At 56.8% G+C, this 55,431-nt stretch carries 60 protein-coding genes (2 of these 60 running past the window's edge); 27 read left to right on the top strand and 33 right to left on the bottom strand.

Annotated elements, in window-relative coordinates; all coding sequences use genetic code 11:
• Positions 1-69, top strand: partial view of a peptide-methionine (S)-S-oxide reductase MsrA gene (gene msrA, locus DHN12_RS12630; RefSeq protein ID WP_108860529.1) — the end only. It extends 603 nt beyond the left edge of the window; 69 of the gene's 672 nt are visible here — the last part of the coding sequence; its start codon lies off the left edge, out of view; its stop codon occupies positions 67-69.
• On the opposite strand, the gene DHN12_RS12625 is transcribed toward msrA, so the two are convergent.
• On the bottom strand, positions 66-938 hold the full coding sequence (locus DHN12_RS12625) for a ribokinase (protein WP_108860528.1): 873 nt from the start codon (positions 936-938) through the stop codon (positions 66-68). The genes msrA and DHN12_RS12625 overlap by 4 nt on opposite strands.
• Positions 939-941: 3 nt before the next feature.
• On the bottom strand, positions 942-3,197 hold the full coding sequence (locus DHN12_RS12620; RefSeq protein WP_108860527.1) for an NADP-dependent malic enzyme: 2,256 nt from the start codon (positions 3,195-3,197) through the stop codon (positions 942-944).
• A gap of 161 nt (positions 3,198-3,358) precedes the next feature.
• Here DHN12_RS12620 and mutS point away from each other — a divergent pair, with 161 nt between their 5' ends.
• A complete protein-coding gene (gene mutS, locus DHN12_RS12615) occupies positions 3,359-5,974 on the top strand; it encodes a DNA mismatch repair protein MutS (RefSeq protein WP_108860526.1) in 2,616 nt (871 codons plus the stop codon).
• Positions 5,975-6,032: 58 nt separating this feature from the next.
• Here the strand turns inward: mutS and DHN12_RS12610 are convergent, their stop codons facing one another.
• Positions 6,033-6,596, bottom strand: a complete 564-nt coding sequence (locus DHN12_RS12610) for a nucleotide exchange factor GrpE (protein WP_108860525.1) — start codon at positions 6,594-6,596, stop codon at positions 6,033-6,035.
• A gap of 10 nt (positions 6,597-6,606) precedes the next feature.
• Positions 6,607-7,671, bottom strand: coding sequence for a heat-inducible transcriptional repressor HrcA (gene hrcA, locus DHN12_RS12605; RefSeq protein ID WP_108860524.1), 1,065 nt, complete (start codon positions 7,669-7,671; stop codon positions 6,607-6,609).
• 112 nt (positions 7,672-7,783) lie between these two features.
• Here hrcA and rph point away from each other — a divergent pair, with 112 nt between their 5' ends.
• From rph to DHN12_RS12585, 4 genes are read left to right on the top strand one after another with little or no spacing between them, the layout of a single operon-like run.
• Complete coding sequence (gene rph, locus DHN12_RS12600) at positions 7,784-8,497, top strand: ribonuclease PH (RefSeq protein ID WP_058279370.1); 714 nt, start codon at positions 7,784-7,786, stop codon at positions 8,495-8,497.
• Positions 8,494-9,108 carry an RdgB/HAM1 family non-canonical purine NTP pyrophosphatase gene (gene rdgB / locus DHN12_RS12595; RefSeq protein ID WP_108860523.1) on the top strand — a complete coding sequence of 205 codons (615 nt, stop codon included), beginning with the start codon at positions 8,494-8,496 and terminating at the stop codon, positions 9,106-9,108. The genes rph and rdgB overlap by 4 nt, the downstream gene beginning before the upstream one ends.
• Positions 9,101-10,252 carry a radical SAM family heme chaperone HemW gene (gene hemW, locus DHN12_RS12590; protein ID WP_108860648.1) on the top strand — a complete coding sequence of 384 codons (1,152 nt, stop codon included), beginning with the start codon at positions 9,101-9,103 and terminating at the stop codon, positions 10,250-10,252. Before rdgB ends, hemW begins: the two co-directional genes overlap by 8 nt.
• Before the next feature lie 3 nt (positions 10,253-10,255).
• Positions 10,256-10,609, top strand: a complete 354-nt coding sequence (locus tag DHN12_RS12585; protein WP_108860522.1) for a YbaN family protein — start codon at positions 10,256-10,258, stop codon at positions 10,607-10,609.
• On the opposite strand, the gene DHN12_RS12580 is transcribed toward DHN12_RS12585, so the two are convergent.
• From DHN12_RS12580 to DHN12_RS12550, 7 genes are all read right to left on the bottom strand, one after another.
• The gene (locus DHN12_RS12580) at positions 10,599-11,495 is read right to left on the bottom strand and encodes a ParB/RepB/Spo0J family partition protein (RefSeq protein WP_058275136.1); all 897 of its coding nucleotides are present in this window, start codon (positions 11,493-11,495) and stop codon (positions 10,599-10,601) included. The genes DHN12_RS12585 and DHN12_RS12580 overlap by 11 nt on opposite strands.
• Positions 11,496-11,515: 20 nt before the next feature.
• A complete protein-coding gene (locus DHN12_RS12575; protein ID WP_108860521.1) occupies positions 11,516-12,319 on the bottom strand; it encodes a ParA family protein in 804 nt (267 codons plus the stop codon).
• On the bottom strand, positions 12,312-12,926 hold the full coding sequence (rsmG, locus tag DHN12_RS12570; protein ID WP_108860520.1) for a 16S rRNA (guanine(527)-N(7))-methyltransferase RsmG: 615 nt from the start codon (positions 12,924-12,926) through the stop codon (positions 12,312-12,314). The genes DHN12_RS12575 and rsmG overlap by 8 nt, the downstream gene beginning before the upstream one ends.
• Entirely contained in the window at positions 12,923-14,791 is a 1,869-nt protein-coding gene (gene mnmG / locus DHN12_RS12565; protein ID WP_108860647.1) for a tRNA uridine-5-carboxymethylaminomethyl(34) synthesis enzyme MnmG, read from the bottom strand. The genes rsmG and mnmG overlap by 4 nt, the downstream gene beginning before the upstream one ends.
• Before the next feature lie 12 nt (positions 14,792-14,803).
• Positions 14,804-16,090, bottom strand: a complete 1,287-nt coding sequence (gene mnmE / locus DHN12_RS12560; RefSeq protein WP_108860519.1) for a tRNA uridine-5-carboxymethylaminomethyl(34) synthesis GTPase MnmE — start codon at positions 16,088-16,090, stop codon at positions 14,804-14,806.
• 30 nt (positions 16,091-16,120) lie between these two features.
• Complete coding sequence (gene rho, locus DHN12_RS12555; RefSeq protein ID WP_058275260.1) at positions 16,121-17,392, bottom strand: transcription termination factor Rho; 1,272 nt, start codon at positions 17,390-17,392, stop codon at positions 16,121-16,123.
• 122 nt (positions 17,393-17,514) lie between these two features.
• Positions 17,515-17,964 carry a CopD family protein gene (locus DHN12_RS12550; protein ID WP_108860518.1) on the bottom strand — a complete coding sequence of 150 codons (450 nt, stop codon included), beginning with the start codon at positions 17,962-17,964 and terminating at the stop codon, positions 17,515-17,517.
• A gap of 403 nt (positions 17,965-18,367) precedes the next feature.
• Here DHN12_RS12550 and DHN12_RS12545 point away from each other — a divergent pair, with 403 nt between their 5' ends.
• Genes DHN12_RS12545 through dnaQ form a run of 4 tightly spaced genes read left to right on the top strand, consistent with a single transcriptional unit; the run spans position 18,368 to position 21,102 of the window.
• Positions 18,368-18,967 carry a nucleoside triphosphate pyrophosphatase gene (locus tag DHN12_RS12545; protein ID WP_108860517.1) on the top strand — a complete coding sequence of 200 codons (600 nt, stop codon included), beginning with the start codon at positions 18,368-18,370 and terminating at the stop codon, positions 18,965-18,967.
• A complete protein-coding gene (locus DHN12_RS12540) occupies positions 18,964-19,797 on the top strand; it encodes a shikimate dehydrogenase (RefSeq protein WP_108860516.1) in 834 nt (277 codons plus the stop codon). The genes DHN12_RS12545 and DHN12_RS12540 overlap by 4 nt, the downstream gene beginning before the upstream one ends.
• Entirely contained in the window at positions 19,794-20,387 is a 594-nt protein-coding gene (gene coaE / locus DHN12_RS12535) for a dephospho-CoA kinase (protein WP_108860515.1), read from the top strand. The genes DHN12_RS12540 and coaE overlap by 4 nt, the downstream gene beginning before the upstream one ends.
• A complete protein-coding gene (gene dnaQ / locus DHN12_RS12530) occupies positions 20,380-21,102 on the top strand; it encodes a DNA polymerase III subunit epsilon (protein ID WP_108860514.1) in 723 nt (240 codons plus the stop codon). Before coaE ends, dnaQ begins: the two co-directional genes overlap by 8 nt.
• Before the next feature lie 27 nt (positions 21,103-21,129).
• Here the strand turns inward: dnaQ and secB are convergent, their stop codons facing one another.
• Both secB and DHN12_RS12520 read right to left on the bottom strand, forming a co-directional pair.
• Positions 21,130-21,627: a protein-export chaperone SecB gene (gene secB, locus DHN12_RS12525; protein ID WP_058275145.1), complete on the bottom strand. Its 498-nt coding sequence runs from the start codon at positions 21,625-21,627 to the stop codon at positions 21,130-21,132.
• A gap of 54 nt (positions 21,628-21,681) precedes the next feature.
• Positions 21,682-22,182, bottom strand: a complete 501-nt coding sequence (locus DHN12_RS12520; protein WP_108860513.1) for an FxsA family protein — start codon at positions 22,180-22,182, stop codon at positions 21,682-21,684.
• Between the two features lie 107 nt (positions 22,183-22,289).
• Here DHN12_RS12520 and DHN12_RS12515 point away from each other — a divergent pair, with 107 nt between their 5' ends.
• From DHN12_RS12515 to DHN12_RS12505, 3 genes are read left to right on the top strand one after another with little or no spacing between them, the layout of a single operon-like run.
• Positions 22,290-22,949, top strand: a complete 660-nt coding sequence (locus tag DHN12_RS12515) for a Tim44/TimA family putative adaptor protein (RefSeq protein ID WP_108860512.1) — start codon at positions 22,290-22,292, stop codon at positions 22,947-22,949.
• A complete protein-coding gene (locus tag DHN12_RS12510; RefSeq protein WP_108860511.1) occupies positions 22,946-23,980 on the top strand; it encodes a murein transglycosylase A in 1,035 nt (344 codons plus the stop codon). The genes DHN12_RS12515 and DHN12_RS12510 overlap by 4 nt, the downstream gene beginning before the upstream one ends.
• Complete coding sequence (locus tag DHN12_RS12505; protein ID WP_108860510.1) at positions 23,980-24,567, top strand: Smr/MutS family protein; 588 nt, start codon at positions 23,980-23,982, stop codon at positions 24,565-24,567. Before DHN12_RS12510 ends, DHN12_RS12505 begins: the two co-directional genes overlap by 1 nt.
• Here the strand turns inward: DHN12_RS12505 and DHN12_RS12500 are convergent.
• The 3 genes from DHN12_RS12500 to hslU form a co-directional block, all read right to left on the bottom strand.
• Complete coding sequence (locus DHN12_RS12500; protein WP_199913508.1) at positions 24,564-25,781, bottom strand: MFS transporter; 1,218 nt, start codon at positions 25,779-25,781, stop codon at positions 24,564-24,566. The two genes, DHN12_RS12505 and DHN12_RS12500, sit on opposite strands and share 4 nt — an antisense overlap.
• Complete coding sequence (locus DHN12_RS12495; RefSeq protein ID WP_108860508.1) at positions 25,781-26,881, bottom strand: alpha/beta hydrolase; 1,101 nt, start codon at positions 26,879-26,881, stop codon at positions 25,781-25,783. The genes DHN12_RS12500 and DHN12_RS12495 overlap by 1 nt, the downstream gene beginning before the upstream one ends.
• A 98-nt stretch (positions 26,882-26,979) precedes the next feature.
• Complete coding sequence (hslU, locus tag DHN12_RS12490; RefSeq protein ID WP_108860507.1) at positions 26,980-28,287, bottom strand: ATP-dependent protease ATPase subunit HslU; 1,308 nt, start codon at positions 28,285-28,287, stop codon at positions 26,980-26,982.
• A 197-nt stretch (positions 28,288-28,484) separates the two neighbouring features.
• On the opposite strand from hslU, the gene DHN12_RS12485 reads away from it, so the two are divergent.
• Positions 28,485-28,886 carry a DM13 domain-containing protein gene (locus DHN12_RS12485; protein WP_108860646.1) on the top strand — a complete coding sequence of 134 codons (402 nt, stop codon included), beginning with the start codon at positions 28,485-28,487 and terminating at the stop codon, positions 28,884-28,886.
• A 116-nt stretch (positions 28,887-29,002) separates the two neighbouring features.
• The gene (locus tag DHN12_RS12480) at positions 29,003-30,244 is read left to right on the top strand and encodes an MFS transporter (protein WP_108860506.1); all 1,242 of its coding nucleotides are present in this window, start codon (positions 29,003-29,005) and stop codon (positions 30,242-30,244) included.
• On the opposite strand, the gene hslV is transcribed toward DHN12_RS12480, so the two are convergent.
• A complete protein-coding gene (hslV, locus tag DHN12_RS12475) occupies positions 30,241-30,792 on the bottom strand; it encodes an ATP-dependent protease subunit HslV (protein WP_108860505.1) in 552 nt (183 codons plus the stop codon). The two genes, DHN12_RS12480 and hslV, sit on opposite strands and share 4 nt — an antisense overlap.
• Before the next feature lie 197 nt (positions 30,793-30,989).
• Here hslV and DHN12_RS12470 point away from each other — a divergent pair, with 197 nt between their 5' ends.
• The gene (locus DHN12_RS12470) at positions 30,990-31,184 is read left to right on the top strand and encodes a DUF1127 domain-containing protein (RefSeq protein WP_108860504.1); all 195 of its coding nucleotides are present in this window, start codon (positions 30,990-30,992) and stop codon (positions 31,182-31,184) included.
• 61 nt (positions 31,185-31,245) lie between these two features.
• Here DHN12_RS12470 and DHN12_RS12465 read toward each other — a convergent pair whose 3' ends face one another.
• From DHN12_RS12465 to regB, 10 genes are all read right to left on the bottom strand, one after another.
• Positions 31,246-31,608 carry a Lin0512 family protein gene (locus DHN12_RS12465; protein ID WP_108860503.1) on the bottom strand — a complete coding sequence of 121 codons (363 nt, stop codon included), beginning with the start codon at positions 31,606-31,608 and terminating at the stop codon, positions 31,246-31,248.
• The gene (locus DHN12_RS12460) at positions 31,605-31,955 is read right to left on the bottom strand and encodes a Lin0512 family protein (RefSeq protein ID WP_108860502.1); all 351 of its coding nucleotides are present in this window, start codon (positions 31,953-31,955) and stop codon (positions 31,605-31,607) included. The genes DHN12_RS12465 and DHN12_RS12460 overlap by 4 nt, the downstream gene beginning before the upstream one ends.
• Positions 31,956-32,046: 91 nt before the next feature.
• A complete protein-coding gene (gene trxA, locus DHN12_RS12455; RefSeq protein ID WP_058275159.1) occupies positions 32,047-32,367 on the bottom strand; it encodes a thioredoxin in 321 nt (106 codons plus the stop codon).
• A 59-nt stretch (positions 32,368-32,426) separates the two neighbouring features.
• Positions 32,427-35,786, bottom strand: coding sequence for a double-strand break repair helicase AddA (addA, locus tag DHN12_RS12450; protein WP_108860501.1), 3,360 nt, complete (start codon positions 35,784-35,786; stop codon positions 32,427-32,429).
• On the bottom strand, positions 35,783-38,710 hold the full coding sequence (gene addB, locus DHN12_RS12445; RefSeq protein WP_108860500.1) for a double-strand break repair protein AddB: 2,928 nt from the start codon (positions 38,708-38,710) through the stop codon (positions 35,783-35,785). Before addB ends, addA begins: the two co-directional genes overlap by 4 nt.
• A complete protein-coding gene (locus DHN12_RS12440; protein ID WP_108860499.1) occupies positions 38,703-39,389 on the bottom strand; it encodes a nucleotidyltransferase family protein in 687 nt (228 codons plus the stop codon). Before DHN12_RS12440 ends, addB begins: the two co-directional genes overlap by 8 nt.
• On the bottom strand, positions 39,386-40,390 hold the full coding sequence (locus tag DHN12_RS12435) for an aminoglycoside phosphotransferase family protein (RefSeq protein WP_108860498.1): 1,005 nt from the start codon (positions 40,388-40,390) through the stop codon (positions 39,386-39,388). Before DHN12_RS12435 ends, DHN12_RS12440 begins: the two co-directional genes overlap by 4 nt.
• On the bottom strand, positions 40,387-40,860 hold the full coding sequence (gene tsaE, locus DHN12_RS12430; RefSeq protein WP_108860497.1) for a tRNA (adenosine(37)-N6)-threonylcarbamoyltransferase complex ATPase subunit type 1 TsaE: 474 nt from the start codon (positions 40,858-40,860) through the stop codon (positions 40,387-40,389). Before tsaE ends, DHN12_RS12435 begins: the two co-directional genes overlap by 4 nt.
• A gap of 41 nt (positions 40,861-40,901) precedes the next feature.
• Positions 40,902-42,410, bottom strand: a complete 1,509-nt coding sequence (locus DHN12_RS12425; RefSeq protein WP_108860496.1) for a PAS-domain containing protein — start codon at positions 42,408-42,410, stop codon at positions 40,902-40,904.
• 85 nt (positions 42,411-42,495) lie between these two features.
• A complete protein-coding gene (gene regB, locus DHN12_RS12420) occupies positions 42,496-43,893 on the bottom strand; it encodes a sensor histidine kinase RegB (protein WP_108860495.1) in 1,398 nt (465 codons plus the stop codon).
• A 92-nt stretch (positions 43,894-43,985) separates the two neighbouring features.
• Here regB and DHN12_RS12415 point away from each other — a divergent pair, with 92 nt between their 5' ends.
• The 5 genes from DHN12_RS12415 (at position 43,986) to DHN12_RS12395 (ending at position 47,016) form a co-directional block, all read left to right on the top strand.
• Entirely contained in the window at positions 43,986-44,606 is a 621-nt protein-coding gene (locus DHN12_RS12415; protein WP_108860494.1) for an SCO family protein, read from the top strand.
• A gap of 86 nt (positions 44,607-44,692) precedes the next feature.
• Positions 44,693-45,247 (top strand): ActR/PrrA/RegA family redox response regulator transcription factor, encoded by a 555-nt coding sequence (locus DHN12_RS12410; RefSeq protein ID WP_058275167.1) that lies wholly within the window; start codon positions 44,693-44,695, stop codon positions 45,245-45,247.
• 139 nt (positions 45,248-45,386) lie between these two features.
• A complete protein-coding gene (locus DHN12_RS12405) occupies positions 45,387-45,881 on the top strand; it encodes a lactoylglutathione lyase family protein (protein ID WP_108860493.1) in 495 nt (164 codons plus the stop codon).
• A gap of 92 nt (positions 45,882-45,973) precedes the next feature.
• Entirely contained in the window at positions 45,974-46,369 is a 396-nt protein-coding gene (locus tag DHN12_RS12400) for a DUF805 domain-containing protein (RefSeq protein ID WP_108860492.1), read from the top strand.
• Between the two features lie 275 nt (positions 46,370-46,644).
• On the top strand, positions 46,645-47,016 hold the full coding sequence (locus DHN12_RS12395; protein ID WP_108860491.1) for a VOC family protein: 372 nt from the start codon (positions 46,645-46,647) through the stop codon (positions 47,014-47,016).
• Here DHN12_RS12395 and DHN12_RS12390 read toward each other — a convergent pair.
• Complete coding sequence (locus tag DHN12_RS12390) at positions 47,013-47,606, bottom strand: HD domain-containing protein (RefSeq protein ID WP_108860490.1); 594 nt, start codon at positions 47,604-47,606, stop codon at positions 47,013-47,015. The genes DHN12_RS12395 and DHN12_RS12390 overlap by 4 nt on opposite strands.
• Positions 47,607-47,810: 204 nt before the next feature.
• On the opposite strand from DHN12_RS12390, the gene DHN12_RS12385 reads away from it, so the two are divergent.
• The 3 genes from DHN12_RS12385 (at position 47,811) to DHN12_RS12375 (ending at position 50,382) form a co-directional block, all read left to right on the top strand.
• A complete protein-coding gene (locus tag DHN12_RS12385; RefSeq protein WP_108860489.1) occupies positions 47,811-48,125 on the top strand; it encodes a hypothetical protein in 315 nt (104 codons plus the stop codon).
• Between the two features lie 104 nt (positions 48,126-48,229).
• A complete protein-coding gene (ahcY, locus tag DHN12_RS12380) occupies positions 48,230-49,618 on the top strand; it encodes an adenosylhomocysteinase (RefSeq protein WP_108860488.1) in 1,389 nt (462 codons plus the stop codon).
• A 14-nt stretch (positions 49,619-49,632) separates the two neighbouring features.
• Positions 49,633-50,382, top strand: coding sequence for an extensin family protein (locus DHN12_RS12375; protein ID WP_108860487.1), 750 nt, complete (start codon positions 49,633-49,635; stop codon positions 50,380-50,382).
• A gap of 17 nt (positions 50,383-50,399) precedes the next feature.
• Here DHN12_RS12375 and DHN12_RS12370 read toward each other — a convergent pair whose 3' ends face one another.
• Complete coding sequence (locus DHN12_RS12370; protein ID WP_108860486.1) at positions 50,400-51,047, bottom strand: DUF899 family protein; 648 nt, start codon at positions 51,045-51,047, stop codon at positions 50,400-50,402.
• A 198-nt stretch (positions 51,048-51,245) separates the two neighbouring features.
• On the opposite strand from DHN12_RS12370, the gene DHN12_RS12365 reads away from it, so the two are divergent.
• Positions 51,246-51,587 carry a DUF2853 family protein gene (locus DHN12_RS12365; protein ID WP_108860485.1) on the top strand — a complete coding sequence of 114 codons (342 nt, stop codon included), beginning with the start codon at positions 51,246-51,248 and terminating at the stop codon, positions 51,585-51,587.
• 213 nt (positions 51,588-51,800) lie between these two features.
• Here the strand turns inward: DHN12_RS12365 and DHN12_RS12360 are convergent, their stop codons facing one another.
• From DHN12_RS12360 to tsaD, 4 genes are read right to left on the bottom strand one after another with little or no spacing between them, the layout of a single operon-like run.
• Positions 51,801-52,223 carry an EVE domain-containing protein gene (locus DHN12_RS12360; protein WP_108860484.1) on the bottom strand — a complete coding sequence of 141 codons (423 nt, stop codon included), beginning with the start codon at positions 52,221-52,223 and terminating at the stop codon, positions 51,801-51,803.
• The gene (locus tag DHN12_RS12355) at positions 52,223-52,492 is read right to left on the bottom strand and encodes a YciI family protein (protein WP_108860483.1); all 270 of its coding nucleotides are present in this window, start codon (positions 52,490-52,492) and stop codon (positions 52,223-52,225) included. Before DHN12_RS12355 ends, DHN12_RS12360 begins: the two co-directional genes overlap by 1 nt.
• Position 52,493: 1 nt before the next feature.
• On the bottom strand, positions 52,494-53,456 hold the full coding sequence (locus tag DHN12_RS12350) for an NAD(P)H-dependent glycerol-3-phosphate dehydrogenase (RefSeq protein WP_108860482.1): 963 nt from the start codon (positions 53,454-53,456) through the stop codon (positions 52,494-52,496).
• Positions 53,453-54,550 (bottom strand): tRNA (adenosine(37)-N6)-threonylcarbamoyltransferase complex transferase subunit TsaD, encoded by a 1,098-nt coding sequence (gene tsaD / locus DHN12_RS12345; protein ID WP_108860481.1) that lies wholly within the window; start codon positions 54,548-54,550, stop codon positions 53,453-53,455. The genes DHN12_RS12350 and tsaD overlap by 4 nt, the downstream gene beginning before the upstream one ends.
• A 96-nt stretch (positions 54,551-54,646) precedes the next feature.
• On the opposite strand from tsaD, the gene DHN12_RS12340 reads away from it, so the two are divergent.
• Complete coding sequence (locus DHN12_RS12340; RefSeq protein WP_108860480.1) at positions 54,647-55,360, top strand: uroporphyrinogen-III synthase; 714 nt, start codon at positions 54,647-54,649, stop codon at positions 55,358-55,360.
• Between the two features lie 54 nt (positions 55,361-55,414).
• On the top strand, positions 55,415-55,431 hold the start of the coding sequence (locus DHN12_RS12330; RefSeq protein WP_199913505.1) for a hypothetical protein. 1,306 nt of this gene lie beyond the right edge of the window; 17 of the gene's 1,323 nt are visible here — the first part of the coding sequence; the start codon lies at positions 55,415-55,417; the stop codon falls past the right edge of the window.

Below are 55,431 nucleotides of genomic sequence, written 5' to 3'. Positions count from 1 at the left end.
AAAGCCTGCGGTCGGGATGCGCGGGTCAAGCAGCTCTGGGGTAGCAACGCACCATTCGCCGGGTCCTAACCGAACCGGGCCTCCAGCACCTCTTTGAGGTCGGGAATAACATCCGCCGTGCCGTGCCGCGTGACCATCAGGGCCGCGGCACGATTTGCCTGTGCAATCGCCTGCGGCATCGGCAACCCGCGGTCCATTCCGGCCAGAACGTAACCGGTGAAGGTATCCCCCGCGCCGGTCGTGTCCACGGCTTTCACTTTGTGTGCCGAAATCTCAAGTGCCTCACCATCCTTGGGTAGGTAGCGCGCGCCTTTAGACCCCAACGTGACCAGTACATGCTTAACAGGCAAGCCAGAGATGGATTGGCCCGTACTTTCGCGCAGCTGTTCTGCCTCGACCTCATTCAGGATCAAGAAATCCAGATAGGGCAGCACCGCCTGCACGGCATCAGCCTGAAACGGCGCGGCGGCATAGCAGACGGTCAGTCCAAGATCACGGCCCATGCGGGCGGCCTCGACCTGGGCGTTGGTCTCATTCTGCATAACCAGCAGATCACCGGGAACAGCCTGCGATAAGGCCTGTCCCAGCTGATCCTGTTCGATGGCGTGGTTCGCGCCGGGATACAGAATGATCTGGTTCTCACCCTGCTTGTCCACCGCAATGATCGCGTGACCTGTAGGCACGTCGACCTCGGCAATGAACCGGGTGTCGACGCCATATTCGGTCATGCGATCCAGGGCCCAGCGCCCGTCCGGCCCAATGCCACCGATATGCGCCACACGCGATCCGGCACGCGCCGCTGCAACGGACATGTTGGCCCCTTTGCCACCCAGAAACCGCTCCAAGTTCGAAGCGGCCAGGGTTTCACCGGCAGTGGGTAGATGCGGCAGGGCATAGACCATGTCCGCATTGATCGAGCCTAGGTTCCAGATCGTCACGGTTTATCCAATATCGCAAGAGGCCAGAATGGCCATGTTCAAAATGTCATTTGCTGTCGAGCCAGTCGAACAGATCTGAATCGGCTTATCGACACCGGTCAGGATCGGGCCAATGACGTTCGCGCCACCCATCTCTTGCATCAGCTTGGTCGAGATCGAGGCCGAATGCCGTGCGGGTACAATCAAGATATTGGCTGGGCCCGTCAGACGCGAGAAGGGATAAGCCTCTTGCTGTTCCACGTTCAGCGCCACATCCACGGTCATCTCGCCATCATATTCAAAATCGACGCCGCGCTTATCCAGAATCTCGGGCGCTACGTGCATTTTCTCAGCCCGCTCAGATACCGGATAGCCGAAGGTGGAAAAGCTGACAAAGGCAACGCGTGGGTCCAGCCCCAAATGCCGCGCGACCGAGGCCGAGCGTTCTGCGATATTGGCCAGATCATGCTCATCCGGCCATTCATGGACCAGCGTGTCACCAATCAAAACGATCTTACCCTTGTGCAACAGCGCCGTCACACCAACGGCCCCATGTTCGGCATCAGCGTCAAACACATGATTGATGCGTTCCAGCACATGTGCCGATTTCCGCGTTGCACCGGTGACCATGCCATCGGCGTGGCCATGCGCCAGCATCAAGCAAGAGAACACATGGCGATCCCGCGCGGCCAGACGATGGATATCCTTGCGATCAAAGCCACTGCGCTGCAGACGCTTGTAAAGGAAATCCTTATAGGCTTCGAGATGCGTGGTTGTGGAGGCGTTAATCACCTCCAACTCGCGCACCGCGTCCTCCAGACCGGCGGCTTCCAGCTTTTCCTTCACATCGTCAGGGCGACCAACAACAAGCGCCTTGCCAAAACCCGATCGCTGATACATCACCGCCGCGCGCAAGACGCGTGGATCGTCGCCTTCGGCAAAGATCATCCGGCTTTGCGCCTGACGTGCACGGGCGTTCAGGCCGCGCAGGATGCTGGCGGTCGGGTCCATGCGGGATTTCAGGCTCAGCTCATAGGCGTCCATGTCAATGATCGGGCGGCGGGCTGCTCCGGTGTCCATCCCCGCCCTGGCAACGGCAGGCGGAATACGGTGGATCAGGCGTGGGTCAAACGGCGTCGGAATAATATAATCCCGGCCAAAGGTTAGAGATTTGCCATAGGCCATGGCAACCTCATCCGGCACATCCTCGCGCGCCAGATTGGCCAGTGCATGGGCGCAAGCGATCTTCATCTCGTCATTGATAGCGCGGGCGTGAATGTCCAGCGCACCGCGGAACAGGTAAGGGAAGCCCAGAACGTTGTTCACCTGGTTCGGATAATCGCTGCGCCCGGTGGCGACGATGGCATCAACACGAACCTCATGCGCCTCTTCTGGCGTAATCTCCGGGTCCGGGTTTGCCATGGCGAAAATCACCGGATTGTCCGCCATGCTGGCAACCATATCCTGCGTCACTGCCCCTTTGACCGACACACCAAGGAATACGTCCGCGCCCTTCATGGCCTCTTCCAATATGCGCAACTCGGTGGTAATCGCGTGGGCCGATTTCCACTGGTTCATGCCCTCGGTCCGGCCTTGGTAGATCACGCCCTTGGTGTCGCAGACGATGCAGTTCTCGTGTTTTGCGCCCATCGACTTGAGCAGCTCGATACAGGCGATACCCGCCGCACCCGCGCCGTTCAGCACGATTTTCACGTCTTCGATCTTTTTGCCCGAGATACGCAGCGCGTTCAGCAGACCCGCCGCACAGATCACCGCCGTGCCGTGTTGGTCGTCGTGGAAGACGGGGATGTCCATCTCTTCTTTCAGGCGCTGCTCGATGATGAAACACTCGGGCGCCTTGATGTCTTCCAGGTTGATGCCGCCAAAGGTCGGTCCCATCAGACGCACAGCGCGGCAGAATTCGTCCGGGTCTTCGGTATCCAGCTCGATATCAATCGAGTTCACATCAGCGAACCGTTTGAAAAGGACTGATTTGCCCTCCATCACCGGTTTCGAACCCAGCGCACCCAGATTTCCAAGGCCCAGAACCGCCGTGCCGTTCGAGATCACCGCAACCAGATTGCCCTTGTTGGTATAGTCGTAAGCAGTCTCTGGGTTTTCGGCGATAGCTTCACATGGAACAGCGACACCGGGGCTATAAGCCAGCGACAGATCGCGCTGCGTCGTCATGGGAACAGTGGCCTGAACCTCCCACTTGCCGGGTGTCGGGTCGAGGTGAAAGGCCAGCGCCTCTTCTTTGGTGATCTTCGCTTTGGGCATGTGATGGGTCGTTTCTTTACATCTGCGGGACTTTTGCCTCATAGCGCAGGCAGGCGCGCGCCTCAACGAGAATACTTTTCACCTTTCGTCGAGATGGGTGGATTTGTAAGGTCGCGACCGGAATACGCCAAAAGGGGTCAGCCTTGTCCACAGTCACGCCGATGATGGCGCAATATCTCGAAATCAAAGAGGCGCATGCCGATGCCTTGCTGTTTTACCGCATGGGCGACTTTTACGAGATGTTCTTTCAGGACGCCGTCAACGCCGCCGAAGCGCTGGACATCGCCTTGACCAAACGCGGAAAGCATAACGACACCGATATTCCAATGTGCGGCGTACCGGTCCATGCGGCCGAGGGGTATCTGCTGACGCTGATCCGAAAAGGGTTTCGCGTAGCCGTCTGCGAACAGATGGAAAGCCCGGCTGAAGCCAAGAAAAGAGGCTCTAAATCAGTTGTAAAGCGCGATGTTGTGCGTCTGGTGACACCTGGGACGTTGACCGAAGATGCCCTGCTTGAGGCACGCCGCCACAACTTCCTGGCCGCCTATGCCGAGGTTCGCGACGAGGCCGCGCTGGCTTGGGCCGATATCTCAACTGGCGCATTTCACGTGATGCCTTTGACCTCAGTGCGCCTCAGTCCCGAACTGGCCCGGCTGGCACCATCCGAGTTGATCGTGGCCGATGGTGTGCAGGACAAACTGAACGAACCCGTTATGGATCTGGGTATCTCGCTGACCCCAATCGGGCGTGCCAGCTTCGACAGCACTGCGGCGGAAAAGCGCATCTGCGGGCTGTTTCACGTGGGCGCACTGGACGCGTTCGGCAGTTTTGGCCGCGCCGAAATCTCGGCCATGGGTGCGCTGATCGACTATCTGGAAATCACGCAAAAGGGTAAACTGCCGCTTCTGCAAACCCCATTGAAAGAATCCGAGGACCGAGTCGTTCAGATCGACGCCGCCACACGGCGCAATCTGGAACTGACCCGATCTCTGTCCGGTGGCCGCGCTGGTTCGCTGCTATCTGTGATGGATCGCACTGTCACACCGGGTGGCGCAAGGCTTTTGGATCAACGGCTTTCCAGCCCATCCCGCAATCTGGACGTCATCCATGGGCGGCTGGATGCCGTAACTTTTGCGGCCGAAGACAGCATGATCACATCAGACCTGCGCGAGGCTTTGCGCAAAACCCCGGATCTGGACCGGTCGCTGTCCCGCCTGTCACTGGATCGGGGTGGCCCACGGGATCTGACCGCCATTCGCAACGGTCTGACACAAGCCGCTGCAATCGCCGAACTCTGCGCGGGTCAAGACCTGCCGGTTCTTCTGGCCACCGCCCTGCAAAATCTGGTCGGATTTGACGACCTGCTGTACCTGCTTGACGAAGCGCTTGTGGCCGAACCCCCATTGCTGGCCCGGGACGGCGGGTTCATCGCCCCGGGTTATGATGCCGAACTGGACGAAGCCCGCACCCTGCGCGACGAAGGTCGTTCCGTCATTGCCGGGTTTCAGCAGAAATATGCAGAACACACCGGCATCACGTCGCTCAAGATCAAGCATAACAATGTGCTGGGCTATTTCATCGAAACAACGGCTACCCATGCCGAGAAAATGCTGAATCCTCCATTTTCTGAGACCTATATCCACCGCCAAACAACCGCCAACCAAGTCCGGTTCACGACAGTGGAGCTGTCCGAGATCGAGACCCGCATTCTGAACGCCGGAAACTTGGCGCTTGAGATAGAAAAGCGGCTCTATGCAAGACTTTCTGGCGAAATTCTGGATAAAGCCGCACGTCTCAACCAAGCAGCGCGCGGTTTGGCTGAACTGGATCTGACCACTGCTCTGGCCGATCTGGCGCGTGGTGAAAACTGGTGTCGCCCGCAAGTTGATGCCTCACGCGCGTTCGATGTTCAGGGCGGAAGACACCCGGTGGTCGAACAGGCATTGCGCCAGCAAAACGGCGACGCCTTCATCGCCAATGATTGCGATCTCAGTGCTGACAAAGGCGCGGCGATCTGGCTGCTGACAGGTCCCAACATGGCCGGTAAATCGACCTTCCTACGCCAGAATGCCCTGATTGCCCTGCTTGCCCAGATGGGCAGTTACGTGCCTGCGGAACAGGCGCATGTCGGGCTAGTCAGCCAACTGTTCAGCCGCGTCGGAGCGTCGGATGATTTGGCCCGCGGACGCTCGACCTTTATGGTCGAAATGGTCGAAACCGCCGCCATCCTCAATCAGGCTGATGACCGCGCTCTCGTTATTCTTGATGAAATAGGTCGCGGCACGGCCACCTATGATGGCCTGTCCATCGCCTGGGCCACGCTGGAACATCTGCACGCCTCCAACAAATGCCGCGCCCTGTTCGCAACCCATTACCATGAACTCACCGCACTTGCCGGCAAACTGGAAGGCGTGGAAAACGCCACCGTTGCTGTCAAAGAATGGGAAGGCGAGGTGATCTTCCTGCACGAAGTCCACAAAGGCGCGGCTGACAGGTCCTATGGTGTCCAGGTCGCCCAATTGGCAGGACTGCCAGCTTCAGTCGTTGAACGTGCTCGTATCGTGCTGGACCAACTTGAAAAAACCGAACGTGAAGGGGGGAAGCAAAAGACCCTGATCGACGATCTGCCTTTGTTTTCAGCCGCCCCGCCACCGCCACCACCAACGCCCAAAGCTTCTCCGGTAACCGGCATGCTGGACGATATTCTGCCGGATGAGCTTACCCCGCGAGAAGCGCTAGACCTGATCTACAAACTGAAAGAGGCGGCCAAAACCTGACCGCCCCTTCATCTTTTATAAAATACTCTCGCCGAAGGCTTGGCTTCAACGAGACCAATCAACTTGCCGGTGTTGATGACACCCCAACCTGCGCCGGCCGCAGCAGGCGATCATGCAGCATGAAGCCTTCTGCAGACACCTGAATAATGTCACCAGCACGGGTACCCGGCACAGGGGCCTCGAACATCGCTTCGTGCACATTGGGATCAAACCGGTCGCCAACTTCAGGCGTGATCACTTCCATTCCATGCTTCTGGAACACGTCCTTCAGCGCGCGCATTGTCAGTTCCACGCCTTCCAGAAGGGGTCCTGCCACTTCTTTTTGCTCATCAGTCGCGGCTTCAAGCGCACGTTTCATGTTGTCGTAAACCGGCAGCATGTCGCGGGCCAGTTTCGATCCGCCATATTGTTCCGCATCGCGGCGCGCCCGGTCACCACGCTTGCGCGCGTTTTCCGCATCCGCCAGCGCGCGCATGAACTTGTCTTTGAAATCGTCCCGCTCAGCGCGTAGCGCATCAATTTCCAGCGCTTCTTCACTGATCTCGGCAAATTCCTCAGCCAGCTCTTCCGCCTCGGCGGCTGCGATATCGTCCAGAAATTCTTCGTTCTTGGGCTCTGCCATCTCTTACCCTCTAGCTCCGGTCGGAAATCAGTTTGCCGACCAGTTGCGCCGTATAATCCACGATCGGCACGATCCGCCCATAATTCAGACGAGTGGGTCCGATGACCCCAACCGCACCAATTATCTTTCGATCAGCGTTCATATATGGAGACACCACCAAAGAGGAACCCGAAAGTGAGAAAAGTTTGTTCTCAGAGCCGATAAAAATGCGCACACCCTCACCTTCTTCGGTCAATTCGAGGAATTCAGCAATGTCTTGCTTACGCTCCAGGTCGTCAAACAACGTTCGGATTCGGTCCAATTCCTCGGCTTCACCGGGCTCCCCCAGCAGATTCGCCCGCCCACGCACGATCAAACGGGCCGAGTCTGTCCCATCCCCATCCCAGGCCGCCATACCGCTTTCGACCATCTCGCGCGCTAAAACATCAATTTCCTGCCTGCGCGCGGTAATCTGGGTCTGCATCTGACGCAGCACTTCGCTGAGCGTTCTTCCTTCGATCAGGGAATTCAGAAAATTCGCCGCCTCGCGCATCGAACTGGGCGTCTGGCCCGGCGGAGGTGTAAACAAACGGTTTTCCACGTGCCCATCCGCAAAGACCAGAACCACCAAAGCGCGGTCATGGGCCAGCGAGACGAACTCGATATGCTTGATCTCGGACTCTTGCTTGGGGGTTAGAACCAGCGATGCGCCATGTGTCACGTGTGACAAGGCCGAACCAACTCGGTCCAGCATCCCGCCCACATCACCCGCGTTAGAGCCTAGTGTTTCATCCAGCTTCTGCCGATCGTCGACACCAAGATCACCCACCTCAAGCAGCCCATCGACAAACATCCGCAGCCCGATCTGCGTGGGCACCCGACCTGCACTGACATGCGGGCTGTCGAGCAGACCCAAAAATTCGAGATCCTGCATCACATTGCGTACAGTGGCGGCGCTGACCTTTTCCGACAATGTGCGGGTCAGCGAGCGGCTTCCGACGGGTTCACCACTGTCCAGATAGCTCTCAACGATCAACCGGAACACCTCGCGTGACCGGTCATTCATTTCGTCCAGAACTCTACTTGCTTTGCTCATCGGCAATCCTCTGCTGGATTGGCATTAAATCGCAGACATCTGAAAGGTCAATCGGGGTTGCATCCTAAGGCACGGTGACGTTATCCCCAACCCAGCAAACAAAGGATTTTCCATGCGACCCTCAGGACGAGATTTAAGCGAAATGCGCGCCGTTTCAATCGAAACGGGGTTTACCAAACATGCCGAAGGTTCCTGCCTGATCAAAATAGGCGATACCCATGTCCTGTGCACCGCCACGATTGAGGATCGCGTGCCACCGTTCATCAAGGGCTCGGGCTTAGGTTGGGTCACTGCCGAATACGGTATGTTGCCCCGCGCAACAAACACCCGCATGCGGCGCGAGGCGGCCAGCGGCAAGCAAGGTGGCCGTACCGTAGAAATTCAACGCCTGATCGGTCGCTCGCTGCGCGCAGGCGTGGATCGGGTTGCATTGGGTGAGCGTCAGATCACCGTGGACTGCGATGTTATCCAGGCTGATGGCGGCACCCGCTGCGCCTCGATCACCGGTGGCTGGGTCGCGCTGCGTCTGGCCGTGAACAAGCTGATGAAAACCGGGGACGTCATTTCCGACCCGCTGGTCGATCCCGTCGCGGCCGTATCCTGCGGCATCTACGCGGGCCAGCCGGTTCTGGATTTGGACTATCCTGAAGACAGCGAGGCCGGTGTGGATGGCAACTTCATCATGACCGGATCAGGCAAACTGATCGAAGTGCAGATGAGCGCCGAAGGCTCTGTTTTCAGCCGTGATCAAATGAACCAGCTGATGGATCTGGCAGAAAAAGGCGTGGGTGAGCTGGTTGCGGCCCAAAAGGCAGCCACCGCATGACCCGCAAGTTCGACGGCGACAGGCTGCTGGTGGCTACGCACAACAAAGGCAAGCTTGAGGAGATGACCCATCTCCTTGAGGCCTTCGGCGTGACGGTTGTTGGCGCGGCAGAGATGAACCTGCCGGAACCGGAAGAGACCGAAGATACATTCGTCGGTAACGCCCGGATCAAGGCCCATGCGGCGGCACAAGCTACTGGCCTGCCTGCCCTGTCGGACGATTCCGGCATCACCATAGACGCGCTGGACGGTGCGCCCGGTGTCTACACCGCCGATTGGGCAGAAACCGGCAATGGCCGCGATTTCCTGATGGCGATGACCCGCGCACATGATGAGCTCGAGGCCGCACAGGCGCCTCATCCCCGCATTGCACAATTTCGCTGCACGCTGGTTCTGGCCTGGCCTGATGGTCATGACGAAGTGTTTGAGGGCGTCATGCCCGGTCAGCTTGTCTGGCCCATCCGTGGGGAAAACGGCTTCGGTTATGACCCGATGTTCCAGCCGGACGGGCACGATGTGACCTGTGCGGAAATGGTTCCGGCGGAAAAACACAAAATCAGCCATCGCGGACGCGCCGTAAATGCCTTTGTTCAAGGCTGTTTCGGTGGATGACTGGCGGCATGGAGGTTTCGGCCTCTATGTGCACTGGCCTTTTTGCGAGGCTAAGTGCCCCTATTGCGATTTCAACAGCCATGTTTCGAAAAATATTGATCAAAAACAATGGCTTAAAGCATATTTAGCTGAACTGCACCGCTCGGCATCTGAAACCCCAGATCGGGTTTTAAGCACGATCTTCTTTGGTGGCGGCACGCCGTCCCTTATGGCACCAGAAACGGTGGCAGCCATTATCGACGAGGCGCGCAAGCTTTGGCGCCCCGCAAATGACATGGAAGTCACGCTTGAGGCCAACCCCGGATCGGTCGAGGCAGGCCGGTTTGCCGCCTATCGCGATGCAGGCGTGAACCGAGTTTCCATGGGCGTTCAGGCCCTAAATGACGAAGATCTGCGCCGGTTGGGTCGTATCCACACGGTCTCAGAGGCCCGCGCCGCCTTCGACATCGCCCGCAACTGCTTTGACCGTGTCAGCTTTGACATGATTTACGCGCGTCAGCATCAAACCCCGAAGGCCTGGCAAGCAGAACTGACCGAGGCGCTGTCGATGGCCATCGATCACCTCTCGCTCTATCAACTGACGATCGAGGAAGGCACCGCCTTTGGGGACCGCTATGCAGTCGGCAAGCTGCGCGGACTACCCGAGGATGACCACGCCGCCGACATGTATCTGGCCACACAAGAGATCTGCGAAGCCCACGGCCTGCCCGCCTATGAGGTTTCCAACCATGCCCGTCCGGGGGCAGAATCCCGGCACAACTTGATCTATTGGCGTTACGGAGATTACGTCGGTATCGGCCCCGGCGCGCACGGGCGTATTACGCTGGACGGCCAGAAGATAGCGACAGAGACCTATCTGTCACCCAACGCCTGGCTCAGTGCTGTTGAAAAAGGAAACGGCGAGAAAGAAAGATCATTGCTATCTACGCAAGATCAGGCAAGTGAATACCTTATGATGTGCATAAGAATTACCGAAGGACTAGATGTTGATCGGTTCAATGCGCTTTCCGATCTCACACTGCCAGAAAACAAACTGAGAGCTCTGGAAGAACTGGGTATGATACACCGGTCAAACGGCCGATTGATCGCCACCAAAGATGGTCGCGCAGTCCTGAATGCGGTCATTCGAGAGTTATTGGGATAAACGATGCAGTACCTCTGGGCCGCAATGGGATTGATCTGCGTCGGGTTGGCTGTTGTCGGCATTGTATTGCCGCTGCTGCCGACAGTCCCGTTTCTTTTGCTGGCCGCGTTCTTTTTTGCCCGATCTTCCTCCCGACTTCACACTTGGCTGGTCAGTCATGGAACCTTCGGGCCGATGATCTTGGATTGGCAACGCTCGGGCGCCATTCGTCCGGCCGCAAAAAAGGCGGCCACCCTGTCGGTTGCCGCCGTTTTTGGATTGTCTGTCGTTCTTGCGCTTCCAAGCCACGTCATGATCATTCAGGCAGTTGTCCTTAGCGGGGTTATGATTTTTATCTGGACCCGCCCTAACGGCTGAGCTTGGCGCAAAGATCGTCCAATTGATCAAGGTTTTCGTAGGTCAGCACGACCTGCCCCGTTTCCGATCCCGCTTTGTGGTTGATGGCTACTTTCATCGCCAGAATGGCCGAAAGATCCTTCTCCAACGCGCGCGTATCCGCATCCTTGCCAGCATTCAGATTTCTGGACCGCGGCGCCGCCTGAGGAGCATCCCCCTGCTGTTGTTTTTTCACCAGCGCTTCAGTCGCACGCACGCTCAGCCCGTCCTTGACGACGATCTTCGCCAGCTCAGAGGGGTCTTCAGCTGTGATCAGCGCCCGGGCATGACCGGCAGACAGTTTTCCTTCAACAACAAGCTTCTGAACATCCATAGGCAACGACAGCAAACGTAAAAGGTTCGCAATATGACTGCGGCTTTTACCCAGCGCTTCGGCCAGTTTTTCCTGTGTATGGCCAAAACGGTCCATCAACTGCTTGTAACCCGCGGCCTCTTCAACAGCGTTCAGGTCTGCGCGTTGAATATTCTCGATAATGGCGACTTCCAGAACTTCGGTGTCGTCAAAATCCCGCACGATAACCGGGATATCATGCAGCTGCGCCATCTGAGCCGCACGCCAGCGGCGTTCGCCCGCCACGATTTCATAGTCGCCGCCGCGAACCTCACGCACGATCAGCGGCTGAATGATGCCCTTTTCCTTGACCGAGGCCGCAAGTTCATCCAATCGCTCTTGCTGAAAGGTTCTACGTGGCTGGTTCGGGTTCGCTCGCAGTTTTTCAATTGGGACTTTCATATCCGGACGGCGCGGGTCTGTGGGCATAAGCCCCCCGGTATCCTGCGTCACATCCGCCATCAAAGCGGAAAGCCCCCGGCCCAAACCTCTGGGTTTTGTTTTTTTGGCGGCCACGGTGCCCTCCTCACTGTCGCTTAGGCGGCGACTTTCTTGTTCTTGTGCATGACTTCCCGGGCCAGGTGCCGGTAAGCCATCGCCCCCAGTGATCCCGAGTCGTATTGCAAAACGGGCAACGCGTAAGACGGAGCCTCGCTGACCCGCACATTTCTGGGTATCTTGGTTTTAAATACCATCTCACCCAGATTGTCACGCGCGTCTTTTTCGACCTGGCGGGACAAGTTGTTGCGGTTGTCATACATGGTCAACACAACACCTTCGATTCTGAGGTCCGGATTCGCAGTCTGGCGCACCTCTCGGATAGTCAGCATCAATTGCGATAATCCTTCCAACGCAAAGAACTCACTCTGCAACGGCACCAGGACAGAATGTGCAGCAACCATAGCGTTGACGGTCAGAAGGTTTAGTGAAGGCGGGCAGTCGATTAGCACAAAATCCAGGTCAAACTGGTCGATTGCGGTTTGACGCAGTGCGTCATGCAACAGATAGCTGCGTTTTTCATTGGATATCAGCTCAATATCTGCCGAGCTTAGATCAACCGTCGCCGGAACAACAAACAACCCCTCGATTTCGGTTTCCTGAACAACCGCCTCCAAAGGGGCATCATCCAATATCAGGTCATACGTCGTCCAATCTCGATCTTCGACCCCCAATCCGGTGGACGCGTTCCCCTGAGGATCAAGATCGACAACCAGCACTTTGCATCCAGCCTCAGCCAGGCCGGCCGCAAGGTTGATCGCTGTTGTGGTTTTCCCAACCCCGCCCTTCTGATTGGCTACCGCAATAATCCGGGGCCCTGAGGGACGAGACAAATCAACCACGTGATACTCCTGTGATTTTAAGGATAACGGCCTGAGGCTCAGTTAAACTTGTAATCGGGTCAACGTCGAAATTCCATTCTTCCTGCGCCTCTTCCAGCTCTTTTTTCCACCTTTCGCCTTTCGGCAACAGCGCCAGCCCCTTTTTGCTCAAATGTCTGTCGCAAAAGGACAATAGCGTAGGAAGATCAGCAAGAGCCCGCGCAGAAAGGATATCAGCGCTCAACGGTTCAACCACTTCGATTCGCTTGGAAACAACAGTGCATTTCGCGCCGCACTCGCGTGCAACGTTGCGCAGAAAGGCGGACTTTCGTTGGTCACTTTCAATAAAGGTGAACTGGGCATCTGGTGCGTCTTCAATGGCCATTATGGCACAAACCATCCCGGGGAATCCGCCTCCGCTACCCAAATCCACCCAGTTTTCGAATGGGCCTGCGCTTTTATAAACTTGTACGGAATCCTTTATGTGTCGAACCCAGATGTCATCCAAGCTTTTCCGTGAAACAAGATTAATCTTCGGGTTCCACCGCTTCACAAGCTCTACATAGGTTGTGAGACGCTCGAATGTTTCACGTGAAACATCCAAATCATCAATAGTGGTCCCATTCATACCTTGCGGACCTTCTGATCGCGCCGAAGCTTAGCCAATAACAACGTCAGTGCCGCAGGGGTAACTCCTTCGACACGCCCCGCCTGTGCAATGTTCTCCGGCTTTGCATTTGAAAGCTTTTGCTTCATTTCAGAAGATAGCCCTTCCATCGAAAAATAGTCGAAACCCCGTGGAATCTCATATGATTCATCGCGTTTCATTGCCTCAACATCTTTTTGTTGCCGGGCAATGTAGTTTGCGTACAAAGCGTCCCGCTCTACTTGCAGACGGATCTCCTCCTCAACACTCTCAATCTCGGGCATCAGAGGAACAAGATCACCAAAGTGAACATCCGGGAATGCCAGAATAGCCATCCCGTCCCTGCGGTTTCCATCTTGATTGACATTGATACCAGCTGCTCGAACTTCTTTTGGAGTAAAGGTTTTTTCTGTCAGCTGGGACTTTGCGGCGGACAACCTCTCCATCTTGCTTGAAAACATGCTGCGCCGCTCACCGCCAACACAGCCGATTTCCAGCCCAATTGGCGTAAGGCGCTGGTCTGCATTATCCGCACGTAGTGACAAACGGAATTCTGCGCGTGACGTGAACATGCGATAAGGTTCCACAACACCGCGTGTTGTCAGGTCGTCGATCATCACGCCGATATAACTGTCAGCACGTGTAAAATGCAGCGGTTCCCGGTCAAGCACCTTTAGCGCAGCATTCAACCCCGCAACCAAGCCTTGCGCAGCTGCCTCCTCATATCCTGTGGTTCCGTTTATTTGCCCTGCTAGATATAGTCCTTCGACATCTGGTAGTGCGAGAGTCGATGTCAAAACACGCGGATCCACATAGTCATACTCAATCGCATAACCGGGCTGCAGGATCTCTGCCGCCTCAAGACCTTTGATTGAACGCACATACTCAAGCTGCACGTCCTGAGGTAAAGAGGTCGAAATCCCGTTCGGATAGATTGTGTGATCATCGACACCTTCGGGCTCCAGGAAAATCTGATGTGATTCCTTATCAGCAAAACGTACGATCTTATCCTCGATGGATGGACAATACCTGGGGCCCACCCCATCAATATGTCCGCCATACATCGCCGATCGAGACAAGTTTTTTTCAATAATTTCGTGCGTCCGCGCGTTTGTATGCGTGATTCCGCAGGAAATCTGTGGGGCAATCACCTCTGTTGACAAGAATGAAAACAAGGTTGGGTCATCATCCCCGTCTTGCTGTTCCAGATCACTCCAATCAATCGTCCGACCATCCAACCGCGGCGGTGTTCCTGTTTTCAAACGCCCCAGGGGTAGTTCGAAACTGTCGAGCCGTTCTGCCAATTTGACTGACGGGCGATCACCCATACGACCGCCGGGTTGAGATACATCCCCAATATGAATGACACCGCGCAAGAAGGTTCCGGACGTCAGGATAACCGTTTTACTCTTGATTTCAGAACCGTCAGCCAGTTTCACAGCGGAAACTTGGTTCCCGTCCATTAGAAAATCGACAACTTCCCCGGTAACGACGAACAGATTTGGCTGTTTTTCCGTCTCTTTCTGCATGGCCGCGCGGTACAGCGCACGATCTGCCTGCGTTCTAGGGCCTTGAACAGCTGGTCCTTTACGTCGATTAAGCAAGCGGAATTGAATGCCGGCCTGATCGGCAACACGTCCCATGACACCGTCCAGGGCATCAATTTCACGGACCAAATGGCCTTTACCCAGCCCACCAATTGCCGGGTTACAGGACATGACGCCTATATCTGATGCGGACAATGTGACCAGTGCCGTCTTGACACCCATACGCGCTGCCGCATGAGCTGCTTCTGTACCCGCATGGCCTGCGCCAATTACAATCACGTCGAAATCTGAATGTTTCACGTGAAACACTCCTTACTTACCCAGGCAGAAACTCGAGAAGATTTCATCCAAAAGGTCTTCAACACCGATCCTGCCAACCAAGGTTTCTAGGGCACGGATTGCCGTGCGTAATTCTTCTGCTGCAATATCATACAGGTCTGGACCCGATTCCAGAACCGCCATAGCAGAACTCAGGGATTCCCGCGATTTGATCAAAGCAACCCGGTGCCTTTCCCGTGTCGCGATACCACTGCTTGTGGTTCGGGTACCAAGTACATCCGAAATCTGGGAAATAAGTTGATCTATACCCTGCCCGGTTTTTCCGGATATTCCACCTTCGGACAGATCTCGAAGGTCAGATTTTGGCAAAACCTGTATATCGCCATTCACCATCTGAACACCCAGGTCCTTCGGGTCATCCGTCAGGAACACACGCAGATCAGCTGAATCCGCCCGCTTTCTTGCCAGCTCAATTCCCAGGCTTTCGACGTGATCCTCAGTTTCCCGCAATCCTGCGGTGTCCAGCAATGTGACCGGAAGTCCTGCAAGATCCATTCGAACCTCGATTACATCGCGAGTAGTTCCGGCATATTCCGAAGTAATCGCCGCCTCTCGCCCTGCCAGAGCATTTAGCAAGGTTGATTTTCCGGCATTCGGAAGACCAACAATCGCGACTTCAAACCCTGTTCGAATGCGCTCTGCGATCTTTACGCCATCTGCTTCACGTTGCAGATCAGCCATAACGCCGGTCACAAGAGAATTTACCTCGGACGTGACGTCTGTTGGGACGTCCTCATCCGCGAAATCAATGACAGCTTCCAGCAAGGATGCAGCACGGATCAGATCGCGTCGCCACCTTTCCGCCAGAACACCTAAATCACCAGCCAGAATAGTCTGTGCCTGTTTGCGCTGCGCCTCGGTTTCTGCATCAATCAGATCAGCAAGACCTTCGACCTGTGTCAGGTCCATCTTTCCGTTTTCCAGCGCGCGTCTGGTGAACTCACCAGGCTCCGCCAGCCGCAGCCCGTCCATATCGGACAGGCACCGCATCACGGCGTTCACCGAAGCGGTGCTGCCATGGATCTGCAGTTCGGCCACGTCTTCGCCGGTAAAACTGGCCGGGGCTTGAAAGGTCAGAACCAACCCGTCATCCAACCGCGCGCCATCGGCGGCGTACAGCGAACGGACCCGCATGCCACGAGACGGCAGCGGGCTACCGGTTAAGTTGGCAGCTGCGGAATGCGCGTGTAGTCCCGAGAGGCGCATGACCGCCACCCCGGCTTTGCCCTGTGCGCTGGCCAAGGCGAATATCGTATCCATTCGAAGGCCTCGCGTCGTTTTAGACCTGTGTCAGGTGTTCATCGAATCGAAGAACTCACCGTTCGTCTTGGTCTGTTTCAACTTGGACAACAGGAACTCGACTGCGTCGGTTGTGCCCATCGGGTTGAGAATCCGACGCAAGACGAAGGTCTTGGCCAGATCGCCCTTGTCGACCAGCAGGTCCTCTTTCCGGGTGCCGGACTTGAGGATGTCGATGGCCGGGAACACCCGCTTATCTGCGATCTTGCGATCCAGAACGATTTCCGAGTTACCGGTGCCTTTGAATTCTTCGAAGATAACTTCGTCCATCCGACTGCCGGTGTCGATCAGCGCGGTGGCGATGATGGTCAGCGAGCCACCCTCTTCGATATTCCGCGCGGCACCAAAGAACCGCTTGGGACGCTGCAGAGCATTCGCGTCCACACCACCGGTCAGAACTTTGCCCGACGATGGCACCACAGTGTTGAAAGCCCTACCAAGTCTTGTGATCGAATCGAGAAGAATAACAACATCTCGTTTATGCTCAACCAGACGCTTGGCTTTTTCGATCACCATCTCGGACACGGCCACGTGGCGCGTTGCGGGTTCGTCGAAGGTTGAAGATACAACTTCACCCTTCACCGAACGCTGCATGTCGGTCACCTCTTCGGGGCGTTCGTCGATCAGCAGGACGATCAGATAGCACTCTGGGTGGTTCTGTTCGATCGAATGCGCAATGTTCTGCAAGATCACCGTTTTACCGGTCCGCGGCGGTGCCACAATCAGCGATCGCTGGCCTTTACCGATAGGAGCCACCAGATCGATCACACGGGCCGACTTGTCCTTGATGGTGGGATCCTCGATCTCCATCTTCAGGCGTTCATCGGGATAGAGCGGCGTCAGGTTGTCAAACGCGATCTTGTGTCTTGCTTTTTCAGGTTCTTCAAAGTTGATCTTGGTGACCTTGATCAACGCAAAGTAGCGCTCATTGTCATCAGGCGCTTTGATATCCCCTTCGACCGTATCACCGGTGCGCAAGGAATGCTGGCGGATCATGTCGGGTGAGACATAGATATCATCCGGACCTGGCAAATAGTTTGCCTCGGGCGAGCGCAGAAAGCCGAAGCCGTCTTGCAGCACTTCCAGCACGCCGTCGCCGCCAACGGTCCAGCCTTCATCCGCGCGTTCGCGCAGAATCTGGAACATCATTTCGCCTTTCCGCATGGTCGAGGCGTTTTCGATCTCCAGCTCTTCGGCCATCGCCAGAAGGTCTTTGGGGCTTTTGGCCTTCAGGTCGGCCAGATTCAGGGATTCAGTGGACATGATATATACCTTCGCCGCTGACATTGCGGCACGAAGTGGAATTTCAGTACGGAAGATACGCCGCCCGGACGGGCGTGTTGATCCCTTCATAAGCGCGCGGGCCGTCGGAGTCAAACGGGCCCTCAGAACTTCACAACGACCGCCAGGACGATGATAACCATCAGAACGGTCGGGACCTCGTTCATCATGCGAAACTGTCGCCCAGTGAGCTTATTTTGGCCCTCAAGGAAATCCTTGCGCCGAGCCATCAGCCAATGATGGAACCAGGTCATGCCAATTACGGCAGCACCCTTGATCCAGGGCCAGGACCAATCCCACCCGACAATGCCGGGCGTGAACACCATGATCAACCCGCAGAGCCACGCTACATACATCGCGGGTCGCATGATCACACGCAGCAGCTTCTCTTCCATCTCAAAGAAGATGGTTTCTGCGCCTTCGACCTTTTGGGCTTTCTCAACGTGATAGACGTATAGTCTGGGCAAATAGAACAAACCTGCCATCCATGAGATCACAGCCATGATGTGCAATGACTTCACCCACGGGTAAATCGTGAAAAGAAGATCGGTCATTCTGGCTCCGGACGTTGGTTGGAACCCTCCCTAATAAAAAAATAGGAAAAGAAAAAGGATGATGGTTTTGTAGGGTGCGTAAATTCCGTGGATTACTTTTTTACGCATGTGTTTTCCCCAGGTGGATAGAATTGTGCCGCAAATAGGTGATTCTGTTGATTTCAGCTTTTATAATTTAAGATCAGTATCTTAGCAAGAATTCATCCAAGCTTGTTTGGGGATAACTCGTTGGGTAAGACAGGAAATCCCAGTTTTCCCACGCTGCAAAGTTATCCTTGTCCCAAAAGGACGATCTTCGAACGACTCATGGAAGTTTCAGGCGAAATTCCCGGGGTTGCGTGTCAACCGGAAAACCATACAAACCATCTTAGAACGCTCAACGATTTGCTCAGGGGTTTTCCACATGTCTGTCCCCATCATCCTTGCCTCGGGGTCATCTATCCGCGCGCAGCTTTTGCGCAATGCGGGCGTGCCGTTCACGGTGGAAACCGCGCGCGTGGATGAGGATACTGCCAAACGCGCCTTGTTGGCCGAAGATGCCCCCCCTCGGGATATCGCAGACACTTTGGCCGAAATGAAGGCCCGCAAGGTTAGCGACAAGAACCCTGGCGCGATGGTTCTGGGCTGTGATCAGGTTCTGGACTTCGATGGCCAGCTTTTGTCGAAACCAGAAACGCCCCAAGACGCGCTGGCGCAGCTGAAGGCAATGCGGGGCAAGCAGCATATGCTGTTGTCGGCGGCCGTGATTTATCAGAATGGTGAGCCGATCTGGCGCCATGTTGGTCAGGTACGTCTGCGCATGCGCATGAGTTCCGATGCCTATCTGCGTGACTACATAGACCGCAACTGGGACAGTATTCGCCATGCGGTCGGGGCTTATAAGCTTGAGGAAGAAGGTGTGCGCCTTTTCGCGACCATTGACGGCGACTATTTTAATGTTTTGGGTATGCCCCTGTTAGAGTTGCTGAATTTTCTGGCTGTTAAAGGGGTGATTGATCAATGACGGATAACCAAATTCCATTGGCCGGCGTAATTGGGCATCCGATTGGACATTCAAAATCCCCTAAACTGCATGGACATTGGCTAAAGACTTATGGGCTGCCCGGGCACTATATCCCTATGGACGTCGCACCCGAGGATTTGGAGAGTGTTCTGCGGACCCTGCCCAAAGCCGGGTTTGTCGGCGCAAATGTAACCGTCCCCCATAAAGAAGCCGCCTTGCAGATCGCGGATCACGTGTCAGATCGGGCGGCAAAGGTTGGTGCGGCGAATACACTTGTCTTTCAGCCTGATGGCTCGATTCATGCAGATAACACCGACGGCTACGGATTTATGGAAAATCTGCTTGCAGGGGCGCCCGACTGGAACCCGCAGGACGGGCCAGCCGTGGTTTTTGGCGCGGGCGGGGCTGCGCGCGCCGTTTTGCAGGCCCTGGTAGAGGCCGGTGTGCCCGAGATTATGCTGACCAACCGCACGCGTGCCCGGGCCGACCAATTGAAAGAAGAATTTGGACCGCGCATAACCGTGGTTGATTGGGTCAAGGCCGGCAATGTGATCGAGAATGCGGAGCTGGTGGTGAACACCACATCGCTGGGTATGCAGGGGCAGCCCGAATTGCGTGTGCCGTTGGATGGGTTGCAGCCGGGCTCTGTGGTTACTGATCTTGTCTACGTCCCTCTGAAAACCAGGCTTCTGCAAGCGGCCGAAGAGGCCGGGTGCACAACCGTCGACGGTCTGGGCATGTTGTTGCACCAGGCGGTTCCGGGCTTTGAGCGTTGGTTTGGAAAACGGCCCGAGGTAACGGATGAGTTGCGCGCCACGGTGCTGGGATGAGCTTTGCTCTTGGCCTGACAGGCTCGATCGGAATGGGAAAAAGCACCACGGCGCAAATGTTCGTGGATGAAGGCTGTGCGCTTTGGGATGCGGACGCGGCTGTGCATCGGCTGTATTCTGCAGGCGGTGCGGCGGTAGAGCCGATGCGTGATGCGTTTCCTGAGGCAATTGTTGATGGCGCGGTCAGCCGGGATGCCTTGAAACAAGCCATATCCTTGGATCCGGCGGCATTGAAAGTGATCGAAAGCATCGTGCACCCTTTGGTGGCCGCCGACCGGGCGGGTTTTCGGGATAGCGCCATGGCGGACATTCTGGTTTTCGACATCCCCTTGTTGTTTGAAACAGGCGGCAATGCGTCGATGGATGCGGTTGCTTGTGTTCAAGTCCCGGCGGACGAGCAAAAGCGACGTGTGATGGAGCGCGGAACGATGACTGAGGCGCAGTTCGAACAGATCCGGTCCAAGCAGATGCCCAATGAGGAAAAATGCGCCCGGTCGGACTTTGTGATCGTGACGGACACACTGGACCACGCCCGCGCACAGGTGCAGGATGTGGTCAGACAGATACGGGCGGGGATGGCTAATGCGTGAGATTGTACTCGATACCGAAACCACGGGGTTTGATCCCGAAAGCGGTGACCGGATCGTAGAAATCGGCGCAGTCGAACTATGGAACCATATGGCCACGGGTGAGACCTATCACGTCTACATCAACCCCGAGCGTTCGATGCCCGAAGAGGCATTTGGCGTGCACGGTATCGGCCCCGACCTGCTGGACACTCCGCGCCCCCCGGAAAAGGGTGAGGTCACGCTGAAAGACAAGCCGGTTTTTGCCAAGGTGGGTCAGGGCTTCCTTGATTTCATTCAGGATTCCAAACTGGTAATCCACAACGCATCCTTCGACATGAAATTCCTGAATGCGGAACTCAGATGGATGGGGTTGCCCCAACTGCCGATGGATCAGGCATTGGACACGTTGGCAATTGCGCGTAAACGGTTTCCGGGCTCGCCCGCGTCATTGGATGCGTTGTGTCGGCGGTTCAACATCGACAATACGAACCGGGTGCTGCACGGCGCGCTGCTCGACTCGGAAATTCTGGCCGAGGTTTACCTGGAACTGATTGGCGGGCGACAGCCGGACTTTGGCCTGTCTACCAGCGCGGCATCTGCCGGTGGCGGAGGGGACGATTGGCGGCCAACAGCGCGCCCGACGCCGCTGGCGTCGAAAATCACCGCGGAAGAACGCGCGGCACATGAAACATTTGTGGAGAAGCTGGGCGAAAACGCCCTGTGGACCCGCGCCTGAGCCCCTGCCCGGCGCGGGTCGTACCGATTAGGCTTCGGTTTTTTCGGTTTCGGCCTGACGGCGCATCAGCTCGTTACGGTACAGCGCAACAAAGTCGATATTGTCCAGGTTGACCGGCGGGAAACCACCGTCACGGGTGATGTCGCTGACAATGCGGCGCAGGAACGGGAACAGCATGCGCGGGCACTCGATCATCAGGAACGGGTGCAACTGGTCTTCTGCCACGCCTTCGATGTGGAACAGGCCGCAATAATCCAGCTCGCACAGGAACAGAACGTCTTCCATGCCCTTAGCTTTCGAGGTCAGGTTCAGTTTGACGGCAACTTCGTACTGATGCTCGGTCGGGCGCTTTTTGGCGTCCAGGTTCACCTGAACGGCAATCTCGGGCTGAACGTCACCAGACACGCCTTTTTGCGCCATCACGTTTTCAAAAGACATATCGCGAATGAACTGTCCCAGAACGCGCATCTGGATCTGAGGGGCGGTCTGTGCCGCGGTGTTTTCTGCAGGGCTTTCGTCAGCCATGGATCTACTCCGAAAATGAAATTTGCCACTGCTTAGCAAGTTGGGCGCGGCACCTCAATGCTGGGGTGGACCTTCGACCCATTTGGATGGCTTTGAGGGGTTCTGACGCGGGCGAACCTCAGTAAAATCTCCGTCGATCACGTCATCCTGATCAAACTGGGTGGGACCAGTGCGGAACTGTGCGCCGGTGCCCATCTGGAAATGCGTGATGGTCGCCTTGGATTTCAGGTATTTGAATACGGCCACTCGAATACCCGGAACAAGCAGTGCAAAGCCAACGGCATCGGTGAAAAATCCCGGCGTCAGCAGCAAAACACCAGACAGCAAGATCATCGCGCCATGGGCCAAAGGCTCGGTCGGGTCATCCAGTTCAGAAAAGGATCGCTGCAAATTGACCAGTGCCATGCGACCTTGTGTCCTGACCATAAAGGTGCCGATAACGGCCGTCAGAACGACGATCGCCAGCGTAGGCCACAGGCCAATCAGGCCGCCGACCTGTATGAACAGGGCGATCTCGATGATCGGCACCAACAAAAATGCCAAGAACAGGTACATCTGCGTTATCCTTTCCCTTAGGCCGGGCTGTGGACTTGCCACGATCTGTCACCTACATAGTGGCATGAGGCCGCGTATACAAAGTCGCGGTCTGAAAAGAGGATGAAATGAACGAACCGATGATCCAGTTGCTGGTCCTGGCCGGAATTGCCGTTTTCCTGATCCTGCGCCTGAAAAGCGTGCTGGGTACACGTGAGGGTTTTGAGAAACCCCCTGTTCAACAGCAACCCGAGGCGGACAAGTCGCGTCGCGGCTTCGAGGTGATCGAAGGCGGGCCGGATCATGACATCACAGACCATGTCGCCGAAGACAGCGAACAGGCGAAAACGCTGGCCGCGATGAAGCGGGTCGAGCCCGAATTCTCTGTTGGTGAATTCGTGCAGGGTGCCCGCGGAGCCTATGAGATGATCGTCATGGGGTTCGAAAAGGGCAATCTGGATGAAATCCAGCCCTTCCTGTCCGAAGAGGTGTTTGACACATTCGTTTCAGTTGTGGCGGCCCGTGAAGATCAGGGCCTGACCATCGAAGCCGAATTTATCGGCGTGCGTGAAACCGCGCTGGCAGATGCGACCTTCGACAAAGACACAAACCAGGCGGAAATCACCATGCGGTTTGTGGGTGAACTGACCTCGGTCGTACGCGATCGTGGCGGTGATATCATCGAAGGCAACCCAAACACTGTAAAACGCCAAAAGGACAGCTGGACCTTTGCCCGTGTTATGGGCGCTGATGATCCAAACTGGCTGCTTGTTGCCACGGACGCATGATTGGCGCGCTCCGGTCGCTATTTCTGGTGGCAGTTATGACCACTGCCGCCAGCGCTGAACCGACGCGATCAATTCTTTCTTTTGACGATCTGGATGGATGGGCTGCCGACGATCACGGGACGGCCCTTTCGGTATTTCTGAACACTTGCGGTGATTTGAACGATCCGGATTGGCAGGCATTGTGTCGCGTCGCCCAAACCTACGACGCAGACGCGGCGCGCTCGTTTTTTGAGCTGTTCTTTCGTCCGGTTCTGGTCGAGGACGGAGAAGAGGCCCTGTTCACCGGCTATTTCGAACCTGAACTGGACGGGTCCAAAACCCGGACTGACCGGTTCAAATACCCGATTTACAAAATGCCGCCAGAGGCGCGGTCCGAAGGGCTTTGGCTCAGCCGCCGTGAAATCCTGACGGGCGACGCAATGCAGGGCCGCGGCCTTGAGATCGCTTGGGTGGATGACCCGGCTGAGCTGTTCTTTCTGCAAATTCAGGGCTCGGGGCGTGTGCGCCTTCCAGATGGCAGTGCCTTGCGCGTCGGCTATGGCGGCGCAAACGGTCACCCCTATCGTTCCATCGGGACTGAGCTGATTCGTCAGGGGGCGCTGGGTGCGCATGAGGTTAGTGCCCAGATGATCCGCGCTTGGGTGCGCAAAAATCCCGAAGCCGGGGCCGAGCTGTTGTTTCACAACCCCTCTTACGTGTTCTTCCGCGAGGTTTCGCGCGTCGCGCCCGAGCTTGGGCCGCTGGGTGCCATGAACCGGTCGGTCACCACGATGCGCAGTATTGCAGCTGATCCGTCTCATACGCCGCTGGGTGCCCCTGTTTGGGTGGAAAAGGACGGCAAGACCCCGTTGCGACGGTTGATGATTGCGCAGGACACCGGTGCCGCCATCAAAGGGGCGCAGCGTGCGGATATCTTCTTTGGCACTGGGGACGAGGCCGGAAAGGCTGCCGGGCGCCTCAAGGATCCGGGGCGGATGGTGCTGTTGCTGCCGATCCAGCGGGCCTATGCCCTGTTACCGGACGAATTCTGATGTCCCGACGCAAATTGACGGCAGACGAGGTCGAGCTGTGGCGCAAGGTTGCCAAACAGGCTGAGCGGCTGCATCCCGAAATTCCACAATCGGTCCACCCGGTCACACTGCCCAAACCCAAGCCGAACAAACCCCCAAATCCCCGGTTTGAGGCATTCGAGGTTGGACAAAACGCGCCCGGTAAACCCGTACGAAGTGCGTTAAGGCCCTCGCTCAGTGAAAATTTACGCACCAGCCCAGTGCAAATGGACACCAAGGCATTTGGCCGTATGAAACGCGGCAAGATCAAGCCTGAAGGGAAACTGGACCTGCACGGCATGCGCATGGACACCGCGTATCCGGCGCTGACCCGGTTTATTCTGACGGCCCAGGCGTCAGGTAAGCGCCTTGTTCTGGTTGTCACCGGAAAGGGCAAGGACAGGGATGAACCCGGCCCAATCCCAACCCCACGCGGCGTGTTGCGCAACCAGGTGCCGCAGTGGTTGGCGTTGCCGCCACTTGCGCAGGCCGTTTTGCAAGTGACCCCGGCCCATATCAGCCACGGGGGCGAAGGGGCTTATTACGTCTATCTGCGCCGGACGCGTTAAAACGAGCGCATAGCGCGCGTAATTCCGATTTTAGCCGACAGGCATACAAGAATGAAAACACCGCCGATCCACAGGAACTGCGTGCTCAGCGGCATACCGGCGTCGATCAAAATCCCGGTCAGGCCGGGGCCGATCGCTGAACCTAAAACCATAACTGCTGTGGCCATCGCCTTGATCGCCCCAATGTGCCTGGTGCCGTAGAATTCAGCCCAAAAAGCGCTTGGTAGCGTGTTGTTTGCTCCAACAGTCAGGCCCAGAAAGATCATTGCGATCAGGGCCCCTCCGATCGAGTTTGTCATTCCCGCGATTACAAAACCAATTGCGATCGGGATTTGGTAAAAAGGCATCAGCCTCGCGGTGCCCCATTTGTCCAACGCCCAGCCGGCCGCAAACATCCCAATCAAGGATACGCCGGTGAAAACCGGAAACAGGGCGACCAGTTCGATATGCTGCCAGCCCTTGACTTGGGCAAGATGCACCTGATGGAAGAAAAACGTGGTGATAAAGGCCGATGGGGCCAGTATAGTCGGGGCCATGAACCAAAACAGCGGATGAAACAACGCGTCTTTCCGGGTCCAATGGCGGCCCTGCATCCCTGTCGCTGAGTACGCATCCGCCAGACTTTGCGGCGTGCGCTCCTGACGCAAAAGTCGCGTCAGAACGGGTATCCCCATCAGGACGACCACTGCGGACAACACCCACAGCCATCGCCAGTCCAGAAACGCCATCGCGGCCACAAATGCCAGCGGCAGCAGTGCTTCACCAATCGCGTAGCCGACCGATGCAATCGACAGGGCTTTGCCACGTGTAACGATGAACCATCGCGCCATGGCGACCTGTGCCAGATGGACGCTCATCCCCTGTCCGAACAGGCGCAATAAAAAAACCACCAGCGGCAACAGGACAAGCCAGCTGTTCACAGCCATGGCCACCGCCGCCACGGCCAGACCAGCCAGAACGGCGGGTCCCAATACGCGGACGCGGAAAACATCTGTCAACCCGCCGGCCCAGATCATAACGATGGCCGAAACGGTGGTCCCCAGAGAGTAAAGACCACCCCACGCGCCGTGCCCAAGACCAAATTCCGCGCGAATGTTTCCAGCGAAGATTGAGATGAAGAAGGTTTGCCCAAAGCTGGACAGAAAGGTCAAAAGGACCCCCGCGCCCAACCAGGTCGCGTTGTCCTGCAGGTACTGACGCAGGCTGAACCGCATCACGGGGTAGTGACCTGAGCCTGCCCTGTTTCTGTCAAAACGATTTCCGTGGCGCCGTCTGGATTACGCTCGCTGGGCGGCACCAGTATATCGATGCCGGGCCTGTCTTCTCGACCAAAGGTATTATTGACGCGTCGCAACGAACTGAGAATTGACAAGAGTGCCGGAGAAGTGGCGGCAACGAAATGCGAAGACTCGGCGTCTTTGTTGAACGCAGTTGTATCAATCACGTTTATCGGGAACTCTTCGAGTGTTTCCAGCGAACTGATCTTGCCCAATCTCTCGCCCTCATCCGTTCCGCGAAGGCGAGCGGAGATATTCAAAATTTTGTCTTTTTGCGAAACCATAACCAGGAAAGGATCTGGTGGGTTCTTAATACGCTTCATCTGCGACCGAAACACGTCGACATCCAGATCAGGGGAAATCAAGATGACCCCTTCGATGTTCCTGTTGGCCCAACCCGGTTCTTGTAGTTCAGCTTGTCGCATCATCTCCATTGACAGGGCACCACCCATCGAATGCGCGACCAGAATAATGCGTTTGACACCCATTGATTTCAGGTCACGGATCGTCTGCTCCAACCCGTCGCGGGCAAACAACATGCTGTCCAGATCATAGGCATATCCATACCCGGTCGCGCGGCTGGGCCAGGAGTAAACCAGCGTGGAGCCCGGAAGACCAATGTCATGGGTCAGCTGAGCCGCGCGGAAAATCGTTTCTGTCTGGGTCGAGTTGTAGCCGTGAACAAAAATCGTCACATCGTCTTCGCCGCGCAAATGTTCGCGTAAACCTTTTGGCCCGCCCAACTCAGTCACATTTGTAAGAACAAATTCTTTTTTCGGGTTCGGATTCGCATAAGAGAATTTCAATGTTCCCGGTGTGTGTGATGGCGGGATCGACACTGTTGTCTCCAAAAACTTCAGCGCTTCCCCACGCTTGAATCCATAAGTTCCATCTGCTTCACGCGCTCGCGTTGTGGCTGCGAATATCTTTTCAGGCGCTCCGACAGTTACGGCCGAGGGAACAATCTCGGTTACGGTCCGATCGACACAGGCGCTTAGCGGCAGGGACGTAATCAGAATTATTAAATAACGCAGCACTGGTCAGCCCTCTGGGTGAATTGCGACTACGCTATCTCATTCTGGCCCGGCGTCCAGCGGCACAACGCTGTCAAAGCGGCAAAAACCGGCTGGCGATGTTACAAAACGTAACGGCTGAGGTCGGTGGATTTGGTCAATTCGCCCAGATTGTCGTCCACGAATTGGGCATCAACCGTGATCGAAATTCCGGCCTGATCGGGCGCGGTAAAGGACAGCTCTTCGAACACGCGCTCCATCACCGTGTACAAACGACGCGCACCGATGTTTTCGACGCTTTGGTTCACATCAGCTGCGATACGCGCAAGGGCCGCGATTCCGTCATCGGTAAAGCTGACCGTGACTTCTTCGGTGCCCATCAAAGCGGTGTATTGACGGGTCAGGGCGTTGTCGGTTTCGGTCAGGATGCGCACGAAGTCTTCTTCGGTCAGCGCCCGCAATTCCACGCGGATCGGCAGGCGGCCCTGCAGTTCCGGCAGCAGGTCCGACGGTTTGGCGATATGGAACGCACCCGACGCGATGAACAGGATATGGTCGGTTTTGACCGGGCCATGTTTGGTGGATACTGTCGTGCCTTCGATCAAAGGCAACAGGTCGCGCTGTACCCCTTCGCGGCTGACATCGCCGCCCCGCGCGTCAGTGCGGGCGCAGACCTTATCGATCTCATCCAGGAACACGATGCCGTTCTGTTCAACGGATTCCAGCGCGATGCGGTTAACGATCTCATCATCCAGCAGCTTGTCGGCCTCTTCCCCGATCAGTGCTTCATAGCTTTCCGAGACGGTCATCTTGCGTTTCACGGTACGCCCGCCAAAGGCCTTGCCGAAGATATCGCCCAGATTCATCATCCCCATCTGGCTACCGGGCTGGCCGGGAATATCGAACATTGGCATCGGGTTCGACGAGTCGGACAGCTCCAGCTCGATCTCCGTATCATCCAGCTCGCCCGCTTTCAGCTTTTTGCGGAACATCTCGCGCGTGCCTTCGCGGGCATCCGTGCCTGCAATGGCTTCGATCACGCGGTCTTCGGCGGCTTGATGCGCCTTGGCTTTGACATCCTCGCGCATATATTCGCGGGTTTGCAGGATGGCGGCGTCCGCCAGATCGCGCACGATCTGTTCCACGTCACGACCGACATAACCCACTTCGGTAAACTTGGTGGCTTCGACCTTGATAAAGGGCGCGCGGGCCAGTTTCGCCAGGCGGCGGCTGATTTCGGTCTTGCCGACACCGGTGGGGCCGATCATCAGGATGTTTTTCGGATAGACCTCGTCCCGGATGTCGTCGGCCAACTGCTTGCGCCGCCAGCGGTTGCGCAGCGCAACGGCCACGGCCCGTTTGGCATCCTTCTGCCCGATGATGAAACGGTCCAGTTCCGAGACGATCTCGCGCGGGGTCAGGTCGGTCATGTGAGTTCTATCCAATTGTTTCGCACCGGAACCTAATCATAAGCCACAAAAACACAAGCTGATCACGAAAAACTCACGCCAACACACGGTCTGCACACGGAAAATCGTGGTGATGTGAATCGCCAGACAGAAAATAGCTGCGCATAGTCTGCGTCGACGGGCAAGTTCGCCTGCACTTTGAAATGGAGACCCACATCATGATGACTCGTCGTTCGCTCTTTTTGAATACCGCTGCAACGGGCGCCGCTCTGACTCTGGCCAGCGCCAATGTCGCTGCCGCCGGCGGTGCCAAGAAAAAGGGCACATTCGAGGGCCGCTCGAAACATATCACCACCGGTTCGGTCAAAGTGATCAAAGACGGTGAGCGCTATATCGTTGAGCTGGGTGATGACTTTTCGCTGGATAACGGTCCGGACCCGCGCGTGGCCTTCGGCAAGGACGGCACCTATGACCCGAACTCGAAGCTGGGCGCGCTGCTGAACCTGAAGGGCAAGCAGTCTTATGCGGTACCGCCGACCATGGATATCTCGGGCTATAACGAAGTTTACATCTGGTGTGACGTCGCCGGCGTTCCGCTGGGCGTTGCAGCGCTTTCGTAACCCAACGACGAATTGCGCCCAGAGGCCGGTAAAATACCGGCCTCTGACAAGGCGTTAGGTGCCTTAGCGCCTGTCTGTTACACTTACCTCAAGGGACCAGTTCCGAGGTGTGTATCATGACGAAGATTGCCAAGATTACGTTATTGTTCGTGGTATTCGTGGATCTGATCGGACAAGGGCTGGTCTTTCCCATCATCAACTCTCTGATCATGGAAACAAAATCCGGGTTCCTACCGGAAAGCACTTCTATGGGTCAGCGCCATTTCTACTATGGGCTGGTGATCGGGTGTTTCTTTCTGTCCTGGTTTTTGGGTGTGGTCTATGTCTCAAAGGTCTCGGACTCCATCGGGCGCAAGAATGCTTTGCTGGTGTGTTTAGGTGGGGCGCTGGCCGGTTATGCCATCACCATCACGGCACTTTACCTTAACAGTTTGCTTCTGCTGATCGTTGGTCGGTCGATCACCGGCTTTACAGCGGGCAATCAGCCCATTGCGCAAGCGGCGATGATCGACGGCAGTACCGATGCCGCCGACCGTGACCGCAACATGGGGTATATCATCACCGGCGTCAGCTTTGGTCTGGTCGGCGGCCCGATTATCGGAGCAGTTCTGTCTGACGTGGCGATACTGGGCAGCTATGCCACGCTCAAGATGCCGTTCTACGGCGCGTTTGTTCTTGTGATGATCGCCATCTTTCTGGTGAGCGTTTTCTTCAAGGACACCCGAACCGAGCGGGCTGCGTTTGTCTTTCGCCCGCGCGATATCACCGACAGCCTGATCGCGGTGCGTGAACACCCGTTGGTTCTGAAAATCCTGCCCGTCTATGCGCTGTTCATGATTGCCAATGTCACGTTCTACGTATTCGTCGACAATTTCCTGACCAGTGCATGGGGCTACGGCGTGATCGGTGGCAGCATGGCAATGGTGGTCATCGGCTTTGCGCTGGCGTTTTCCAGCACATTCCTTGTGAAACCAGCGCAAGAGCGGTTCAGCAAACACTCCATCATCCACACCTCATTGGTGGTGATGGTGATCTGCGGCTTTGGCTTCGCCTTCAGCCCCAGCGGCGTCCTGAGCTATGTTCCGGTCTTCTTCTTCTATTTCTTCTTTGGCGTCGCCTACCCGACCCTGCTGGGCCTGTTTTCGTCCAGCGTTGGCGAAGCGGATCAGGGTTGGGTCATGGGCGTCACGACAGCAGTCTTCTGCCTTGCCGGTGGTGTCATGTCCCTGGTCGGCGGCGGATTGATGAGCATCGACATCCGCCTGCCCTATTACATCGTCATCGCAACCGCCATGCTTGGACTGGTCGGCATGTACCGGCGCTGGAAGGGGAAAGAAATCACGGCGTTGTTGGCCTAGATCGTCTCAACCGTTAGATTGCCATTGGTGTAGACGCAGATGTCTGCAGCAATCGCCATGGCTTCGCGCGCGACTTCTTCGGCGGGCTTATCGCTGCCCATCATTGCTCGCGCAGCGGCCAGGGCAAAGTTCCCGCCCGATCCAATAGCGGCCACGTTGTGTTCGGGTTCCAGCACATCCCCGGCCCCTGTGATGACCAATAGGTCTGTGCCGTCGGTGACGATCAGCATCGCCTCAAGCTTTTGCAGGTATTTGTCGGTGCGCCAGTCCTTGGCCAACTCGACCGATGCACGGGCCAGTTGGCCGGGTGTCGCTTCCAGTTTCGCCTCAAGCCGTTCAAGCAGCGTAAATGCATCTGCGGTCGAACCGGCAAATCCGGCGACAACTTCAAACCCGCCCGGCGACAAGCGGCGCACTTTGCGCGCAGTGCCTTTGATCACGGTCTGGCCTAGGCTGACCTGTCCGTCCCCGGCAATAACGATTTGCCCGTCTTTTTTGACACCAATGATCGTGGTCCCGTGCCATCCGGGAAAATCGCTGTCCGCCATGAAAGCCTCCGTATTCTCAGTCGCTATATATGGGCCGGGCGCGGGATCGGCGCAACCCGTTGCTCAACTGCCCAAAAGATATGCACAAAACGCAAACCGGGGTTACCAGACCAGCAATTGTGAGTCCCCGCGCTTGGGACTACATGAGGCTCACAACCGACAACGGGTCGGCTGTTTCAGATATAAGGACTGGGAACATGGCAACAACTGCAAACATCCATGCCCCACTCGGAGCAGCTACCATCCTGCACGTAGTGGATGCATTCATCAATGTCTTCGAATCCGCTGTTGAGTGGAACGAAAGCCGCAAGACACGCAAGATCCTGTCGGGTCTGACCAACGCACAGCTGGAAGACATCGGTCTGGCGCGCGCGGACATCGCAAAAATCTGATCCCGCAATCAGAACCAGAATTTGAAGCAGCCGCCCGGGTATCCGAGCGGCTTTTTCTTTGTCAGCTTTGCACGTATTTACCAGCCTGATCCGGCAAATACGCCTCGATCGCGGCGGTGGCGATGACATGGCTCGTGCCTGCGGCGTCATCCACAACATCCAACCCACCTTTGACGGCCCGCACTTCGGCGCGGCCCCTTGGCAGATCGGCGGCGACCTTGTCACAGTCAACCTCATCAGGTTGTTGAACGGCGATGGTCACCCGAACCCGCATCTCCGTGTGGTCGATTCCAAGCTTGGAAAACAGCGTGATCGACGAATGATGCAGGGCATCCTGCACGGCACGACACGCCGCCTTGGTGTAGTCCTGCCCGTACAAATCGTTGCCGGTGCCCATTTCCAGAATGATGCGTTTTTCGGTCATTGGGCGGGCTCCATGTCGAATGAGACGATGACCGCCGCATTGGCAATCACAGTGCGGCCGTCAGTATAGGGCTTTTCGATGTCCAGACCACCCTGCTTTACCGTGATGTTGGGTTGGCCGTACGGAAAGATCGCCTTCAGTGTATCGGTATCGACCTTGTCTGGCTGCTGCACGCCCACCTCGGCGTCGATGATCATCGCCTCTTTCGGAAACCCGAACAGCTCGGCCATGTTCACCGAGTTATGCCACAGCGCGTCTTTGATCGCCCGCAGCGCGGCTTCGGTATAATCCTCGCGCCGCAGGGACGTGCCCATCCCGAATTCCACCAGAACCCGTGTTTTTGCCATTTGCTTTCCCTGTATTGATGGCCCAATTGAGCCAATCACAAAAAAGGGCGCCCAAATTCGGACGCCCTTGATCAAAACCGATCACATCGGATCAGATGGATTCGTCGATCCAGCTTTGCAGGGCGGCCTTGGGGGCCGCACCGGCGCGGTTCGACACAACCTGACCGTCCTTGAAGATGAACAGAGCAGGAATGCCACGCACGCCCATGGCGGCAGCGGCGTTCGGGTTGCTGTCCACGTCTACTTTGGCAATTTTAATCTTGCCGCCGTATTCGTTGGCCAGCTCTTCCAGAGCGGGGCCGATCTGTTTACAGGGGCCGCACCATTCGGCCCAGAAATCCACCACAACGGGGACATCGGAATTTTTGACTTCGGCGTCAAAGGTATCGTCGGTAACGGCAACGGTCGACATATTCTGTCTCCTGAATGGGGTATCTCGGGAACAGAACGTAGGGGTCGGGCAATCCAAGGTCAAGATATCTGGGTGCGCGACAGGGCGTGCGTCACAAGATCGTGTGGCAGCCACATCAGATCTGCTGTCCTGGTCCATAAGATCGCGGTGCGGATTTCGTGGTTCGGATAGACCTGCGACAAGGCGTTGGCATACGCCCCCATCTGTCGCAAAAGCCCCTCAGGGCATGTCTCAGCACCGTTGGGAACCGTTGCATTTGTTTTGAAATCAATGACCTGAACCTCGGTATCGGTGATGATCAATCGATCAATCACCCCGTGCATGCGGCGTCCGTTCAGGTCGGCTGTCACGGGCACCTCAGCCAAGGCGTCGGCGGCAAAGACAGGCCGAAGATGCGCCGCAGTCAAAACGTCGCATGCCTCGTCCATCAGCTCTTGCCGTTCCGCGTCCAGCATATCGGGCAGAACCCGTTCGCAAAGCTGCGGCCAGTTGTCCCGCGCAATCGAGGGCAAGAGTTCCAGCAGTAGGTGCAACCGCGTGCCGCGCAGCTTTGCCGCCTCTTCGTCCTGACCTGCATCGCCGGGCAAAGCCTTGGCGCCGCCCAGATCGGAAGGGCTGAGCGTCTCCGCTTCAGGCTCCGGTGGTGTGGCGGGCGACAGGAACGGGGCTGGCAGGTCCGTCACGGCAGTTGAGGTCTCTTCGGATTCAATAATCGACGAAACGTTCCAATCACCATGTGACAATCGCAGCGTTTCTGAACCGGGCAGTGCCACCGCCCCTGCCCGCTCCATCGCGGCCTGAACCATCTGATACCAGCTGGTCCCATCCTTACCGACATCGCCGGCAGCCGCCACGATTAACCACTTTTCAGCCCGTGTTAGAGCCACGTAGAGCAAGCGAAGCCGCTCATTTTCTTCCCGCGTTCGGGCTTCGTCGCGCGCACGCGCAATCAACGCCGGGGACGCGTCAGCCGGAACTTTCCAAAGTGGTGTGCCTTCGGCCACCATGATCTCGGCATCGCGCGGAGCTTGCCGTTTGCCCGTATCCGGCAGGATCACAATCGGCGCCTCCAACCCCTTGGAGCCATGCACGGTCATTACCCGGATCATGTTGCCTACACCGCTCATCTGCCGTTTGATTTCCAGATCGTCGGTCTGCATCCACACCAGAAATCCAGTTAGGCTGGGGATATCCGTACGTTCATAGGCCAGCGCCTGCGACAATAACGCGTTTATCCCGTCTTCTGCCTCGGCACCCAGCCTGCCCAGCAACTTGCGCCGCCCGTCGTGTCGGGTCAGGATGCGTTCAATCAGGTCGTAGGGGCGCAGAAAGTCGATCTGTCCACGCAGGTCGTGCAGAACGGCCAGTGTTTCAGGGTATTCTTCGGCGCGTTGACGCAGAGCCGCCCAAAGGAACCGTTCTTTGCGCCGATGTGCTAGGTCGAACAATTGTTGTTCGCCCCACCCGAACAGCGGCGATTTCAGAACTGTGGCAAGCGACAAGCTATCCTCGGGTGTGGCCAAAAAGCTTAACAGAGCTGCCAGGTCTTTGACCGCCAATTCCGCGCCGACCTTCAACCGGTCTGCTCCGGCGATCGGCAGGTCAGCGGCCTTGCAGGCGCGGATGATTTCGGCAAACAGGTCCGAACGACGCTGAACGAGGATCAGGAAATCCCCCGGCTGAACCAGACGTCGCACAAATGTGCCGGGCGTTTCGCCATCCTCAGGGATCGTCTCACCCTGTTCGATCATTGCCTTGATCGACTGCGCCACCTTCTCGGCCAGAATGACGGTATGATGCCGTGCGCCGGGCCGATCTACCGGATCGGTCCAGTCGGCATCGTCATCCTCTTCGACCTTTTCGACCACGGGCCACAGATCAACTCGCCCCGGCAGATCCGCTTTGAATGCGCGGTGCTGGCTTTCCTTATGAAATCCAGCCTCCGCTCGGTTTTCAAACAGGATGTCGACCAAGGACAAGATCGCACTGGAGGATCGGAATGAGTATTCTAACGTGAAATCCCATAGTTTAGAGCCTGATTCAGAGAGCTTCTGCCCAAACTCAGCCTGCATCAGATCGAATGCCTGCGGATCGGCACCCTGGAACGAATAGATCGACTGCTTTTTGTCACCGACCACGAAAATAGTGCGCTCAACCCCGGACCGGGCCCCTTCTCCGCTGGTAAATTCCTGCGCTAGTTTTTCAACCACGTCCCACTGGTCGGGACTGGTATCCTGCGCCTCGTCCACCAGAATGTGGTCGATGCCGCCATCCAGCCGGTACAGCACCCATTCGGCAACCGCCGGATCATTCAGCACCTGCCTCGCGCGTAAGATCAGGTCGTCAAAATCCAACCACCCGCGCAGTTGCTTGCGACGCTCATATTCCGGCAAAAACGCCGTCGCGAAGCGATGCAGCACCATTGTCTTGCGCGCGGCCACCAGTGCCAGCCGATGTTCGCGCGCGGCCTCGACCCGCAACATCAACGCTTCGAGTTGGGGCATCTGACCCACCAACGCCCCTTCGCGCAGGGCTTTGGTCGGGAAACTGTTGATTTTGGCCGTAAAGGGTTCTTTGGCGGATTTTCCGGTCAGAAATACACTTTCCAGAATTGGTAAGCTACTGACCCGAGTCTCGGAAAATGCTGCCAGCTTATCGGCCGCCTTGGCGTTATTGCCGCCGCTTTCGGAAAGCGCCGGCAGGATCGACCGGATCAATTCCACTTCGCCGCCCAGAAACACACGTCCTATCAAAGCGTCTTCATCGAATCCGTTGGCCAGTTCAAACCGCTGCAGCACATCGGCCCATTCCAGCGGCTGCGCAAACAGGTTGCGTTTCTGGGTGATGGCCGCGGTAAGTTTGTCGAACCCGGTATCGGTGACAAACCGCGCGACATCTTCGATCAGAGTGGCTTGGGGACCTGCGGCGAAATCCTCGACAATCTCTTCACGCAACAGGGCTGCTGCGCGGTCCTCCATCTCTGAAAATTGCGGGCTGACACCGGCCTCAAGCGGGAAACGTCGCAGCAGTGAGGCGCAGAATGAGTGGATCGTCTGGATCTTCAGGCCACCAGGTGTTTCGATGGCGCGCGCAAATAGGGTTCTGGCCTGTGCGAGCCTGTCTGAGTCGATCTCGCCGGGTACGCCCAGATCGGTCAGTTGGGACATCAGACCGGCATCATCCTTCATTGCCCATTGTCCGAGGCGATCAAACAACCGGTTTTGCATCTCACTGGCGGCGGCCTTGGTGTAGGTCAGGCAGAGAATGTGCTGAGGTTGGACGCCGCCCAACAACAGACGCGCCACCCGATCAGTCAGAACCCGCGTTTTTCCTGAGCCTGCATTGGCCGCCAACCAGGTCGAGGCGTCGGGCCGTGCGGCCTGTACCTGCCGCTCGGTTGCGTCGTTGCGGGCGCTCACGTCAGGTCCTCAGGTATTGTTTCATCCGTGCGGTCCCACTCACCGAAACGGGCTAGTTGATCGTAGTCACCCACATCCGAATCCTTGTGCAACATTCGACGGGATGAAAACCCCTGTTCAGGCTCTAAATAGGCAGATACCAGCTCTTTGAGCTCGGCCAGAACCTTGTCTGGCGGCTCTTTCGCCAGCGGTGCGGGTACTTCTTTGTAAGTGCCGCCCATGCCAATGAAAATCGCCTCGGCCACGGGTGAAGGGTCGAACCCATCGATACCGCCCTCTTCAGCCATCGCGGCTTCGATCAGTAACTGTTTGTCGAACTTGGATTGCTGGCTTTCCGTCGGAGGCGTTCCTGTCTTGTAGTCAACTATCCGTAATGCACCGCGCTTGTTGCGATCTATCCTGTCGGCGCGCCCCACGATGGTGAAGTCCAGGGGCGTCAGCACAAGCTTCACCGCCGCCTCGAAAGCGACTGGTCCCCCGTCCCCTCGCCGCGCGATTTCAGCGGCTAAAAAATCATCCGCGATGCGTTCCAACCGCGCCAGCCACAATTTACGCGCCGTGGGCCACGCAACATGTTGATCCAACAAGGTTTTCGCGCGTTTCAAAAAGTTTTCGCGGGTCAATAAGGCGGTGTCCAGAACACTGTCTTTGACGAAATGTTCCAGAATTTCGTGGATCACGATCCCGCGCAACAAGGCATCCGGCACTTGCACCAAAGGGTCCAGCGGTTTCAGGCGCAGCACATGTTTGGCGTAAATCGCATAAGGATCGCGGATCAGCCGTTTGACTTCCGTCACGCTCAACCGGTTCGGGCGCGATGCCACTGGCGGCCGCGGAGACGGGCGCGTTGCCGGTTCGATATGCGGCGCGATTTCAAGCTGTTCCGCCCATTGCAGCCATTGCCGGCCTTTGTTGCGCATTTCTGACAGTGCCTCACGCCCGCCCTGCCCTGGCAAGCCGTGCAGCAGGTTCGTAAGGCGGTTCAGCCAGCGTGATGGAACGGTTTCTGCGTCATCGGACCGCTTGGCACGGGTCAGCCAGACCTCGGGCGCGCCGATGGCTTGTTGAAAGTCATGTGCCGACAAGCCGATCCGCCGTTCGGGCAGCAAAAGTCCGGCCTTGTCGCGCATCTGGCGGTTCAGCCAGGGGTCTGGCGCGGCGGCCTCAGGCCAGCTGCCTTCATTTAGGCCGCCCAAGATAAGCAAATCTGCCCCTTGCACGCGCGCCTCGAGCGTGCCCCAGATCATGATGTGTGGATGCGGGGCGTCGCGATCCCGGACCTCCTCGCCCGCGAGCAAAGCACCCAACAGGTCGGCGAAATCATTGGCGGTCATCGGGCCGCCGTGTTGCGCCTCTTTTTCCAGTGCGCTCAGGACGCCTTGCGCCTTTTGGCCTGCGTTCTTGTCCCAGAGCGTGCCTGTTTCCCCAGACGCGCCCGCCGAAATCGCCTCAGCCAAGACGCGCAGCCTGGCAACCCAATCCGTCAATGGGAGTTGGCCCGCGATCTGTTGATCGCAGAAATGGGAGTTTAGCCAACGTACCCAGTCCTCGGGAACTTCTTTGCGGATTGCAAAAGCGGTCAGGCTAGCGCTGTCCGGGAAAGGCGGGCCATGTCGGCGCAAATCTAGTTCAAGGTCCCGCGTGTGCAGCAAATGCGCGCCGCGCTTGTCACCATCATGACACAGCGGGTGTTTCAGAAGGGTCAGCAATGCCTCGCCATCCAGACGCCGTGCGAAAAGCCCCGCCACGTGACGCAGAAACCGGCCGGGCGGCGATAGTTGCAGCGGCAGACCAGCGCTGTCATCGGGAAGGATGTTCCAGCGATCCAAAGCAGCGCTGACTTGGCGGGTCAGCATCCGGTCAGGTGTGATTAGCGCGGCAGTTTGGCCGGTTTCGGCTGCCTGGCGCAAGCGCAGCGCGATGGCCAGCGCCTCGGACCGGGGCGATTGCGCCTCGACCAGTGTCACGTCTTTTGTGGCGCCATCCAGATCGGTCAGTTGCGGGCCTTCGGACATCCAGGCATCCGTGATCGGCGCTGGGCGTAAAGCCAGTGAAACCAAACGGTTGCGAGCAGGCGAGGGTGGTAGATGACCCGTCCAAGGCATGACCTGATCCGGCTCCAAGCCAAGCTGTGACATCAGCTTGCGGAACCGGTACTGCGGGTGATCTTCCGATGTCAGCGCATCGTCCAACCCGCGCCAAACGCGGTCGGGCTGATCGAAATCGTAACCCGGCAGGATCAATGCGCCTTGCGGCAGGCGCGCAATCGCCTCCATCAGCATCAGAGTGGTTCCGCGAGACCCGGTTGACCCGGCAAGGATAACCGGATGCTGCGGCGGAGCGACTTGCCAACGTTCTATCAGGTTTTCCACCACAAGCCGCTGCCGGGCCTGAACATCCAGCGCATCTGGGCCTGAATCTATGATTTGATCGGCAATTCCGATGAACTTTTGCGCCCTTTCCCAATGCCCGGACATGTCACTGACATCCAAATTCCGGATTGCATCAGGCGAAACGCCTTCGCCCTGCATTTCATCAATCAACGCGGCCAGACTATCGGACAGATCAAACAGTGAGGACCGCGCAGCCAGATCTGGCTGTTGTTCCAACAGCTTAGCGATCAACTGCGTCAACTCTAACCTGCGCCGCAGAGGTGGAATCGCCGGAGGTATCTGCGCAAGATCGACGCTTTCCCCCAGATCGGTAACCAGTGAAAGACACGGCAATAGGCAAGCCGGGCCCTGATCAAACAGGTCGCGGACACGCCGGGCCATTCGCCTTGTATTGACGACCAGTTGAACGCGCGCCAACGCCTCGGGCGGATGCGTGGCACTTCGATCTCGTAGCCCTTGAACTAGCGTTTGCGGGAAATCCGAACCGGGTGGAACGGCAAAAACGCGCGGAGCTGGGCTGGGTTCAAACATCGGCAATCAGCCCCTCGGCGAGAGTAATCCCTTCGGGGTGGCCGACATCGCACCAGCGACCGGGATAGGTGAGGGCAAACAGGCGATCTTGTTTTTGCATCCGGTCCCACAGGACATTCAGCGAAAATGCCTTTTCTGGGATATCCATCAACCCCTCGGTCTTCATGATCTGCGCACCGCCATAGATCAAACTACCGCCGCGCACGATCCGTCCGTTCTCTTCTGCTGTGAAATCGCCTTTGCCCGTGTGCCCGACAGCCTGATCCACCGGTACGCACATCAACAGCGCGTCCATGTGATCGGGATTCCACGCCTCGCGGAGCATCGTCAAAGGGTTCGGTCCTGACCAGATCGCGTCTGGGTTCAGGGTGTAAACCGGGTGCGATCCAAGCAGGGGCAAAGCGGCGCGTATTCCGCCGCCAGTCTCAAGAATTTCCGGCGTTTCATGGGAAAGCAGAACACCTTTTGGGACGAGATGAGCTTCAAGCTGATCTGGCAGATAATGTAGGTTGGCCACGATACGCTTGGGTTGCAGGGCATTCACCAAATCCAACGCGTGATCAATCAGAGGCCGGCCGGCGACCTTGATCAGTGGTTTGGGCCGATTTTCGGTCAACGCGCCCATACGGGTGCCAAACCCGGCTGCAAACAGCATGACGGCTTCGGGGTCTTGGGTCATTTCTGTCTGAGCCTGTCCAGATTTTCAGGGGTGGGTGCGGGCAGGGCGTCGCGCAGCAGGTCTGCGACAGCAACCAGTGCGGGATGTTCCAGATCCCGCATCACATGCGCCCAGGTTGACGGGATCAGATCGATATAGCTGGGCTTGCCGTACTCGGTTGCCAGTCGGGCAAAGACGCCCAAAATGCGCAGGTTTCGCTGTGCACCCAGAACAGCGTAGGCAGTGCGAAAGTCATGATCATTCACCCCGGTCGCGGCGATATAGCGGTTCACCATTTGCATCTCGGTTCCGAGTGACACATCGCGACGCACATCCTGCAACAAAGATACCAGATCATAGGCCGGATGGCCCAGCATGGCGGTTTGAAAGTCCAACAGACCAGCGCGCTGAACCCCGTCGCGATCCGGCAACCAGATCAAGTTTTCAGCGTGGTAATCGCGCAGCACAACAACTTTGGACCCCGAAGTTTCCCGGTGCAGAATGTCTGAGAACCGGTTTTCAAATCGGTTACGTGCATCGGCGTCGTGCGTGCCCTGCACGGCCTGCGCGTATTTAGTAAAGGACAACGCGGCCAGCTCGGTCATCAAACTCGGATCATAGGATCGCAAAGAAAGGCTTGGCGCGTTGTACAGGTCGATCAGAACATCCGTTGCGACCTCATAAAGCGCACGCTCCATGCTGGGGGTCTGCGCAAGCACGCGCGCGAAGAGGTCGTCGCCGAGATCTTCGAGCAGCAGAAAGCCGTAATGCGTATCCTCGGCATAAATCTCGGGCGCGCTCAGACCAAGGGACCGCAGGTATTCGGCCATGCGGGCAAAATCTTCGACATTTTCCGCCTTGCCCGGGGGTGAATCCATTAACACCGCCGTCTTGCCGGTTTCCGGATCGGTCAGCCGCTCGTACCGACGGTTCGAGGCATCCCCAGCCAACGGCGCGTGCTTTGCATTTGACCATTTGGTCTGCGCGATCAACGCTTCGGCCAATACCGCGCGGTTTGTCATGCCGGAATCCTTAGTTTCACGGGCCATTTCGGGGCAGACCAGGAAAGGGTCAGATGGCGTGTTTCTGTCATGTTAGGGTCTGTTTCGAAGGATATCTTCGCGGCAGAATCCGGCGTCAGCGGGCCCAATTTATCCGGCCATTCAATCAGACAGATTGCGGTTTCGAAAGCCTCGGTCACGCCCAGTTCTTCGACCTCCTCAACCGCGCTCAGGCGATACAGATCGCAGTGCCAGATTTCCCCGGCTGTCGTGTCATAAGCCTGAACCAACGTGAAAGTCGGCGAAGGCACATCTTCGGGCTCGATCATCAGCGATTGGATCAGGCTGCGGGCAAAATGGGTCTTTCCGCTGCCAATCTCGCCCTCAAGCAACAAGATGTCTCCAGATCTCAATTCTGCACCGAGGCGGGCAGCGAATTCCGCTGTTTCCTCGGGCGAATTCAAAGTGATCGTGCAGGGCGAATTGGTCATGGCGCCACAATGGCCTTGCGCCCGGTTGGCTGCAACCCGGTTCAGGCGCTGATTTGCTGCGCCTCTTGCCGCATCAGCGCATCCCGATCCACCGAGAAACGAACAATGGTGGCCCCGTTCTGCATCGGGCTGACAGTGCACAACACCTGGATACCGTTTCGCAGATAGATCACACCGGACCATTCCGCGCGATTTTCCCGCGCCTCTACAAAATCGCGAATTTCGCCAAGAATCGGCGTTGCGGTGCAATGTTCCTGCCAGCTTTTGGTCACCTCAAGAGCGGAGTCCGCGTCAAAGCCTGCGTCGCCTGTATCTACCCAAAGCTGTTGGTAGGCGAAATTGGTAAAAGCCAGTGTACCATCGTCACTGAAGACAGCGATGGCATCGGCCAGTTTGTCCAGAATGGATTGCATCAGATCCATTTCTGACCGGAACCGACGGGTCAGAGTGATCTCGGCGGTGATGTCTTCAAACAAAAAGGCAACCGCTCCGTCCGGGTGCGGGCGCCCACTGACCGAGTAAACCGAGCCCGAGGGCAGAGACCACGTCTCTTGATAGTTCCCGTCCTCTGCCGCTTCGAGAAGGTCGTTCATCTGACTGCGCCAGCTTCGGTAATTCTTGGGCTCGGGCATCATGTGCTGATCCCGCAGGCGATCAAAAAAGCTGGATAGGCTGGGGCGGCAGCTTAGGAAATCCGGGGGCAGGGTGGTCAGGTCGATCAGAGCCGGGTTGAACAACGCCAACTGGCGGTTGCGGTCAAAAATAGCCAGCCCGATGGGCAATTGTGCGAAGGTCTTGGTCATGGTCTGAACGAATTTGCGCTGCGCCATCTCCGCCTCGACGATTGCGTTGATGTCCACGGCATAAGACAAGTGCCCTTCGGGGTGATCTACCAACGTCAGATCGAACCACAGCTTGTTTTCACTGAACTCGGAGGAAATTGAGACCCGTGCCTTTGCGCTTAGCCGTTGGTCGGCATCGGGGACCGGAAACAATGGTGCGGTCAGGTCCGTGTCCTGATCCCGTACTTTGCGCACCAACGAAACATAAGCAGCATTGCACCAGCGCACATCACCCTGATGATCCAACAGCCAGACAGGGTAGGGCGCTTTTTCCATGGCAAGGCGGTTTCGATCATTTGATGCGATTTGAGTTATCGAGGGGCAATCGGTACGGTCTCGCAGCTGAACGCGTACAATTCCGTCTATCCATTCGCACAGAACATCGCGTTCAACCGTGCAATCGATGGCCGGGATGACCAGGTTGCCTTCACGCCGGATCTGATCAGGTGTTTCGGGGAATGTTGGAAAATCCCTGTGCAGCAGCCGGCACAGATCGGCCCAATCGCGGACCTGCTCGAACCCTTCCAACGCGATGTTCGAGTGACTGATAAGCCGGTCACCATCAAACAAGAAGGCTGCATCAAACAAGGAGGCAGGTGAGGACAGCCCAAAGTTGTCCCCCCGTTCCCGCCTGCGGGGCAACAGCCACTGAACGGCAAGTCTTGCTGAAACAAGGCCGATGATGGCCAGAATGATCCAGTCGACCATGCGCCCTCCGGTGCGCGAAACCAAGAAGCGGTACTATGCGCCTTAATGGTTAACGGGGTCTTAACCAATGTTAGCCCGTGTCAGATCAGGTTTGGAAACGCTGGTTTACACCCGAAGGCACAGGCGTATCACCGGTTTGCGCATCCACAAGGTTACGGGGCCAGGTCACCTTGACGATCGCGCCCCGGCGTTCGGGGTTATCCGACAGGGTTTGGTATGGGTCCGATCCGTTGGCGAAATCCAGCTCGGCTCCGCTGCGTTCAAGCAGCGTTTTGGCAATGAAAAGACCCAAACCCATGCCTTCATATTCCGGACGGGTCCTTTTGTCGGTCTCACTGCGGCGGCGACGCATGAAGGGATCGCCGATCCGGCCGATCATCTGCGACGGATATCCACGACCGTCATCCATGATACTGACGGTGATCTGTTTGGTGGACCATTCCGCCTCGACCCAGACATTTCCGCGCGAAAAATCCACCGCGTTCTGGATCAGGTTGCGCAGGCCGTGAATGATCTCGGGCTTGCGCAGGATCGAGGGCTGCTGCACATCGCCATCCTCGGCCGGGCCTTCGAAGAAATGAACGGTCTTGCCTCGGTTGATATGCGGTTCGGCGGCTTCATGCACCACGGTAGAAAGCGGGGCTTGACGCAGATGCAGGTCGTCTTTGCCCGCCCGGCCCATGTCTCGCAGGATATCGCGGCAACGGTTCGCCTGTTCGCGGATCAGGGCGGCGTCCTCGATAAGGTCGGGCCGGTCATCCAATTCCTCAATCAACTCGGAGCTCGCCAGTTTGATCGTTGCCAGCGGCGTGCCCAGTTCATGCGCGGCGGCGGCGACCACGCCGCCTAGATCGGTCAGCTTCTGTTCGCGTGCAAGCGCCATATGGGTGGCGGCCAGCGCTTCGGACATAGATTGTACCTCTGAGCTGACGCGATGCGAATACGCGCCCAGAAAGACAATTGCGATGACGATTGCGGCCCAGTTTCCGAACAGTAGAATATCTGGGATGTCCAGTTCCGCCCCAAGTGCGGTGCGCAAAGGCAGGTGGAATTCAGCCAGAAGCGTTGTCAGGGCAATGGCAACGCCGCCGATTATCAGGGTTGACCGGGTGCTCATGACGTTCGCGGAAATCGTGACAGGCCCCACCAGCAACAGCGCAAAGGGGTTGTTTAGCCCGCCGGTCAGGTACAGCAAAATGGTCAGCTGAAGCAGGTCGAACAGCACCATCAGGAAGTTCTCGAACTCGGACAGGCGCTTGTTGCGCGGAAACAGCAGAATTGCAGTCAGATTCCCCATGACCGAGACGCCAATCGCCAGATAGCAAAGCGTTGCGTCCAGCTGGATGTCATAAGTTTGCTGCGCGACGGTGATCGCTGTGATCTGGCCGAAGATGGCCACCCAGCGCAACAGGATCAGGGTGCGCAGCCGAATCCAGCTGCTGCGTTCCTGACCGCGCCATAATGTGATGTTGGAATTTGCCATCGGTCGATTATGTCCTGTTGCATCGGCTGAACTTCTTGATAGGTGTCCCGGCCGAAACGATCAACAACCCCTCTTATGTCAGGATTGATGTCATGGTCCGTCTTTATGCCATCCTCGCAACCGTTGTTCTGGCCGTGGGCCTGGGGGCCATGTGGCTGCTGACGCGCGGTGCCGGATCTGATGACAAGTTCGCGCAATGCCGGACCAGTCAGATTGCAGGCGGAACGGCAGCCATCGGCGGGCCGTTTGAGCTGCTCAACGGCAAGGGCGAAACAGTCACCGACACCGACGTGATCACAGAACCGACGCTGGTCTATTTCGGCTATACGTTCTGCCCCGATGTCTGTCCGTTCGATATGTCCCGCAATGCCGATGCCGTGGACATTCTGGCCGAGCGTGGCCAGTCCGTGACGCCCTTGTTCATTTCAATCGACCCGGACCGCGACACGACCGAAGTGATGGCCGACTATGCGTTTAATCTGGGCGGCAAGACCATCGCGCTGACCGGCACGCCTGAGCAGGTCAAGGCCGCAAGCCAAGCCTACAAAACCTACTACAAGGCGCATGACAAAAGCGATGAGTACTATCTGGTCGACCACTCGACCTTTACTTATCTTGTCACCCCCGAGGATGGGTTCATCGAATTCTTCAACCGGGACGACACCGCCGAGCAGATGGCCGACAAGGTTGGCTGTTTCCTCGACAAAACCTAGAAAACGACGGGTTGTTTGACCTTTGGGATGGCGCTGCTATTACTCATGGTTAAGCCAAAGGCGTGAAATAGCGGAAAGAACAGAATATGGCGGACAGCTCTGACCTCGACATCGGCCCCGATAAAACGCTGCTTTTGGTGGACGATGACGAACCGTTTCTGAGACGTCTGGCAAAAGCGATGGAAAAACGCGGGTTCGAGGTTGAAACCGCAGGTTCCGTCGCCGCAGGCCGCGCCATTTCCACCGCCCGCCCGCCCGCCTATGCGGTCGTTGACCTGCGACTCGAAGATGGCAACGGTCTGGATGTCGTCGAAGTGCTGCGCGAAAAACGTCCTGACAGCCGGGTTGTAGTTCTAACCGGTTACGGGGCCATCGCCACTGCCGTCGCAGCGGTCAAAATCGGAGCAACCGACTATCTGTCCAAACCCGCCGACGCCACCGACATCACCAACGCGCTGCTGGCCAAGGGCGATGAACTGCCCCCACCACCAGAAAACCCCATGAGTGCGGACCGCGTCCGTTGGGAGCATATCCAGCGGGTCTATGAGCTGTGCGACCGGAACGTCTCCGAAACCGCGCGGCGCCTGAACATGCACCGTCGGACATTGCAACGGATATTGGCGAAGCGCAGTCCGCGTTAAATCTCTTCTGGTCGGACCAAAGCGGACCTTTGCATCGCTCTGGACGTGGAGACAGAAAAAAGCGCACTATTTCGGGGGTATCGGCAAGGGTTGCTGATGCCCTTTCTCTTGTTTTCTGCGGAACGAGGAGTCTCTAAAAATGTCTGCACTAACCTTTTCACACATCGGAGTAACCGTTCCAGACCTGGAAAAAGCGGTAGAATTCTATTCTAAGGCATTTGGACTCGATGTGCTTATGGAGCCCACCGAAGTGCTGCATGACGGTAGTGCCATAGGTCAGATGTGTGACGATGTTTTTGGAGAAGGCTGGGGTTCATTTCGGATTACTCATCTTTCGATGGGGGATGGTATAGGTATTGAACTCTTCGAGTTTCCAAACACGATCGAAGAAGAGAGGCCGTTCGAATATTGGCGTCGCGGGTTGTTCCATTTCTGTGTTCAGGATGACAACCTTGAAGAACGGGTCAAGATCATCGAAGAGCTCGGTGGAAAACAGCGAATGAAGCAGGTTCGCAAATACTACCCTGGCGATAAACCCTATCGCATGGTCTACATGGAAGATCCGTTTGGAAACGTATTTGAGCTATACAGTCACTCTTATGAACTGACCTATTCGGCCGGGGCATACGCGTGACTTGTTTGTTGGCAGACCACCAATCTGGTAGTTTCCGTGTTAAATAATTTGAAATAGTGATATGTGAATGCCGTCCAATTGCGCAGGATGACATGAACAATCTCACGACGGCATTTCGAAGGGCTCTGTCAAACTACGCCAAATTCAATGGGCGTTCTTCGCGCCCGACGTTTTGGTGGTGGGTTCTGGCCGTTCTTCTCGTTCTTCTGGTGACGCGAATAATTGATGGCGCTTTGATCGCTCCGATGCTCGGATTTGGGGTGTTTGAGCCGAACGCCGGACAACCGCTTTCCGTTTTGGTTTCGCTTGGGCTTTTGCTTCCCAATCTGGCGATTGGAGCCAGACGTTTGCACGACATCGGACGAACTGGTTGGTGGCTGTTGATTGGCTTGATTCCGATAATCGGAACTCTGGTCCTGTTGTACTTCTACATTCAGCCAAGTGAGAGTGGTTCAAACCAGTTTGGAGAATCCGACGTTTTCCCCTGATTTGAGGGATGAAAGTCGTCGTTTCAGGCTACAGTTTCAACAGCAGTTCTTCGTGCCGTTCAGTGTATGCCTGCCGCACCTCTGTCGGCGGGCGCAACGTGATCCCCAACCCCTCCATCACCGCTTTGTCCGGCCGCCCAAAAACCTTGAATGCCCTGGCCCAGGAAAAGTCTGCAATAGTGCGCCGGTCCTGACAGTTTAATGACTTGATACCAGTTCCACTTTGCCCGAGGTTCGGGCAGGGAATTCATCTTTCGTCACAATGGAGTAAATCAATGATCGGCTATGTGACCATCGGCGTTTCGGATTTGGAGCGCGCCAAAAGTTTTTATACGACACTGTTTGCCGACAAGGGCGCAAAGGTTGTGATCGACGCTGGGCGCATCGCTTTCATCGGCAATGACCCTTCGGCGCCGATGCTCGCCGTTTGCACACCCTACGATGGCGAAGCCTGCGAGACCGGCAATGGCGGAATGGTTGCTTTTGCAGCTGACTCCAAGGATGAGGCTAAGGCGCTTTACAAGAAGGCAATCAGCCTTGGTGCTACAGATGAAGGAGAACCCGGGCAGCGCGTCCCTGATAGGTTCTACGGCGCTTATGCTCGCGACCTGGACGGAAACAAACTGTGTTTTTACGTCTTCGGCTAAAGCTGCGTCAGCAGAGCCATATGACGTTCCATATACGCCCGCCGCACTTCAATCGGCGGGCGTAACGTGATCGCCAACCCCTCCATCACTGCTTTATCTGGCCGACCAAAGAATTTGGTCGCCTCAGCCTCAGAAAACCCAGCAATCTGTGTCGCCTCCATCCAGGCGCTGATCTTGTCGGCTTTTTTGATCTGCCGTTTCACTGTTTTCGGCACTTCCGCCGGCAGGCCGAACCGAATGTGGATGGCCGTTGCCAGCCGGTCATCCAGCGCGCCGTAATCCGGGCCAACGGCGGATTTAACGGGCGAGATCATATCTCCGATCACATATTCCGGCGCATCGTGTAACAGCCCGGCCAATCGCCATTTTGCCGGGGCCTTGGGTACAATCCGGCCGAAAAGCTCTTCAACCAGTAGGGAGTGCTCGGCCACGGAATATGCATAATCGCCAGCGGTTTGCCCGTTCCAGCGGGCCACAAAGGCCAGACCGTGCGCGATATCTTCGATCTCGATATCCACGGGCGTCGGGTCCAGCAAATCCAGCCTGCGACCGGAAAGCATTCGCTGCCATGCTCTGGGTTGTGTTGCCATTCTGCCATGCCTTGTGAAGTAGGACACGTTAACTTCGCGCTTTTGTGCTATGATGTACCCGTCTGGATCACAGGCTGCCAACAATTTATTGAGCTTTCGTGCTTTGAACCTGCACGTTTTGATCCCGACATATGGACTGAGGGGGGCGTACTCCTTTCAGTTGTGCCCCTCTCGTACTGAAACGCGTATCGAAAGGAGCATGTTATGTTCAAACGCCTATTTGCTATAACCCTGACCTTCGGCATGGCCGCCACTGCGCCGCCTGCTTTCGCCAAAAGCTGTGCACAGCGCGAACATGTGATCGCCAAACTGCAGGACAGTTATTCAGAAGAACTGGTCTTTGGCGGATTGCAGAAAACGCGGGGCGCACGGGCTGTTATGGAGGTTTGGACCTCGAAGACAACCGGAAGCTATACGGTTTTGGTGACCCAGGCGAACGGCATTAGTTGTATTGTCGCCGTTGGCACAGATTTTTTTGAAGCGATACCAAAGTTAGAGCTAAAGGGTGAACCAAGTTGATTTGAGTCACAGGTTCACTCGGTTTTCGGCCATTTGCGTTGCCACCTGCCCCAAGGAATGCTAGGGGCTGCCCGGACTGTGATTTACCGGAAATGGAGCACCTGATGGCCGGGGACTATATCGTTAAAGACATTTCATTGGCTGGGTTTGGCCGCAAAGAGCTGGACATTGCCGAAACCGAGATGCCGGGCCTGATGTCCCTGCGTTCCGAATATGGCGAAAGCAAACCTCTGGCGGGTGCTCGTATCGTCGGTTCGCTGCACATGACCATTCAGACAGCTGTTCTGATCGAAACTCTGGTCGCGCTGGGCGCGGACGTGCGCTGGGCATCGTGCAACATCTTCTCGACTCAGGACCACGCGGCGGCAGCAATTGCCGAGGTAGGTATTCCTGTATTCGCCATCAAGGGTCAGACTCTGGAAGAGCACTGGGATTATCTGGACAAATCCTTCCTGTTCGACGATGGCCCCAACATGATCCTCGACGATGGTGGCGACGCGACACTGTACATTCTGCTGGGCGCACGTGCCGAAGCGGGTGAGGACATCATCGCTGTTCCGACGTCCGAAGAAGAAGAAGTCATTAAAGCTCAGATTGCCAAGCGCATGGCGGCATCACCAGGTTGGTTCACCAAGATGCGCGACCAGATTCAGGGCGTGTCCGAGGAAACCACCACCGGTGTGAACCGCCTGTATCAACTGGTGAAAGACGGCCAGCTGCCATTCCCGGCGATCAACGTGAACGACTCGGTCACCAAGTCGAAATTCGACAACAAATATGGCTGTAAGGAATCGCTGGTCGACGGCATCCGCCGCGCCACTGACACCATGATGGCCGGCAAGGTTGCTGTGGTCTGCGGTTACGGTGACGTTGGCAAAGGCTCGGCAGCGTCGCTGCGCGGGGCTGGTGCCCGTGTGAAAGTGACCGAAGTTGACCCGATCTGCGCCCTGCAGGCCGCGATGGACGGTTTCGAAGTCACGCTGCTGGAAGACGAAGTCGCATCTGCCGACATCTTCATCACCACCACTGGCAACAAGGACGTGATCCGCATTGAACATATGCGCGAGATGAAGGACATGGCGATCGTCGGCAATATTGGTCACTTCGACAACGAGATTCAGGTGGCCAGCCTGAAGAACCACAAGTGGACCAACATCAAAGAACAGGTGGACATGATCGAACTGCCCTCGGGCAATCGCATCATCCTGCTGTCCGAAGGCCGCCTGCTGAACCTCGGCAATGCGACCGGTCACCCATCTTTCGTGATGTCGGCCTCGTTCACCAACCAGGTTCTGGCGCAGATCGAGCTGTTCACCAAGGGCGACCAGTATAACAACGACGTCTACATCCTACCCAAGCATCTGGATGAAAAAGTTGCGCGTCTGCATCTGGACCGTATCGGTGTCAAACTTACCAAGATGGACAACGAGCAGGCGTCTTACATTGGCGTGAAGCCCGAAGGCCCCTACAAGCCGGAACATTACCGTTATTGAGTGCGAAAGAACGCATGAGCAAACACTCCGGACGCCGCCGATTCCTGTTATCGGCGGCGTCTTTTGTTTTTAGTATCGCTGTTGTAGCCATCCTGTTCGGAGGGGGCGGATGGTGGTTGCTGGCGCATCCGGAAACACCCGTGCCATCGCATTGGAACCCCTTGCGAGAACTGAAAATAACTGCACCGGTCACGCCAATTACCCTGTTTCAGCTTAATCGCGCGCCGTTGAACGAAGTACAGTGCCGCGCCGCCTTGGTCGACGCCGGCGCGAACTTTGAGGCGATGGATGATCTGGTCGTGGATGAGAATTGCGGCATCACCGGGCGTGGTCTGTTGTCTGCGCTGGTGACATCGGATGTAAATGCGGTTGAAACCAGTTGCGCGACCACTCTGCGGCTGGCCATGTGGGAACATCATGTCGTTCAACCCACTGCGAGAGATCTTTTGGGCACGCAGGTCAGCCGGTTGCGGCATGTGGGCAGTTACAATTGCCGCCAGATGCGCACCGCTCAGGGTCAGAGCAGCGGTTGGAGCAGCCATGCCAAGGCGGATTCCATTGATATTGTTGGTTTACAGCTCGCCGATGGGCGCAGCCTGACCTTGCTATCCGATTGGGGCGCCGAAGGACCTGACGGTGTATTTCTGCGCCAGATCTGGCGCGGCGGATGTGATTGGTTTCGTGTGGTATTGGGTCCTGATTTCAATCGCCTGCACGCGGACCACTTTCATCTTCAGGGTCCCGGTTGGGGTTATTGCCGATAGTTTACCGTGATGGGTATTTAACGCAGGGACGGAAAGAAATCTCCGCGTCCTTGTGGTGTAAAATCCAGAATATTCCACAGGGGCCACGCTGCATCTACGTGCCGCGGATGCCAGTCACTGGGCTCGAAGAACAGCTCGGAACTCCAGAAATGGCTTATGCCGTCCGCATCGCGCTGAAAGACGTTCAGGATCGGCAGTTGGCTTCCATCCTCGGCCTCGGCCAGATAGTCGCGCTGATAGTCTGTGCCCAATGCAGAAAAAAGCGGTAGATCATCCCACGACATATCCGCTTTTAGCGCTGCCAGCCTTTCACAGGTGTTTTGCGCCACGACCGCAAAGGCGATTTTCTGCGATATATGGGCGATCTGTCCATTCAACCCGTCCAGAAAGGCAGAACACATCGGGCAAGGTGCCTCTGCATCCGGCCCGTACATAAGCGAGTATATTGCCAAGGTGTCATGTGATCCGAACAAAGACGACAGCGGCGTCGGCGCACCTCGATCAGACCGAAATGCATAGTCCCGCGGAACTGCCCCGCCTTTGGGCAAACTGCGACGCAGCTTTGCAACCTTTTCAATTTGAGCCCGCAGTTCAGCCTCAGCCGACAGCAAGGTGTTTCGTGCGGTTCTGTATTGCGAAGTTTCGTTGGGTAGCGACACGGGCATTGTGACCTCCTGATTCCAAAACGAATGATATATTTAACCTTATTGTTAAATAAAGGTTCGTCAAAATCAAGCCTCAGATCAGACCGGCAGGGTTTAGGGGGAATGCCGCTAATTTTTCCCTTTGTGCAAATTCCCGCTCCCGTTACCGTGTCTGCGGCGCTGGTAAGGCCAAAAACGAGTTTCAACCGGGAGATAACCATGGGAAAACGCGACGACCTGATCGCTAAATATGCCGAGGACCTGAAGTCCAAATGCGGTATGGACGCAGATATGGATCTGCTGACTAAAGTCACAATCGGCTGTGGCCCTGCAATTTATGACGCCGACGCATCGACTGTCGCGGCAACTCAGGAAGGTGAGTTGGAAACGGTCAAGAACAACTTCCTCATCAAAAAGCTGGGCCTGTCGGACGGACCGGAACTGATGGAAGCGATCAACAAGGCGCTGGAAACCTATGGCATGTCCGAGCGCAACAAATACCGCGCTGTCGTGTATTACATGCTGACCAAGCATTTCGGCAAAGAGGCTGTTTACAGCTGATCCCGCCACACCTTTTTTGCAGCGCCCGTCAGATCCCTGGCGGGCGTTTCCAATTTTAAGTACTTGCCGTTTGAACCGCGCCGCGAGGATCGGTTAGTGTCAGGACGTGACCAGGACGGTCAGAGCCAAAATTTCCATACGCGTGTGGTGAGTCGGGAGCACGCGGGGTAGGGAAGGTTCTGCATCTGTCAGGGCCTTCCCTTTAATCTGGTATTAAGTAGCCTGTGTGCCGCCCAGGTCGCAGATCACCTGCCATTCCGCATCGCTGACCGGCTGAACAGACAGGCGCGAGTTTTTGACCAGCACCATTTCCCCCAAACGTTCGTCAGCCTTGATCTGGTCCAGCGTGACAGGGGTTGTAAACGGGCGAACGGCCTTGATGTCCACGCATTCCCAACGCTCATCATCCGTGGTGCTGTCGGGGTGCGCCGGCGCGCAGACCTCGACAATACCAACAATCGCCTTGTCCTTTTGCGAGTGGTAGAAGAACCCGCGATCGCCAACCGCCATCTGACGCATGAAATTGCGCGCCTGATAGTTGCGCACGCCGTCCCATTCTTCGCCCGCATCCCCTTTGGCAACCTGTTGGTCCCACCCCCAAGTCGATGGTTCGGATTTGAACAGCCAATACGCCATCAGCCTATGACCTTTTTCCACGCAATCAGGTCAACCGATTGGAACAACCCGGCTTTTGCGTAAGGGTCATTGTCCGCCCAGTTTTGCGCGGCGGCCATGTCCTCGACCTCCAGAATAATCAGCGAACCGATCATCGCTTCCCCTTCCAGCAAGGGACCCGCCTGCGCAACGACACCCGTTTCCTCGATATAGGCCAGGTGGGCCGAGCGGTTGTCCAGCCGGGTTTGCAGCGCGCCGTCCTTGTCACGGGCAATGAGAGCGATCAGCATATTATTCCTCCTTCAGGGGTCGGTTGAGCAGGGTTTGAATGGCTTCGGTCACACTGTATGCGCCACTGCTTAGGTCTGCCACCGTTGTACTGATAGGCATATCCAGCCCTTCGGCGGTGGCAATTTCCGTCATGGCGCGCGCAGTGGCGACGCCTTCAACGGTTGTGTGGGTATCGAACTGGATATTCCGACCCAATGATAGGCCAAAGCGATAGTTTCGGGATAGTTCGGACGAGCAAGTCAGGACCAGATCCCCCAATCCAGACAATCCCATAAGCGTATCGGGTCGCGCCCCGCGCATCAGCGCAAAGCGCTGCATTTCTGCAAACCCGCGTGTCATCAAGGCGGCGCGCGCGCTGTCGCCCAACCCGGCCCCGATTGCAGCACCACATCCAATGGCGATCACGTTTTTCAAGGCGCCGCCCAATTCGGCCCCGATCACGTCAGACGTGCGATAAAGGCGCAGATTCGCTGTGGTCAAATCTTCCTGCAAAGTCCGGCCAAGCGTGTTATCGGCGCAGGCCAGGGTCAGCGCGGTCGGCAGTCCGCTCGCAATGTCGTCGGCAAAGCTGGGCCCGGTCAGCAAAGCAGGTCGCGCATCCGGGACCGTTTGCTGGATCACTGAAATCGGCCCAAGTCCGGACGAAAGCTCAATACCCTTGCAGCATGCCACCAGGGTTTTTCCGGCGAGAGCTGAGGCATGTTCAAGCAGGGCGTCGCGCAATTTCTGCATGGGGACGGCCATCAGCAGGACATCAGCCTCGGTTGCCTGATCGATGTTCGATGTTACCGTGATATCAGTAGGCAAGGCCACGCCAGGCAAACGCTGGGTGTTTTCACGCGCTGTTTGCATATGCTGGGCCTGATCCTGATCCCGAGACCAAAGCGTAACCGACCCGTTCCCGGTCAATGAAATGGCCAGGCTCGTGCCGAATGCGCCGGATCCCAGAACGGAAACGCTCATGCCTTGGCGCCTTTCTTACCGCCGCCCAACATCGCGGGGCTGGTTTTATCCAGCGGCCAGCGTGGGCGGGCGGTCAGGTCCAGCCCGTCGCGTGCGCCTATGCGAAACCGTTCTATTCCGGCAAATGCGATCATGGCGGCATTGTCGGTGCAAAGGTTGAGTGGTGGTGCGGTAAAGCGCGCGCCTTTTTCCGCGCAAACAGTCTCTAACGCGGATCGAATGGCGGTATTGGCGGCCACACCACCAGCGACGGCAACAACCGGGTCTGTAGGGTTTTCCTCAAGATACCTGTCAATTGCGCGGCGGGTTTTTTCGGCCAGAGTATCGACGATGGCTTGCTGAAATCCGGCACACAGATCAGCGCGGTCCTGACGGGTCAGGCCGCCCTTTTCGGCAACAATCTGATCCCGCATCCGCATCAACGCGGTTTTCAGCCCCGAAAAGGAGAGATCACATCCCGGCCGATCCAGCAGAGGTCGGGGAAACCGGAAACGCTTGGGATCGCCAGAACGTGCTTCAGTCTCCACAAAAGGACCGCCGGGTTGCGACAGGCCCAGCAAGCGGGCGGTTTTGTCGAACGCCTCGCCGGGGGCATCGTCAATTGTTCCGCCCAGTCGCGTAAATTGTTCCGGCCCGTGCGCGATCAGGTACTGACAGTGCCCGCCTGAAACCAACAACATCAGATAGGGAAACGCGATACTATCCGTCAGGCGCGGCGTCAGCGCATGACCCGCCAGATGGTTTACGCCTATCAGGGGAAGCCCGGTCGCGGCACTCAGCCCCTTGGCGCACATGACGCCGGACATGACCCCGCCGATCAGGCCGGGACCCGCAGTGACGGCGATCGCATCCATATCGGCCAGTGTCAGTCCTGCAGCCTCTAACGCCTGCACCACGCAAATATCCAGCTTTTCGGCATGGGCCCGCGCTGCGATTTCGGGCACGACGCCGCCAAATGCGCTGTGCAGCTCGGTTTGACCGTGAACGATAGACGACAGAACCTCGGCACCCGCACCATCGGATTGGCGCACAACAGCGGCGGCCGTGTCATCACAGCTGCTTTCCAATCCAAGAACGGTAAGTGTTTGCACCATAGGCCTGATCCGTTGCATCATGACACTCAAGCGGGGTATCACCCTGCGCGGACGCAAACAATCCCAAGGCCGAAGGCCCCGCCATTGTATTTGTTGATGACCCGCCCTCGCGCCGCCTCTGAAAGGTTTGTGGCACAGCTGTCGGACCGCGTCAGGTCGCGGGTGGATGTCATCTATTCTCCGATCCTGGAAATCCGACCCCTGAGGGTTGCGGTCGAAACGGACGGAATTCGCGGATTGATCTTTACTTCGGCCAACTCGGTCAATGCCGCCGCGTCGCTGGGCGTTAAGCCCGATCTGCCCGCCTATTGTGTTGGTCCGGCGACCACTGGAACAGCCAAAGGGGCTGGATGGGATGCATTGATGGTGGGCAATACCGCCGAAGAACTGGTGGCCAACCTGTTGAAACACCGGCCTGAAAGCCCATTGCTGCATCTCAGGGGTGAACATACGCGGGGAAATGTTGCCGGGCGTCTGACCGAATCGGGGCTGACGGTTCACGAACAGATTGTTTATCAACAGCGTTTGTTACCGCTGACATCCGAAGCGGCTGCGGCCACATCCGGTGACAGACCTGTTCTCGCACCGCTGTTTTCGCCCCGAACGGCGCGACAATTTGCCGAAATTTGGACCGGAACCGCGCCCTTGTGGCTGGTTGCCATTAGCGAAGCCACGGCCGAGCCCCTTTATTCCTTGGACTATGAGCGCCTGAAGATCGCCAAAGAGCCGACACCCAAGAAAATGCGGAAAGTCGTGAAAAAGCTTGTCAAACACGCGATGCGGGTTGAGCGTGGAGGGACCACTGATTAACTTAGAGCGGTCTGTTATTCATATGAAATTGGATTCGATAAGGGGAACGTCGCGGTGGCTCGTAAGAAAAA

Origin of the sequence: Ruegeria sp. Alg231-54, assembly GCF_900143525.1 — a bacterium.
Lineage (GTDB): Bacteria > Pseudomonadota > Alphaproteobacteria > Rhodobacterales > Rhodobacteraceae > Ruegeria.
The sequence above is the reverse complement of the archived record's forward strand: the minus strand, read 5'-3'. Positions and strand labels throughout refer to the sequence as shown.

Excerpts from the sequence above, each read along its gene's own strand:
- DHN12_RS12620 (WP_108860527.1), bottom strand. The coding sequence starts at position 3,197 with ATGCCCAAAGCGAAGATCACCAAAGAAGAGGCGCTGGCCTTTCACCTC.
- mutS (WP_108860526.1), top strand. The coding sequence starts at position 3,359 with ATGATGGCGCAATATCTCGAAATCAAAGAGGCGCATGCCGATGCCTTG.
- DHN12_RS12610 (WP_108860525.1), bottom strand. The coding sequence starts at position 6,596 with ATGGCAGAGCCCAAGAACGAAGAATTTCTGGACGATATCGCAGCCGCC.
- hrcA (WP_108860524.1), bottom strand. The coding sequence starts at position 7,671 with ATGAGCAAAGCAAGTAGAGTTCTGGACGAAATGAATGACCGGTCACGC.
- rph (WP_058279370.1), top strand. The coding sequence starts at position 7,784 with ATGCGACCCTCAGGACGAGATTTAAGCGAAATGCGCGCCGTTTCAATC.
- rdgB (WP_108860523.1), top strand. The coding sequence starts at position 8,494 with ATGACCCGCAAGTTCGACGGCGACAGGCTGCTGGTGGCTACGCACAAC.
- DHN12_RS12585 (WP_108860522.1), top strand. The coding sequence starts at position 10,256 with ATGCAGTACCTCTGGGCCGCAATGGGATTGATCTGCGTCGGGTTGGCT.
- rsmG (WP_108860520.1), bottom strand. The coding sequence starts at position 12,926 with ATGAATGGGACCACTATTGATGATTTGGATGTTTCACGTGAAACATTC.
- mnmE (WP_108860519.1), bottom strand. The coding sequence starts at position 16,090 with ATGGATACGATATTCGCCTTGGCCAGCGCACAGGGCAAAGCCGGGGTG.
- rho (WP_058275260.1), bottom strand. The coding sequence starts at position 17,392 with ATGTCCACTGAATCCCTGAATCTGGCCGACCTGAAGGCCAAAAGCCCC.
- DHN12_RS12550 (WP_108860518.1), bottom strand. The coding sequence starts at position 17,964 with ATGACCGATCTTCTTTTCACGATTTACCCGTGGGTGAAGTCATTGCAC.
- DHN12_RS12545 (WP_108860517.1), top strand. The coding sequence starts at position 18,368 with ATGTCTGTCCCCATCATCCTTGCCTCGGGGTCATCTATCCGCGCGCAG.
- DHN12_RS12540 (WP_108860516.1), top strand. The coding sequence starts at position 18,964 with ATGACGGATAACCAAATTCCATTGGCCGGCGTAATTGGGCATCCGATT.
- coaE (WP_108860515.1), top strand. The coding sequence starts at position 19,794 with ATGAGCTTTGCTCTTGGCCTGACAGGCTCGATCGGAATGGGAAAAAGC.
- dnaQ (WP_108860514.1), top strand. The coding sequence starts at position 20,380 with ATGCGTGAGATTGTACTCGATACCGAAACCACGGGGTTTGATCCCGAA.
- secB (WP_058275145.1), bottom strand. The coding sequence starts at position 21,627 with ATGGCTGACGAAAGCCCTGCAGAAAACACCGCGGCACAGACCGCCCCT.
- DHN12_RS12520 (WP_108860513.1), bottom strand. The coding sequence starts at position 22,182 with ATGTACCTGTTCTTGGCATTTTTGTTGGTGCCGATCATCGAGATCGCC.
- DHN12_RS12515 (WP_108860512.1), top strand. The coding sequence starts at position 22,290 with ATGAACGAACCGATGATCCAGTTGCTGGTCCTGGCCGGAATTGCCGTT.
- DHN12_RS12510 (WP_108860511.1), top strand. The coding sequence starts at position 22,946 with ATGATTGGCGCGCTCCGGTCGCTATTTCTGGTGGCAGTTATGACCACT.
- DHN12_RS12505 (WP_108860510.1), top strand. The coding sequence starts at position 23,980 with ATGTCCCGACGCAAATTGACGGCAGACGAGGTCGAGCTGTGGCGCAAG.
- DHN12_RS12500 (WP_199913508.1), bottom strand. The coding sequence starts at position 25,781 with ATGCGGTTCAGCCTGCGTCAGTACCTGCAGGACAACGCGACCTGGTTG.
- hslU (WP_108860507.1), bottom strand. The coding sequence starts at position 28,287 with ATGACCGACCTGACCCCGCGCGAGATCGTCTCGGAACTGGACCGTTTC.
- DHN12_RS12485 (WP_108860646.1), top strand. The coding sequence starts at position 28,485 with ATGATGACTCGTCGTTCGCTCTTTTTGAATACCGCTGCAACGGGCGCC.
- DHN12_RS12480 (WP_108860506.1), top strand. The coding sequence starts at position 29,003 with ATGACGAAGATTGCCAAGATTACGTTATTGTTCGTGGTATTCGTGGAT.
- hslV (WP_108860505.1), bottom strand. The coding sequence starts at position 30,792 with ATGGCGGACAGCGATTTTCCCGGATGGCACGGGACCACGATCATTGGT.
- DHN12_RS12470 (WP_108860504.1), top strand. The coding sequence starts at position 30,990 with ATGGCAACAACTGCAAACATCCATGCCCCACTCGGAGCAGCTACCATC.
- DHN12_RS12465 (WP_108860503.1), bottom strand. The coding sequence starts at position 31,608 with ATGACCGAAAAACGCATCATTCTGGAAATGGGCACCGGCAACGATTTG.
- DHN12_RS12460 (WP_108860502.1), bottom strand. The coding sequence starts at position 31,955 with ATGGCAAAAACACGGGTTCTGGTGGAATTCGGGATGGGCACGTCCCTG.
- trxA (WP_058275159.1), bottom strand. The coding sequence starts at position 32,367 with ATGTCGACCGTTGCCGTTACCGACGATACCTTTGACGCCGAAGTCAAA.
- addB (WP_108860500.1), bottom strand. The coding sequence starts at position 38,710 with ATGTTTGAACCCAGCCCAGCTCCGCGCGTTTTTGCCGTTCCACCCGGT.
- DHN12_RS12440 (WP_108860499.1), bottom strand. The coding sequence starts at position 39,389 with ATGACCCAAGACCCCGAAGCCGTCATGCTGTTTGCAGCCGGGTTTGGC.
- DHN12_RS12435 (WP_108860498.1), bottom strand. The coding sequence starts at position 40,390 with ATGACAAACCGCGCGGTATTGGCCGAAGCGTTGATCGCGCAGACCAAA.
- tsaE (WP_108860497.1), bottom strand. The coding sequence starts at position 40,860 with ATGACCAATTCGCCCTGCACGATCACTTTGAATTCGCCCGAGGAAACA.
- DHN12_RS12425 (WP_108860496.1), bottom strand. The coding sequence starts at position 42,410 with ATGGTCGACTGGATCATTCTGGCCATCATCGGCCTTGTTTCAGCAAGA.
- regB (WP_108860495.1), bottom strand. The coding sequence starts at position 43,893 with ATGGCAAATTCCAACATCACATTATGGCGCGGTCAGGAACGCAGCAGC.
- DHN12_RS12415 (WP_108860494.1), top strand. The coding sequence starts at position 43,986 with ATGGTCCGTCTTTATGCCATCCTCGCAACCGTTGTTCTGGCCGTGGGC.
- DHN12_RS12410 (WP_058275167.1), top strand. The coding sequence starts at position 44,693 with ATGGCGGACAGCTCTGACCTCGACATCGGCCCCGATAAAACGCTGCTT.
- DHN12_RS12405 (WP_108860493.1), top strand. The coding sequence starts at position 45,387 with ATGTCTGCACTAACCTTTTCACACATCGGAGTAACCGTTCCAGACCTG.
- DHN12_RS12400 (WP_108860492.1), top strand. The coding sequence starts at position 45,974 with ATGAACAATCTCACGACGGCATTTCGAAGGGCTCTGTCAAACTACGCC.
- DHN12_RS12395 (WP_108860491.1), top strand. The coding sequence starts at position 46,645 with ATGATCGGCTATGTGACCATCGGCGTTTCGGATTTGGAGCGCGCCAAA.
- DHN12_RS12390 (WP_108860490.1), bottom strand. The coding sequence starts at position 47,606 with ATGGCAACACAACCCAGAGCATGGCAGCGAATGCTTTCCGGTCGCAGG.
- DHN12_RS12385 (WP_108860489.1), top strand. The coding sequence starts at position 47,811 with ATGTTCAAACGCCTATTTGCTATAACCCTGACCTTCGGCATGGCCGCC.
- ahcY (WP_108860488.1), top strand. The coding sequence starts at position 48,230 with ATGGCCGGGGACTATATCGTTAAAGACATTTCATTGGCTGGGTTTGGC.
- DHN12_RS12375 (WP_108860487.1), top strand. The coding sequence starts at position 49,633 with ATGAGCAAACACTCCGGACGCCGCCGATTCCTGTTATCGGCGGCGTCT.
- DHN12_RS12370 (WP_108860486.1), bottom strand. The coding sequence starts at position 51,047 with ATGCCCGTGTCGCTACCCAACGAAACTTCGCAATACAGAACCGCACGA.
- DHN12_RS12365 (WP_108860485.1), top strand. The coding sequence starts at position 51,246 with ATGGGAAAACGCGACGACCTGATCGCTAAATATGCCGAGGACCTGAAG.
- DHN12_RS12360 (WP_108860484.1), bottom strand. The coding sequence starts at position 52,223 with ATGGCGTATTGGCTGTTCAAATCCGAACCATCGACTTGGGGGTGGGAC.
- DHN12_RS12355 (WP_108860483.1), bottom strand. The coding sequence starts at position 52,492 with ATGCTGATCGCTCTCATTGCCCGTGACAAGGACGGCGCGCTGCAAACC.
- DHN12_RS12350 (WP_108860482.1), bottom strand. The coding sequence starts at position 53,456 with ATGAGCGTTTCCGTTCTGGGATCCGGCGCATTCGGCACGAGCCTGGCC.
- tsaD (WP_108860481.1), bottom strand. The coding sequence starts at position 54,550 with ATGGTGCAAACACTTACCGTTCTTGGATTGGAAAGCAGCTGTGATGAC.
- DHN12_RS12340 (WP_108860480.1), top strand. The coding sequence starts at position 54,647 with ATGACCCGCCCTCGCGCCGCCTCTGAAAGGTTTGTGGCACAGCTGTCG.